Source organism: Kineococcus aurantiacus, assembly GCF_013409345.1.
Lineage (GTDB): Bacteria > Actinomycetota > Actinomycetes > Actinomycetales > Kineococcaceae > Kineococcus > Kineococcus aurantiacus.
Genome location: NZ_JACCBB010000001.1, coordinates 4,188,461 through 4,246,131, shown reverse-complemented (window position 1 = coordinate 4,246,131; position 57,671 = coordinate 4,188,461). Strand labels below are relative to the sequence as shown.

The following is a 57,671-nucleotide window of genomic DNA, read 5'->3' as shown; positions in this document are numbered from 1 at the left end:
CCGACGGCGCCGACGGAGACGGACCTGCGCGCGGTCGTGGAGCGGTTCCGGTCCGCGGGCCTGCCCCTGACGGCCAGCGGGCTGGAGGTCGCGCTGCCGGACACCGCCGTGCGCCTGGCCGTGGTCCGCATCGTGACCGAGGGGCTGACGAACGTGCTGCGGCACGCACCGGGGACCCCCTCGGTCGCGGTGGCGCTGCGGCGCGGCGAGGACGCCGTCGAGGTCGAGGTCGTCGACGCGGGCGGCACCCGCGCGGGGGACGGCGGCGGGACCCGGCGCGGCCTCGTCGGCATGCGGGAACGGGCCGCCCTCCTCGGCGGGTCGGTCGAGGCCGGTCCCGCCGGCACGGGCGGCTGGCGGGTCCGCGTCGTCCTGCCGGCCGGCGCGCCGGGCGGGAGGGACCGCCCGTGACGACCGTGCTGCTCGTGGACGACCAGGCCCTGGTGCGCACGGGGTTCCGGCTCGTCATCGAGTCCGAGCCCGACCTGGAGGTGGTCGGTGAGGCCTCCGACGGTGCCGTCGCGCTGGACCAGGTCCGGGCGCTGGCCCCGGACGTGGTGCTCATGGACGTCCGGATGCCCGGGGTGGACGGCATCGAGGCGACCCGGCGCATCGCGGCCGAGCACCCGTCCTCGCGGGTGCTGGTGCTGACGACGTTCGACGTCGACGAGTACGCGTTCGCGGCGCTGCGGTCGGGAGCCAGCGGTTTCCTCGTCAAGAGCGCCGAACCCGCCGAGCTCGTCGAGGCGATCCGCGTCGTCGCCTCGGGCAGTTCCGTCGTGGCGCCGCGCCTCGTGCGGCGGATGCTCGACCTGTTCGCCGCGCACCTGCCCACCGCGTCGGCGGACGCGCGCGAGGGCGGGCTGGACCCCCGGCTGCGGGTCCTGACCCCGCGCGAGCTGGACGTCCTGCGGTGCCTCGCCGGGGGGTCCTCCAACGCCGAGATCGCCGAGCGGCTCGTCCTGTCCCTGACCACGGTCAAGACGCACGTGGGCAACGTCCTGGCCAAGCTGGGGCTGCGCGACCGCGTGCAGGCGGTCATCGCGGCGTACGAGTGCGGGCTCGTCGGCGCGGACCGCCGGCCCGGGCGCTAGGGGCGGGTCAGCAGTTCCCCGCGCGGTTCCCCGCCCAGGTCGACCGGTTCCCCCCGCCGCCAGGTGGACCGCACGGCGCCGGTGAACCGCCGCCCGGCGTACGGGGTGACCTTGTTCTTGTGCTGCAACGACTCCGCGTCGACGACCCACTCCTGCTCGGGGGCGAAGACGGCGAAGTCGGCGACGTTCCCGGCCGCGATGCGGCCGCGGTCGGCCAGCCCCGCCAGGTCGGCCGTGGCCGAGGACATCCACCCCACGACGGTCTCCAGCGGGACCCCGCGCCCGCGGGCCGCGGTCCACACCGCGGGCAGGCCCAGCTGCACCGAGGCGATGCCGCCCCAGGCCGTCCCGAAGTCGCCCTCCTCCAGCCGCTTCAGCTCCGCGGTGCACGGGGAGTGGTCGGAGACGACGCAGTCGATCGTGCCGTCGAGCAGCCCGGCCCACAGCGCGTCCTGCTCGGCGCGGTCGCGGATCGGGGGGCAGCACTTGAACGTGGTGTCCCCGTCGGGGACCGACCCGGCGTCCAGCGTGAGGTAGTGCGGGCACGTCTCGGTGCTCAGCCGCGTGCCGGCCGCCTTGGCGGCGCGGACCTCGGCCAGCCCGGCCGCCGAGGACAGGTGGACGACGTGCGCGCGGGCGCCGGCGTCCGCGACGGCCGCGGCGACCGCGCGCACCGCGAGGGCCTCGGCCGCCGGCGGGCGGGAGCCGAGGAAGTCGGCGAACCGGGGACCGCCGGCGTGGGCGTGGGCCTCGATCTCGTCGGCGTCCTCGGCGTGGACGAGCAGCAGGCCGTCGAAGCGCGCCAGCTCGCTCAGCGCCGCCGCCAGGCCCGCGGGGTCCAGCGGCGGGAACTCCTCGACGCCGGAGTCCAGCAGGAAGCACTTCACGCCGAACACGCCCGCCTCGTGCAGCGGCGCGAGCTGGTCGGCGTTGCCGGGCACCGCACCGCCCCAGAACCCGACGTCGACGGCGCACTGCCCGCGCGCCGCAGCCCGCTTCACCTCCAGCGCCGCGGGGTCGAGGGTGGCCGGGACGCTGTTGAGCGGCATGTCCAGGATCGTCGTGATGCCGCCGGCGGCCGCGGCGCGGGTCGCGGAGGCGAAACCCTCCCACTCGGTGCGGCCGGGTTCGTTGACGTGGACGTGGGTGTCCACGAGCCCGGGCAGCAGCACCTCGTCGTCGGCCAGCACCACCTCGCCGGACCCGCCCGGCGCGAGGGCCCAGGGGTGGTCGAGGGCCTCGACGGCCACGACGCGCCCCCCGCGCACACCCACCGACACCGGCCGCACCGCGCCGTCGACGACGGCGCGCCCCGCGCGCAGCACCAGGTCGACCGTCCGGTCGTCCTCCCGGGCCGCGTCGGCGGCGTCCGGTCCGGTGCCCGTCGTGGGGTGGGTCATCGTGCCTCCCGGGTGCGGTGCGCGGCGGGAGCCGGTGGGCTCCCCGCGGCGGGACCCGCCGCGTGACCCGCACTCTACGAGGGCCCCCGGCGGACCGCGGTCCCCCTCCGCGCGGCGGGCGTGGCTCCGGGGACCGCCGGCGTCCCCTACCGTTCTGGGAGCACGACGGCACACCGGAGGACCCCTTGAGCAGCATCCGCGACGACCTGGCGCGCGCCCACCAGGCGTTCACGCGGCCGGCGCTCAGCCTCCTGCGCCGCCCCTCCGGGCCGCTGGTCGTGGCCGTGCTGACCTGCGCCTTCGGCGGTCAGCGGCACCGCATCCCCGTCGAGCGCTTCCACGCCCAGGTCGCGGGCCTGCTGGGCGAGCTGAGCCTGCACGGCCACGAGGTCCCCGACACCCCCGCGCGCGACCTGGTCCGCGGCTGGGTGCGCGAGCAGTGGCTGTCGCTGACGCCGGTCGCGGCCCCGGACGGGCGCGCGGACGACCGGGGCGAGGAGCAGGACGAGGGCGACGGGGAGGAGTACGCCCTGACCTCCCACGCCCAGGACGCCATGGACCACGTGGCGCGCGTTTCGGGCGAGCGCGTGCTGCTGGGGGAGTCCCGGATCCGCACCGTCCTGGACACCGCGCGCCGCTGCGCCCTGGAGGCCACCCCGGACCGGGACCGGCGGGTGCAGCGGCTGGAGGAGCAGATCGCGGCCCTGAGCGCCGAGCGCGACCGCCTGCTGGCCGGTGAGGACGTGCCGCGGGCCAGCGACGAGCGGATGCTCGGGCAGTACCTGGACCTGGCGGACCTGCTGTCGGCGCTGCCGGGGGACTTCCTGCGGGTCTCGGAGGAGGTGCGCCGCATCCACCGCGAGGTCGTCGGGGACTTCCGCGCCGAGCAGCGCCCCACGGGGGAGGTGCTGGAGGACTACCTGCGCCGGGCCGAGGAGCTGCTCACCGGGTCCGTCTCCGGGCGCGCCTTCGCCGGCGCGGTGGAGCTGGCCCGCGACGAGGACACGCTGCGCGCGCTGCAGGAGGACCTGGCCACGATCCTGGAGCACGGGTTCGCCGCCGGCCTGACCCCCGAGCAGCGCACCGCCCTGCGGACCACCCCGGAGACCATCGGCGACGGCATCGAGCTCGTCCTGGAGCAGCGCCGGCGCCTGTCGGCGTCCCTGCGCTCGCACATCCTGCGGCACGACCCGCTGCGCGACCGCGAGCTGGACGAGGCCCTGCGCGCGGCCGCCGAGCAGCTGACGCACTGGATCGCGACGACCGGTCCCCGCGCCGCGATCGACCTGGACTCCCCCATCCCCTCGGCCCGCATCGCCGTCACGACGATGCGGACCCGGCTGCACGACCCGGCCGACGACACCAGCCCCCCGCCGCTGCGCGACCACGACGAGACCGCGGAGGGTTCGTCGCTGGAGGAGCTGCGGCGGTTCGGCGGTCCCGACTTCGAGCGCCTGCGCACCGCGGTCACCGCGGCCGCCGGCACCGCCGGGGCGGGGACGGCGGCGGTGTTCGACGACCTGCCCGACGACCTGCGCCGGCCGGCGGACCTCATGGGGTTGCTGCACCTGGCCGTCGCCGCGGGCGGGGCGGACCCGGCCACGACGAGCCGGCAGGCCGTCTACACGACCAGCCGACCCGACGGGACCGTCCACCGGTTCCTGGGGCCGGACCTGTCCCTGGACCCCGAGCAGGACGAGGCGACCGCGTGATCGACGACACCACCGCACCCGAGGCGGCCCCGGGGCCGGACGCGGGGCTGGAGGAGGACGGCCTGTTCCCCGGCGACGCCGGGACCCTGGCCGAGCCCGTGCGGACGGTCCTGGTCCAGCTGCTCAAGCGCCGCTACGTCTCCGCGGCCCAGCACCCGCAGTCGTGGCGGGTGCTGGTGGAGAACCAGCGGTCGCTGCGCAGCCGGCTCAACGACGTGTTCCTCGACCTCGTGGTGAACCACGACTACCAGGTCGCGTACAAGCAGCAGGCCGCCTCCCCCACCGGCGACCGGTTCCCGACGCTGCTGTTCGACCAGCCGTGGAGCCGGGAGGAGACGGTGCTGCTCATCTGCCTGCGCCGGCTGGCGCGCTCGCGGTCGGCGGCCGGGGACACCGAGGTGTTCGTCGACCGCGCCGAGCTGATCGACGAGGTCGGGCACTTCCGGCCGCTGTCGAGCACCAACCAGGCCCGCGACGAGCAGCAGGCCGCCCTCGGGGTCGACAGCCTGCTGCGGCAGGAGGTGCTGCTGCGCACCGGGACGGAGAACCGCTACCGCGTCTCCCCGATCCTGGAGGTGCTGCTGCCGGTCGACGTCGTGCAGCGGCTGGTGGCCGAGCTCACCGCCCACAACTCCACCCACCCGGCCCCCGTCGAGGAGAACGCGTGAACGACGGCCCCACCCTCCCCGGTCTGGCCCTGGCCGGCGCCGGCCGCCAGCAGTGGCACGTCGCGCACGCCCAGCTCGTGAACTGGGGCGGTTTCGACGGGTACCACCGCGTCGACTTCGACCCGCGCGCCAACCTCGTCACGGGCGCCTCGGGCACCGGGAAGTCGACGACCCTCGACGCGTACATCGCCGTCATGATGAGCACCGCCACGGCGTTCAACGGCGCCTCCAACGACGCCGTCACCGGCCGGGCCCGGTCGGCGACGCAGCGCAACCCGCTGTCCTACGTGCGGGGCAAGCTCGACGAGGTCCTCGACGAGGACACCGGCAAGAACCGCGACGCGACCCTGCGCGGCCGCGACCGCGACGGGAACCCCGCCAACGCGTGGTCGGGGCTGGCGTTCACGTTCCGGCACACCGACGGGCAGACCCTGACGGCGCTGCGGCTGTACTTCGCCCCCGCCTCGGCCCGGGACCCGCGCGACGTCAAGGACCACCTCGCGGTGTTCCGCGGCGACTTCGACCTCAAGCTCGTCGAGCCGTTCGCCGAGCGGCGGTTCGACCACAAGGCCATGCGCCGCGAGTTCGAGGGGCTGGACTTCTTCGACTCGTACGCGAAGTTCGCCGCGCTCGTGCACCCCGTCCTGGGCATCGGCGCCGACGGCGACGGGACGGCGGCCGTGAAGCTCCTCAGCCGCATCCAGGCCGGCCGGGAGGTCGCCTCCGTCGACCAGCTGTACCGGTCGATGGTGCTGGAGCGCCCGCGGACGTTCGAGGCCGCCGACCGGGCCGTGGCGCACTTCGCCGACCTGGAGGCGACGCACGCGACGATGCGGACGGCCGAGGAGCAGATCACCGTCCTCGGCGAGATCCCCCGGCTGCACGCCGACCTGGACGAGGCGCGCACCGAGATCGCCCTGGCCGACGCGCTGGGGTCCTCGGAGAACAGCGGGTTCGCCCTGTGGGCGGCGCGCATCGAGGCCCGCCTGGTCGCCGCGCAGGAGCAGGCCGCCAAGTCCCGCCGCGCCGAGGCCTCCGAACTGGTGCGCCGCAAGCGCGCCGAGCGCCTGGCGGCCGAGGTGCGGGTCGACGAGAACCGCCGGTTGCTGGACACCCACGGCGGCGGGGCGCTGGAGGCGCTGGCCCTGGGCCTGAAGGCGGCCGAGCAGCAGCACGCCGACACCGAGGGCGCCCGGCGGCGGGCCGCGGAGCAGACCCGGGAACTGGGCGACCTGGCCACCGACCCGGAGGGTTTCGCGCAGCAGCAGCGCGCGTCGCGGCAGTTCCTGCGCGACCTGCCCGCGGCGCTGGCGGACCTGGAGGAGCAGGGCCGGGCGCTGGCCGAGTCGGCCGGCCCGGACCTGGCCGACCGCCAGCGGCTGTGGGCCGAGAAGCGCTGGTTCGCGCAGCGCTCGGACCTCATCCCGCGCGACCTGGACGCCACGCGCACGGCGATCGCCGCGCAGCTGGGCCTGGCGCCGCACGAGCTGCCGTTCGTCGCCGAGCTGCTCGACGTGCGCCGCGAGGACGAGCGGTGGCGCACGGCCGCCGAGCTGCTGCTGGGCAGCTTCGCCCGGACGCTGGTCGTCGACCGCTCGCTGCGCTCGGCGTTCCGGCAGCGCGTGGACCAGCTCACCCTGCCGCGGCGGGTGAGGTTCCGGTTCGCCGACGCCGACGTGCCGCTGTCGGAGCCGGACCCGGCGACCCTCGTGGGCAAGCTGCGCGTGCGGGAGGACTCCCCGTACCGGGGCTGGCTGAGCGCCGTGCTGGCCGAGGACTTCCCGCACCTGGCCGTCGCCGGTCCCGACGCGTTCCGCGACGACCGCGTCCGCCGGATCACGCTGGCCGGGCAGGTGCAGAACGGCGACCGCGGCGCGCACGGCGGCCAGGAGGGGCTGCGCGCGATCCTGGGGTTCTCCCCCGCGGCCCTGCTGCGGCGCATCGACGAGGAGGTCGCGGCCGTCGACGCGCGCCTGGCCGGTCACCAGCGGCGGCAGGACGAGCTGACCGCGACCCGGGACGGTCTGCTGCGGCAGGAGAAGGCGCACCAGCGCCGGGCCGAGCTGCGCTGGGCCGACGTGGACACCGCGACGACGGCGGCGGCGGTCACGGCCCGGCAGGGTGAGATCGACGCGCTGCTGGGCGCCAACGACCAGATCGCGCTGCTGCGCGCCGAACGGGACCGGCTGGACGCCGCCGCCGACCTGGCCCGGCAGGAGGAGGCGAAGGCGCAGGTCGAGCTGACCGCCGCCGAGCAGGTCTGGGGGGACCTGGTGTCCCTGCAGGACGAGGTCGACGACCGCCTGGGCGAGCTGCACCGGCTAGGCGTGGAGGTCACCGCCGACCAGGCCCGGCACCTGGGCGAGCTGCACCGCCGGTACGGCGTCGACGACACCGTGGAGAGCTTCCGGAAGGTGCAGCCGAAGATCCGCCAGGCCACCGCCGAGGGGCGGCAGGCCGCCCTGGCCCGCGAGGCCGAGGCCGTCGGGCGCCTCGAACGGGCCTTCAAGGCCTTCCAGAGCCGCTGGCCGCAGCCCAACCTCGGCCCGGGCGTCTCCTCCTACGAGGGGTACCGGGAGATCCTCGACGACCTGACCCGGCAGGGTCTGGCCGAGCGGGCCGAGGAGTTCCGCCACCAGGTCGTCAGCTGGTCCGGGGACGACCTGCTGACCCTGCAGGCCAAGCTGCGCCAGGCCGGGGCCGACATCGTCAACCGCCTCGCCCCGGTCAACGAGATCCTCGCCGGCCTGCCCTTCGGCCCCGGCGGGGACCGCCTGCACATCGAGGTCCAGCCGCAGGTCATCCCCGAGGTGACGGCGTTCCAGAAGGAGCTGCGGGAGCTGACGGCCGGGACGACCCGGGCCGACGACCCCGCCGCGGTGGAGGCCCGGTTCCTGGCCCTGCGGGCCTTCATCGACCGGCTGCGACCGGGCCCGCAGAACGCCTCCGAGCGCGAACTGCTCCTCGACGTCCGCAAGCACACCTCGGTGCGGGCGCTGCGGGTGGACTCCGCGACGGGGCGCACGCTGAGCATCTACGACCACCTCGGCGGGAAGTCCGGCGGTGAGGTGCAGGAACTCATCGCCTTCATCGTCGGCGCGGCCCTGCGCTACCAGCTGGGCACCAGCCGCAACGCGCTGCCGGTGTTCGCCCCGGTGTTCCTCGACGAGGGTTTCGTGAAGTCCGACGGGGAGTTCACCGCCCGCGGCGTCAACGCGTGGCGCGGGCTGGGTTTCCAGCTGATCATCGCCGCGCCGCTGGACAAGGTCCCCGCGATCGAGCCGCTCATGCAGCGCGTCATCGAGGTGACCAAGACGCCCGCCGGGTACGCGCGGGCGATCACCCTGGTCGACGCGGACGAGCGCCCGGCGCCCTGACCCGGCGCGGGGAGCGGTCGCGGCCCGGCACCGCCCCGGACGCGGCGACGGCGGCCACCCCCTGCCCGGGGGTGGCCGCCGTCGTCGTGGTGCGGGTGGGTCAGGCGTTCGTCAGCGACCGCAGCACGTACTGCAGGATGCCGCCGTTGCGGTAGTAGTCCGCCTCGCCGGGGGTGTCGATGCGCACGACCGCGTCGAACTCCACGACGCCGCCGTCGGTCTTCGTGGCGGTCACCTTGACGGTCCGCGGGGTGCGGCCCTCGTTGAGCTCGGTGATGCCGGCGATGTCGAAGGTCTCGGTGCCGTCGAGGCCGAGGGAGGCCGCCGACTCCCCCTGCGGGAACTGCAGCGGGACGACGCCCATGCCGATGAGGTTCGAGCGGTGGATGCGCTCGAAGCTCTCGGTGATGACGGCCTTGACGCCCAGCAGCGCGGTGCCCTTGGCGGCCCAGTCGCGCGAGGAGCCCGACCCGTACTCCTTGCCGCCCAGGACGACCAGCGGGGTGCCGGCCGCGGCGTAGTTCTGCGCGGCGTCGTAGATCGACGTCTGCTCCCCGTCGCGGGTGAAGTCGCGGGTGTAGCCGCCGGAGACGTTGTCCAGCAGCTGGTTGCGCAGCCGGATGTTGGCGAACGTGCCGCGGATCATGACCTCGTGGTTCCCGCGGCGCGAGCCGTAGGAGTTGAAGTCCTTGCGGTCGACGCCGTGCTCGGTCAGGTACACCCCCGCCGGGGAGTCCGGCTTGATGGAACCGGCCGGGGAGATGTGGTCGGTGGTGACCGAGTCGCCCAGCAGCAGCAGCACGCGCGCACCGGAGATGTCGGTGACCGGCGCGGGCTCGGCCTGCATGCCCTCGAAGTACGGGGGCTTGCGGACGTAGGTGGACTCGGCGTCCCAGTCGAAGGTGTTGCCCTCGGGGGTCGGCAGGCCCTGCCAGCGCTCGTCGCCGGCGAACACGTCGGCGTAGTCCTTGACGAACATGTCCTTGCTGATGGCCTCGCCGATGACCCGCTCGACCTCGGCCGCGTCGGGCCAGATGTCCTTCAGGTACACGTCCTGGCCGGACTCGTCCTGGCCGATGGGGTCGTTCTCGACGTCCCAGTCCATCGTGCCGGCGAGGGCGTAGGCGATGACCAGCGGCGGGGAGGCCAGGTAGTTCATCTTGACGTCGGGGTTGATGCGGCCCTCGAAGTTGCGGTTGCCCGACAGGACCGCGGTGACGGCGAGGTCGTTCTCCTGGACCGCCGCGGAGACCTCCTCGGGCAGCGGCCCGGAGTTCCCGATGCAGGTGACGCAGCCGTAGCCGACGAGGTGGAACCCGAGCTTCTCCAGGTACGGCGTGAGGCCGGCCTTGTCGTAGTAGTCGGTGACGACCTTCGAGCCCGGCGCGAGGGAGGTCTTGACCCAGGGCTTGCGGGTCAGGCCCCGCTCCACGGCGTTCTTGGCCAGCAGCGCGGCGGCGACCATGACCGAGGGGTTGGAGGTGTTGGTGCAGCTGGTGATCGAGGCGATCGCGACGGCGCCGTGGTCGATCTCGGTCCGCGTGCCGTCGGCCATCGTGACCGCGACCTTCTTCGAGGGCCGGCCCTGGGCGTGACCGGGGGCGGCGGGTTCGTCGCGCTCGTCGGTGCTGGAGGCCGAGGGGGCGTCGGAGGCCGGGAAGCTCTCGGCGCTGGCCTCGTCCTGGGAGGAGCCGGCGACGGCGTCGACCGCGTCGCTGTGGGCGCTGGAGGCGACGTTCCCGGTGGCGGGGACCTCGTCGGTGACGTAGTCGCCCAGGGCGGCGCGGAACGCCTCCTTGGCCTCCGTCAGCACGATGCGGTCCTGCGGGCGCTTCGGGCCGGCGATGCTCGGCACGACCGTCGACAGGTCCAGCTCGAGGTACTCGGAGTAGGCGGCCTCGACCGAGGGGTCGTGCCACAGGCCCTGTTCCTTGGTGTAGGCCTCGACGAGGGCGACCTGCTCCTCGCTGCGGCCGGTCAGGCGCAGGTAGTCCAGGGTCACGTCGTCGATGGGGAAGATCGCCGCGGTGGACCCGAACTCGGGGCTCATGTTGCCGATGGTGGCGCGGTTGGCCAGCGGCACCGAGGCGACGCCCTCGCCGTAGAACTCCACGAACTTGCCGACGACGCCGTGCTTGCGCAGCAGTTCGGTGATGGTCAGCACGACGTCGGTGGCGGTGGCCCCGGCGGGGATCGCCCCGGAGAGCTTGAACCCGACGACGCGCGGGATGAGCATCGAGACGGGCTGGCCGAGCATGGCCGCCTCGGCCTCGATGCCGCCGACACCCCAGCCCAGGACACCCAGGCCGTTGACCATCGTGGTGTGCGAGTCGGTGCCGACGAGGGTGTCGGGGTAGGCCTGCAGCTCCGAGCCCACCTGGCGCGGGAACACGACGCGGGCCAGGTGCTCGATGTTCACCTGGTGCACGATCCCGGTGCCCGGGGGGACGACCTTGAAGTCGTCGAAGGCGGTCTGGCCCCAGCGCAGGAACTGGTAGCGCTCGCGGTTGCGGCCGTACTCCAGGTCGACGTTCTGCTCGAAGGCGTCGGGGCGGCCGAAGACGTCGGAGATGACGGAGTGGTCGATGACCAGCTCGGCCGGCGACAGCGGGTTGACCTTGGTCGGGTCGCCGCCGAGGTCGGCGACGGCCTCGCGCATGGTGGCCAGGTCGACGATGCAGGGCACGCCGGTGAAGTCCTGCATGATCACGCGGGCGGGGGTGAACTGGATCTCGGTGTCCGGCTGGGCGCTCGGGTCCCAGCCGCCGAGGGCGCGGATGTGGTCGGCCGTGATGTTGGCGCCGTCCTCGGTGCGCAGCAGGTTCTCGAGGAGGACCTTGAGGCTGAACGGCAGCCGGGCCGAACCCTCCACCTTGTCGAGGCGGAAGATCGTGTAGTCCGTCCCCCCAACTGTTAGGGTAGCCTTGGCTTCGAAGCTGTTGTGGCTGCTCACCGGGAGCTCCTCACTCGTCTTCCGTCGTGTCCGTCGTCGTGCGTCCGTCGTGCGTCCGTCGTGCGTCATCGTCACCGTCGTCACGGTCGTCGTGCCGACGTCGATGGTCCCACCGGCCGGGGCGGGACCGCTCGGGGGGTGGTGGGACCCCCGCGACCATTTATCTCGACGTCAAGATACCACCGCGGCCCCCTCGACGACGAGGGAGGCGCGCAGGGCTCCCGGCGCGCCGCCCGTCTCGCAGCGCGACGCTCCACCCGGACGGGTGCACTCGGTTGCACTACGGACGGCTTGAGTTGGATCACGCTCAGTCAGCACAGTGGCAGCAGCACCCCGCACGACGCCCTGGAGAGCGCCGGATGAACCCCACCCTGAACCGCACCCTCAGCACCGCCCCCACCACCGCACCGGAGTCCGTACCGGAGTCCGCTCCGGCCCCGGCCGTGGACCTGGGCCGGACCCCGGTCCCCACCGCCCGCGGTGCGCAGCACCGCGCCCCCGGCCGGCCCCTCACGGCCCGGCGCGCCCCGCGCCCGGTCGAGCTGGGCGACGCCGGGTCCGGTGCGGTGCTCGCCTCGGTGCTCGAGGGCCTGCGCGCCCTGCCCGACCGGCCCGCCGTCGACCACCGCACCCGGGTGCGCGAGGCGCTGCGCACCGCGGGGGAACGGCTCGACGTCCCGGTCCTGCTGCTCGTCGTGCGCGCCGGCGTCCTCGCCTCGCTCGCCCTGACGGTGCTCCTCGCGCTGTGGCTGGCCGACTCCGGCCGGCTCGGCTGAGCCGGGGGTGACCGTGTCCACGCTCCCCCCGCTGCCCGGGCGCAGCCGGCGCTACGTCCCGCGCCACTCCACCCGCGAACCGTTCCGCGCCTGGGACGGGCAGGGGATCGCCGGGACCACCCCCGGCGCCACCCCGGCCCACGTCCTGGAGTCCCTGCTGACGGGCCTGGGCACCCTCGACCGCCCCGGGGCCGACCCCACCCGCTGACCCCGCCGCCTGAGCCGGCGGGACCAGCGGGCGACCGGGCGGAACCGGCCTCAGGCGGCCCGCACGAAGCGCGCCACGCACTCCACGTGGTGGGTCATGGGGAACAGGTCGAACGCCCGCAGCCCGTCGAGGGCGTACCCGCGCTCGGCCAGGAACGCGGTGTCGCGGGCCAGCGCGGCCGGGTCGCACGCCACGTAGGCGATCGCCCGGGGGGCCAGGTCCGCGATCCCCGCGACGACCGCGCGGCCCGCCCCCGAGCGCGGCGGGTCCAGGACCACCAGGTCGGTGCCGCGGGCCGGCAGCTCGGGGTCGGCCAGCGCGTCCTCGACGGCCCCGGCCCACAGCTCCACCTGCCCCAGCTCGTGCAGGGACTTGCGGGCGTCGCGCACGGCGCGCTCGGACCCCTCGACGGCCAGCACCGACCCCTCGGCCCCGACGGCGTCGGCCAGCAGGGCGGTGAACAGCCCGACGCCGGAGTACAGGTCCAGCGCGCGCTCGCCGGCGCGGGGCTCGAGGGCGGCCAGCACGGCCTCCCCCAGCAGCTCCGGCGCAGCGGGGTGCACCTGCCAGAAACCGGCCCCGCCGACGCGGAAGGCGTGCTCGCGCCCCCGCACCGCGATGCGCTCCCCCACCCACGTGCGCCCCGAGACGCGGTGCAGGCCCTCGGGGGTGCGGAGGGCGACGGAGGCTTCGGGCAGCTTCGGCAGGTGGGCGCGGGTGCCCGGCGCGGGGGTGGCCACGACGAGGGGGGCGGCGCCGTCGGAACCGGCCGCCACCTCCAGGGTCTCGACGTTGCCGTACCGCTGGCCCAGGACGCCGCTGCCGACGACCGCGGCGGTGCTGATGGGGCAGTCGTCCAGCGGCACCACCGCGTGCGAGCGGTGCACGCGCAGCCCGGGACGGCCCTCGGCGTCCACGGCGAACTGCGTGCGGGTGCGCCAGCGCAGGCCGTCGGGGCTGCCGGGCGCCTCCTCGACGGTGACGTCCACGTCCAGCGAGGCCAGCCGGCGGAACTGCTCGGCCACGACGGCCGCCTTCAGCTCCCGCTGCCGGGCGAGGGTGACGTGCTGGAAGTCGCACCCCCCGCACCGGCCCGGACGGGCGACCGGGCACGGCGGCTCGACGCGGTCGGCGTCGGCCTCCAGGACGCGGACGGCGTCGGCCCGCCAGAACTTCGCGCCCTCGGCGCCCTCGGTGACGCGGGCGATCACGCGCTCCCCGGGCAGGGCGTGCCGCACGAAGACGACGCGGCCCTCGTGGCGGGCCACGCAGTGCCCGCCGTGGGCGACGGGGCCGACCTCGACCTCGATCTCGGTGCCGCGCGCGTCGGGCCCGGCGGGTGCGGCGGCTCGGGTGCGGCGACTGCGGGACGGGGCGCTCACGGGTTCTCCTGGTGCTGCTGCTCGACGGGGCCGGGGCCGAAGGCGCCCCGGCGGACGGTACCGGGGGCGGCGCGCTCGACGCGGTCCTCCAGCCCGACGGAACTGCTCAGCTGCCACGGGACGCTGGCGACCATGACCCCCGGCTGGTACCGCAGTCGGGCCCGCAGCCGCAGCGCGGACTGGTTGTGCAGGAAGGTCTCCCACCAGTGGCCGACGACGTACTCGGGCACGTAGACGATGACGAGGTCGCGGGGGTGGCGCTGGCGCATCGAGCGCACGAACTCCAGGACCGGCTTGGTCACGTCCCGGTACGGGGAGTCCAGGACGGTCAGCGGGACGGGGACCCCCAGGGCCTCCCAGCGCTGCTGCAGCGCCGCGGACTCCTCGGGCTCGACGGCGACCGTCACGGCCTGCAGGTCGGTGGGCTTGGCCGCCCGCGCGTAGGCCAGGGCCCGCATCGTCGGCTTGTGGATCTTGGAGACGAGGACGATGCCGCGCACGCCGGTGGGCAGCGCCTTGGCCTGCCGCTCGGCGGGGATCTCGATCTCGCGGGCGACGTTGGTGTAGTGCCGGCGGATGAGCTTCATGTTCGCGAAGACGAAGACCATGGCCAGGATCGCGATGTAGGCGCCCTGGGTGAACTTCGTCAGCAGGACGATGACCAGGACCAGGCCGGTCAGCCCCAGGCCGATGCTGTTGATGACCCGCGAGCGCCGCATGGCCGCGCGCTTGCCCGGGTCGGTCTCGGTGCGCAGGTGCCGCGTCCAGTGCCGGATCATGCCGGTCTGGCTCATGGTGAAGGACACGAAGACGCCGACGATGTAGAGCTGGATGAGCCGGGTGACCTCGGCGTCGTAGGCGACGATGAGGACGATGGCCGCCACCGCCAGCGCGATGATGCCGTTGGAGAAGGCCAGCCGGTCCCCGCGGGTGTGCAGCTGCTTGGGCAGGAAGCCGTCGCGGGCCAGGATCGAGCCGAGCACGGGGAAGCCGTTGAAGGCGGTGTTGGCGGCCAGGACGAGGATGACGCCGGTGGCCGCGGTGACGACGTAGAAGGCCACCGGGAGGTGGTCGAAGACCGTCGCGGCGAGCTGGCCGATGATCGGGTCCTGGACGTAGGAGTCGCCCACGGGCACCCCGTCGCGCAGCAGCTGCGTCGCGGGGTCCTCGGCGAAGCGGACGTGGGTGGCCCGGGCCAGGGTCACGATGCTCACGAGCATGGTGACGCTCGTCAGGCCCAGCAGCAGCAGCGTCGTGGCGGCGTTCCTGCTCTTGGGCTTGCGGAAGGCCGGCACGCCGTTGCTGATGGCCTCCACCCCGGTCAGGGCCGCGGCGCCGGAGGAGAAGGCCCGCAGGACCAGGAAGGCCCCCGCCAGGCTGGTCAGGCCGCCGGAGATGTCGTGCTCGGCGGCCAGGGTGAGGTCACCGCTCGGCGCTTGCGGCAGGTCCCCGAACAGCAGGCGCCCGAAGCCGTAGAGCGCCATCCCCAGGATGGAGGCCATGAAGATGTAGGTGGGCACGGCGAAGGCCGCGCCGCTCTCGCGCAGCCCGCGCAGGTTGGCCGTCATGAGCAGCAGGACGAGCCCGACCGCGAACAGGGCCTCGTGCCCGCGCAGGACCGGGATCGCGGCCGCCGCGTACTGCGCGCCCGAGGAGATCGAGACGGCCACCGTCAGGACGTAGTCCACGAGCAGCGCGCTGCCGACCGTCAGGCCGGCGTTGGGGCCCAGGTTGACCGTCGCGACCTCGTAGTCCCCGCCGCCGGAGGGGTAGGCGTGCACGTTCTGCCGGTAGGAGGCGACCACGACGAACATCACCAGCACGACCGCGGCGACGATCCACGGCGAGAAGGCGTAGGCCGCGATGCCGGCGATCGACAGGGTCAGGAAGATCTCGTCGGGGGCGTAGGCGACCGAGCTGAGGGCGTCGGAGGCGAACACGGGCAGCGCGATGCGCTTCGGCAGCAGCGTCTCGGAGAGCCGTTCGCTGCGGAACGGCCGTCCGACCAGGACGCGTTTGACCGCTTCGGTCACAGAGGGCACGTCTCACGATGGTAGGTGCACCGGCCGGGTCCGCGTGCCGAACGCGGGGGCGGGCGGGTGCCCGGTGCAGGAGCAGGCGGTAGCGTTCAGGAGTGCACTTCGTGATCATGGGCTGCGGCCGGGTCGGTTCGAGCCTCGCGCTCACCGTCGAGCAGCGCGGGCACAGCGTGGCGGTCGTGGACCAGAACGCCGACGCCTTCCGCCGGCTGGGGCCCACCTTCGCCGGGCGCCGGGTGACCGGGGTCGGCTTCGACCACGACACCCTCGTCGAGGCCGGCATCCACGAGGCCGGCGCCTTCGCCGCGGTCTCCTCCGGCGACAACTCCAACATCCTCGCCGCGCGGGTGGCGCGGGAGAAGTTCGACGTCGAGAACGTCGTGGCCCGCATCTACGACCCGGGCCGCGCCGAGGTCTACGAGCGCCTGGGCATCCCCACCATCGCCACGGTCCGCTGGACGGCCGACCAGGTGCTGCGGCGGCTGGTGCCCGAGGGGGCCGTCAGCGAGTTCCGCGACGCCTCCGGGCGCGTCGTCCTCGTCGAGACGCCCGTCCACGACGCCTGGGTGGGTCGGCCGCTGTCGGCGCTGGAGGCCGCCGCGGGGGTCCGCGTCGCCTACGTGACGCGGCTGGGGCAGGGTGTCGTGCCCGTGCGGGGCATGGCCTACCAGGAGGACGACATCGTGCACGTGGTCGTGGCCGACGAGCGGGTCGCCGCGGCCGCGGCCGTGCTGGCCGCCGCACCGGAGGAGGGGGCCTGATGCGCGTCGTCATCGCCGGCGCCGGCATCGTGGGGCGCTCGATCGCCCGGGAGCTGCTCGGCAACGGCCACCGGGTCCTGCTCATCGACCGCAGCCCCGCCGCCATGAAGATCACCAGCGTGCCGGACGCCCAGTGGCTGCTGGCCGACGCGTGCGAGATCTCCAGCCTGGACGAGGCCGAGCTGGCCGACTGCGACGTCGTGGTGGCCGCCACGGGCGACGACAAGGCCAACCTCGTCGTGTCCCTGCTGGCCAAGACCGAGTACGGCGTGCCGCGCACGGTCGCCCGGGTGAACAACCCGAAGAACGAGTGGCTGTTCGACGAGGCGTGGGGCGTCGACGTGGCGGTCTCGACGCCGCGGCTCATGACCGCCCTCGTCGAGGAGGCCGTCAGCGTCGGGGAGCTGGTGCGGCTGTTCACGTTCCAGCAGGGCCAGGCGTCGATGTCGGAGTACACCCTCGAGGAGGACAGCCCCGTGCTGGGCCGCACCGTCGGGGAGGTGCGCCTGCCCGAGGACACCGTCCTGGTGGCGATCGTGCGCAGCGAGCGGCCGCTGCCGCCCAGCGGCGACGACGTCCTCGAGGCCGGCGACCACCTGCTGTTCCTGTCGGTGCCGGACGCGGAGTCGGAGCTGAGGACGATCCTCGGAGCCCCCTGACGGCGGCGCGGTGCGCTGGCAGGATCGGGGCATGGCCGCGCCGACGACCCCGCCCGAGCCCCCGCCCGCGCCGGCGCGCCACCCCGCCGACGGCCACGACCTCATCCGCGTCCACGGCGCCCGGGAGAACAACCTCCGGGACGTCACCGTCGAGCTGCCCAAGCGGCGGCTGACGGTCTTCACGGGCGTGTCCGGGTCGGGCAAGAGCTCGCTGGTCTTCGCGACGATCGCCGCGGAGTCGCAGCGGATGGTCAACGAGACGTACTCGGCTTTCCTGCAGGGGTTCATGCCGTCCCTGGCCCGGCCCGACGTCGACGTCCTCGACGGCCTCACCACGGCCATCGTCGTCGACCAGCAGCGCATGGGCGGGGACCCCCGCTCCACGGTCGGCACCGCCACCGACGCCCACCCGCTGCTGCGCATCCTGTTCAGCCGGCTGGGGCAGCCGCACGTCGGCGGGCCGGGCGCCTTCTCCTTCAACGTCCCCCCCGTCTCGGCCAAGGGCTCGCTGACGGTGGCCAAGGGCACCGCGCAGACGAAGGTGCTCGCGGACTGGTCGCGCGCGGGGGGCATGTGCCCGCGCTGCGAGGGCCGCGGCCAGGTCGACGACCTGGACCTGAGCGAGCTGTACGACGCCTCCCGCAGCGTCGACGAGGGGGCGATCAAGGTCCCCGGTCACACGGTGGACGGCTGGTACGGCCGCATCCTGCGCGGCTGCGGGCTCTTCCCCTGCGACGTCCCCGTCGCGGACTTCACGCCCGGGCAGCTGGAGGCGTTCCTGCACTCCGAGCCCGTGCGCCTGAAGGTCGACGGCATCAACGTCACGTACGAGGGGCTGGTCCCCAAGGTGCGCCGGTCGATGCTGTCCAAGGACGTCGACTCCCTGCAACCGCACGTGCGGGCCTTCGTCGAGCGGGTCGCGACGTTCCGGGCGTGCCCGGACTGCGACGGGACCCGGCTGGCCGAGGGCGCCAGGAACTGCCGGATCGCCGGGGTCAGCATCGCCGACGCCTGCCGGATGCAGGTCTCCGACCTCGCCGCGTGGGTCGCGACGCTGGACGAGCCCTCGGTCGCCCCGCTGCTGGAGAACCTGCGCGGGGTGCTGGACTCCTTCGTCCAGATCGGGCTGGGGTACCTGTCGCTGGAACGCGCGGCCGGGACCCTGTCCGGCGGCGAGGCGCAGCGGGTCAAGGTGGTCCGACACCTGGGGTCGTCGCTGACGGACACCACGTACGTCTTCGACGAGCCCACCACGGGGCTGCACCCGCACGACGTGCAGCGCACGAACGACCTGCTGATCCGTCTGCGGGACAAGGGGAACACCATCCTCGTCGTCGAGCACGAACCCGAGGTCGTCGCCATCGCCGACCACGTCGTGGACCTCGGGCCCGGCGCCGGGCCCGCGGGCGGCCGGATCTGCTACGAGGGCACCGTCGAGGGTCTGCGCACCAGCGGGACCGTCACGGGACGCCACCTCGGGGACCGGGTGGGACTGAAACCGGCCGTGCGCACCCCGACGGGGACCCTGCCGGTCCGCGGTGCCCGCCGCAACAACCTGCGCGACGTGTCCGTCGACCTGCCCCTGGGTGTCCTGGTCGTCGTGACGGGCGTCGCGGGGTCGGGCAAGAGCTCCCTGGTCCGCGGGTCGGTCTCCCCGCTGGAGGGCGTGGTGACCGTCGACCAGTCACCGATCCGGGGGTCGCGGCGCAGCAACCCGGCGACGTGGACGGGGCTGCTGGAGCCGGTCCGCAAGCAGTTCGCGAAGGTCAACGGCGTGAAGCCGGCGCTGTTCAGCCCCAACTCCGAGGGCGCCTGCCCCACGTGCGGCGGCAACGGCGTCGTGTACTCCGACCTCGCGATCGCGGCCGGCGTCGCCACGACCTGCGAGGACTGCGAGGGCCGGCGCTTCCAGGCCTCGGTGCTGGAGCACCGGCTGGCGGGCAAGGACATCTCCGAGGTCCTGGCCCTGCCCGTCACCGAGGCGCTGGCGTTCTTCGCCGCCGGGGAGGCCAGGACCCCCGCCGCGCACGCGGTGCTGAGCCGCCTGGCCGACGTCGGCCTCGGGTACCTGACCCTCGGCCAGCCGCTGACCACCCTGTCCGGCGGCGAGCGCCAGCGCCTCAAGCTCGCCACGCACCTGGGCACCCCCGGCGGGGTCCTCGTCCTGGACGAGCCCACGGCCGGTCTGCACCTGGCCGACGTGCGGCAGCTGCTGGGCCTGCTGGACCGGATCGTCGACTCCGGCAAGTCCGTGGTCGTCGTGGAGCACCACCAGGCCGTCGTGGCCCACGCCGACTGGGTCGTCGACCTGGGTCCGGGCGCCGGGCACGACGGGGGGCGGGTCGTCTTCGAGGGCACCCCCGCCGACCTCGTCGCGGCCCGCTCGACGCTGACCGGCGAGCACCTGGCCCGCTACGTCGGGGAGCACGTCGGGGAGCACGCCGGGGCGGAGGCGACAATGGCGGGGTGAGTCCGTCCCCCGTACCGCCCGTGGCCCCCGTGCAGTCGTTCAAGCTCCGCCGGGGGCGGATGGGGGTGGTGCGGCAGGAGGCGCTGGCCGAGCACCTGGGCCGGTACGAGGTCCGCGCCGACACCGACCTGGACCCCGTCGCCCTGTTCGGGAACGACCACCCCGTGGTCCTGGAGATCGGGTCGGGCATGGGTGACGCGACGCTGGCGATGGCGCTGGCCGCGCCGGAGGTCAACGTCGTCGCCGCCGAGGTGCACACCCCCGGGATCGGGGCGCTGCTGCAGGGGGTCGTGGAGCACGGGGTCACCAACGTCCGCCTCCTGGAGGCCGACGGCCGGACCTTCCTCACCGAGCGGGTGGCCCCGGGGAGCCTGGCCGGGGTCCGCGTCTACTTCCCCGACCCCTGGCCCAAGGCCCGGCACCACAAGCGGCGCCTGGTGGGCCCGGACTTCGTGGCGCTGGTGGCCGACCGCCTCGCGCCGGGCGGGCTGCTGCACTGCGCGACGGACTGGGAGCCCTACGCCGAGCAGATGGTCGAGGTCGTCGCGGCGAACCCGGCGTTCACGCTGGACCCGGACCGGTCCCGGCCCGCGTGGCGGCCCCTGACGCGGTTCGAGCGGCGCGGCCTGGCCCTGGGGCACGTCGTCAACGACGTGCTGGCCCGCAGGACCGCTACCCCTCGACCTTGACGAGGCGGCGGCGCTTGACGGTCCAGCCCTCGGGCATGGTGCCTTCCTTGAGCATGCGCAGGGGGCAGCGCTTGCACTTGTCCTTCGACTCGCAGCACTTCGACTTGGGCCAGAGGACCTTCTGCTTCTTCGGCACCGCAGGACGGTAACAGGCCGAGGTAGGTGAGCCTCACCGTGCCCGTGGTGGCTCTCCGCGCCCGACGGGGCGCTCCGGTGCGGGACCGGGGGTCAGCGCTGCGCCGGCTCCCCGGCGGGTCCACCGGCGGGTCCCCCGGCCGGGCCGTGGTCGGCCTGCAGCGGCGTACGGCCCTTGAGCAGCACCAGGCCGGCGACGACGATGCCGAGCAGCAGCAACGGCCAGCCCAGGGCGAGCTTGGCGACGGCCAGGGCCGTGGTGTTCCCGGCGAGGTAGAGCGGCAGCTGCACCGCGACCCGCACGAGGTACCCGGCGAGCAGCAGACCGGTCAGCTTCTGGCACAGCGAGACGACGCCCCGGTCCCGCCGCCAGGCGGTGGGCTCCTCGGTGACGGCGCCCACGAGGAAGCCCACGACGGGCCAGCGGGTGACCATGGAGACGGCGAAGACGACCGCCAGGGCCAGGTTGAGCAGGATCCCGGGCAGGAAGACGTCCTGCGACCGGCCGGTGCGGGAGGCGATGAAGGCCGCGACGGCCGTCACGACGATGCCGCCCACGGCGAACTGGAGCGTCTCGCGCCGGGCGACGCGCACCACGAGGGCGACGAGCATCACGGCGATCGAGGCCCCGACGGAGATGGCGAGGTCCTTCGTCGTCAGCCAGCCCACGAGGAACGCCAGCGGCGCCACGGCCGAGTCGACCAGGCCGCGCCACCCGCCGAGGGCGGTCGACAGGCGCTGCCGGACGAGTTCCTCGACGGTCCGCGGACCGCTCACGCGACCCTCAGACCTTCTCGGGGCACACGAGCTCGTAGACCGGGTTGAAGATCACCCGCTGGCCGTCGTCGCAGGCCACCAGGCCCTTGGCCTTCACGCGGCGACCGGGCTCGACACCGGCGATCTTGCGCCGGCCCAGCCACACGAGCTGGACGGACCCCGACCCGTCGAACAGCTCGGCCTCCAGCGCCGGGACCCCGCCGCGCGGGCGGAGCGTCACCGAGCGCAGGGTGCCGCAGACACAGGCCCGGGTGCGGTCGGGGATCTGGCCGCAGGGGGTGCCGCCGTTGCGCACGGCGTCCTCCTGGGCCTCCTCGGCCGCCAGGTCCGATTCCGAGGCGGTGAAACGGGCGAGCGCACGGCGCCACAGCGGCGCGCTCAGCACTGAGGACTTCGACACGGCTCCCACAGTAGGCCCTCCGGAGGTGATGACCAGTCAACGTCACTCGAAGCGCTGCTGTTCCGCCCCGCCGCGGTGCGGCGGGGCGGACCTCAGCGCACCTCGGTGATCTCGGGTCCGCGCTCGAACGGCTTGAGCTCCTCGCGCGCGCCGGCCTCCGGGGCCTGCTGCGGCCGCGCCTGGTCGGGCTGCTGCGGCAGCTCCAGGGCGATGAGCTCGCGGGGGGCCATGGCCTCGGCGCCGCGGACGACGACGGTCTCGCGCACCACGGACTCCAGCTCGGCGGCGGCCGCCGGGTCGTGCGCGGCGGGGCCGGCGAAGACGGCGCGCAGGAACCAGCGCGGGCCGTCCACCCCGGCGAAGCGGGTGGGCTGGTGGGCCGTGCGGCCGTCCTCGGTGCGCACCGGCAACCGGCACAGCAGCTCGCGCCCCAGGGCGCCGTCCTGCTCGTCGACGGCCCCGCCCTGGGCGACGACGGCCTGGGCGATCTCGTGCCGGATCTCGTCCCAGACGCCGGAGCTGCGGGGGGCGGCGAACGCCTGCAGCTGCACGGTCGACCCGTTCACCCCGACCGTGACGGCGATGACGCGGCCGCTGGCCTCCTCGACCTCGAAGCGCAGCTCCATGCCCTCGCGGCCGAGCAGGCGCAGCCCGCCCAGGGCGAGCCGGCCGTCGTCCTCGGGGACCTCGGAGACGTCCCACGGGCCCTGCGAGCGGTCGAAGGGCTCGCCCGCGGGGACGGCGGCACCCTCCGGTCCCCCGGCACCGCCGGGGAGGTCCGAGGCCGCGTCGGCGGCCGCGCGGGCCTCGGGGTCGTCGACGACCCCGTAGGCGGGCGTGGCGGGCTCGGCGCCGGACTCGGCGGTGGTGGCCGACCCGGTGACGTCGGGCGCGTCGGCGCCGGGCCCGGGCTCGACGGTCTCGGCGACCTTGCGGCGGCGGAACAGGCTCACGGTCGCTCCTCGGAGGGCTGGGCGGGGGTCTGGCTCTGGAGAACCTGGCTCTGGAGGGCCTGGCTGAGCGCGTCGCTGCCCCCCGTGGACCCGTGGCCCCCGGCGCCGCGGACGGACTCGGGCAGCTGCTGCACGGGCACGAAGCGCACCCGCTCGACCCGCTGGACCACGAGCTGGGCGATCCGGTCGCCGGCCCGCAGCTCGACGGCCTCGCGCAGGTCGGTGTTGTGCAGGGTGACGCGGATCTCACCGCGGTAGCCGGCGTCGACGGTCCCGGGGGCGTTCAGGGTCGTCAGACCGCGCTTGGCGGCCAGGCCCGAGCGCGGCACGACGAAGGCCGCGTACCCCTCGGGCAGGGCGATGGACACGCCGGTCGGGACGTTGACGCGCTCCCCCGGGCCGACGACGACGTCGACCCGCGTGGTCAGGTCCGCTCCGGCGTCGCCGGGGTGGGCGTAGGTGGGCAGGGCCTCGGGGACCGAGAGCACCGTCTCCACGGGCAGGAGTGGCTGGGGCGTCACGGGGCTCGACCCTACCCCCGCCCCCGCGCGTGCGACCCTGAGCGGGTGCAGAGCGTGACGCGGGCCCCTCGTCCCGGACCCGGGACAGAGCAGGTGTGGGACGGGCGGGAGCGGTGGTGGCCCGCCGCGACGTCGTGGTTGTCGTGGTTGCCGGCCCCCGTGGGCGGTGCGCTGGTCGCGCTGCCCATCTGGGGTCCCGGCGGGGCGGCCGTGGGCGCCGCGGTCGGCGCCCTCGCGGCCGTGGGGGTCCTGCTCAGCCTGGCGTGGACGACGCGGCTGACCGACACCGAGTTCCGCGTCGGCCGGGCGCGACTGCCCCTGGACGTGGTCAGCGGCGTCGACGTCGTGACCCGGCAGGAGCGCCGGGCCGCGCTGGGGCCCGGGCTGGACGCCCGGGCCCACCTGGCGATCCGGTCGTGGATCGGCACCGCGGTGCGCATCCACCTGGACGACCCGGCCGACCCGACCCCCTACTGGGTGGTCTCGACCCGTCGCCCGCAGCGGCTGGCCGCCGAGATCAGGCGGCGCAGTCGTTGCAGATGATGCGGCCGTCGCCGGAGTCGTGCAGCTGGCTGCGGTGCACCACCAGGAAGCAGCTGGTGCACGTGAACTCGTCCTGCTGACGCGGGAGGACCCGCACCGACAGCTCCTCGTTCGACAGGTCCGCGCCGGGGAGCTCGAACCCCTCGGCCGCCTCCGTCTCGTCCTCGTCGACGGCACCCGAGCTCTTGTCCGTGCGACGCGCCTTGAGCTCCTCGATGGAGTCCTCGTTCAGCTCGTCGTCGTTCTTGCGCGGTGCGTCGTAGTCGGTCGCCATGACCTCGCCTCACACTCCATGCCATCTCGTCGTGCCTCCACCGGTGCCCCGGTGCCGCGGGGTCAACGCCCCGCGACGCCGTTCCATGCCCGGTGTCCGCCCGTTCCCCACCCATTGCCTCGCCCGCGCGGTCCACGAGCGAGCACGCATCATGGCCTACCGCCGGGCGTCCTTCGAACCGGGGCGGGTCGCGCGCCGGTGCGGGCCGCCGTCACCCTCAGGGACGCACTCCCGTCTCACACGGCACATCGCTGCTCACGCAACGCGTTTGGCGCTGCGCACCCCGACACCGCGGGAGTTGGCCCGCGGCCGCCGGCGACGTAGTGTGCTCGCGTCCCCGCCGATCCGGCCGCTCGTCCCCGCCCGCCGGGGAACGCCGCCGAGAAGAGCTCCCGACACCCGCAAGGGAGGTGCCGTGCCCGTGCAGGAAGACCGCACGCCCGTCGACGTGACCGTCCTGACCACGCCGTCGACCGGGACTTCGCCCACGTTCGTGGCCGAACTGTCCGATCGCGTCCAGCGCACCCGCGCCACGATCGACTCCGCCGCCGCCGCCGGCGACGACGACCTCGCCCAGGCCCTCCTGGACGACCTCGAGGCCCTCGTGGACCTCGCCGCCACCCAGGACGTGGCGCTGCCCGACACGGTCGCCTACCTGGCCGACCGCCGCCCCGGGACGCTCATCGACCTCACCGGCGTCCGGACGCCGGCCGGGTGCGCCCGCGCCTGACCCCGGTCCCCGCGGAGCCCGGTCCTCACCCGAGGGCCGGGCTCCGCGCACGTCCGGGCGGGTGCGGGGCCCCGGACCGGCCTCAGCCCAGGTCCAGGGCCTCCCGCAGCACCGGCTGCAGGTCCGGACCGGCCGCGACGAGGCCGTGGCCGCCGGCCGGGCCGCCGGCGAAGTCGGTGACCACGGCCCCGGCCTCGTGCGCCACCAGCCACCCGGCGGCGAAGTCCCAGGGGTTCAGCCCCCGCTCGTAGTAGGCGTCCACGCGGCCGGCGGCCACCGAGCACAGGTCCAGGGAGGCCGTCCCGATCCGCCGCAGGTCCCGCACGCGGGGCAGCAGCCGGGCCACGACGGCGGCCTGCTCGGCGCGCCGCCCGGCGTCGTAGCCGAAACCGGTGGCCAGCAGGGCCTGGCCCAGGTCCGGGCCCGGGCCCACCCGCAGCGGCCGGGAGCCGCGCGCGTCGGTGAGCGTGGCCCCCGCGCCCCGGGCCGCCGACCACGTCTCCCCCGCCGAGGGGTCCACCACCGCCCCCGCCAGGACCGTCCAGGTCGCGGGGTCGGGGCGCCCCTGCGAGCGCACGACGGCGACGCTCACGGCGTAGGACCGCAGGCCGTAGAGGTAGTTGACGGTGCCGTCGATGGGGTCGACGACCCACGTCAGGCCGCTGGTGCCCGGCTCGTGGCCCTCCTCCTCCCCCAGGAACCCGTCCTGGGGGCGGGCCGCGCGCAGCAGCCGGCGCACGAGCTGCTCCGAGGCGGTGTCCATGGCCGTCACCACGTCCGTCGGGCTCGACTTGGTGGCCGCGACCTCCACCCGGTCCGGGCGCCCGTCGTGGACGAGCGCGCCGGCGGCGGTGGCCACCTCCACGGCCAGGGCCCGCAGCCGCCCCGGGTCGGCGTCCGCGCCGGGGGCCTGCCGGGCGTCTGGGACCGTCACGGCCTCAGGCCCCCGCCACAGCCGGGCTGCGGTAGTCCTCGCCCGTGGCGGCCGGCAGGTCGGCGCGCAGGTTGCGGCAGCAGTCCACCGGGCACACCGTGTGCGAGGGCCCCAGGGCGCCCGTGGCCGGTCGGGCCGGCGCCTCACCGCGGGCCTGCGCGGCGCGCTCCTCGACGAGGTCGACGAGCCCGGCCACGAACTCCGCGTGCGCCCCGACCGTCGCGGCGCGGGCGAAGGGCAGCCCGATCTCCTCGGCGGTCTCGGCGGCCTCGGTGTCGAGGTCGAACTTGACCTCCATGTGGTCGCTGACGAACCCGATCGGGGCCACCACGACCCCGGGGACCCCGTCGGCGTGCAGCGCGCGCAGGTGGTCGTTGACGTCCGGCTCCAGCCACTGCTGGGTGGGCGGGCCGCTGCGCGAGCAGTACGCCAGGTCCCACTCCAGCGTCCGCCCGGCCCGCTCGGAAGCGCGGCGGGCGACCTCGCCGGCCACGTCGAGGTGCTGGCGCACGTAGGCCCCGCCACCGGCCGCGGGCGGCCCGGAGACGTCGTTCATGGCGTCCGGGACGCTGTGCGTGACGAACACCACACGGGCGCCCGCACGGGCCTGCTCCGGCAGCTGCCCGAGGGCGTCGGCGACGGCCGCGGCGTTGACGTCGGTGAACGCCGGGTGGTTGAAGTAGTGCCGGACCTTGTCGACGTCGAGGCGGCGCCCCTCCTCGGCCAGGGTCTGCAGGGTCCGGCCGAGGTCCTCGCGGTACTGCCGGCAGCTGGAGTACGACGAGTACGCGCTGGTGAAGACGGTCAGCACCCGGCGCGCCCCACCCTCGTGCGCCTCGCGCAGCACGTCGGTGACGTAGGGCTCCCAGTTCCGGTTGCCCCACAACAGGGGCAGTCCGCCCAGGCCGCGGGCGTCCAGCTCGCGGCGCAGCGCGGCGAGCAGCTCCTTGTTCTGGTCGTTGATCGGGCTCTTGCCGCCGAAGTGCAGGTAGTGCTCGGCCACCGCCTCGAGCCGTTCGCGGGGGATGCCGCGCCCGCGCGTCACGTTCTCCAGGAAGGGCATCACGTCGTCGGGACCCTCGGGACCACCGAAGGACAGCAGGAGGAGGGCGTCGTACGGGCTCGCGTCGCTCACGGGCCCATCATCCCCGTCCCGCGGCGGTGGACGCGCCCGGGGCCACGCGGGGCGGCGCGCGAGGTGGCAGAGTGCATCCGCGATGATGGCCCGCATCACGTTTCCGGGAGGGCGCCCCCCATGCAGGACCTGAGGCTCGTCGGGGTTCACGACGACGGAGAGCACGTCGTGCTCGTCGCCACCGACGGCAGCCGCTACCGGCTGCGGGTCGACGAGGCGCTGCGGGCCGCGGTGCGCCGCGACCGCGCCCGGCTGGGGCAGCTGCAGATCCAGATGGAGGCGCAGCTGCGCCCCCGCGACATCCAGGCGCGCATCCGCGCCGGGGAGTCCGCCGAGGACGTCGCGGCGGCCGGTGGGCTGACGGTGGAGCACGTGCGCCGCTACGAGGGGCCCGTGCTGGCCGAGCGCGCGCACGTGGCGGGCCTGGCGCGGCGCACCCCGTACGGCCGCGGTGCGGGCGGGGGCAGCCTCGACGAGGTCGTCGTGGCCCGCCTGTCGGCGCGGGCGGTGGACCCCGAGGGGGCCCGCTGGGACGCCTGGCGCACCGAGGAGGGCGACTGGGTCGTGCAGTGCGAGTTCGTCGCCGGTGGCCGCGGCCGCGTCGCCCGCTGGGGCTTCGACCCGGCCGCGCGGGTGCTGTCGGCCCACGACGACGAGGCCCGGTGGCTGTCGGAGGAGGAGCCGACCGAGCCCGGCCCGCTGCCGGCGCGCCGGCTGGTGTCCGTCCCCGGGGAGAGCCCGCGGCCGGGCGCCGAGCGCGTGTACGACGTCGAGGCCGACGGCGGGGTGCGGACCAACCAGACCGACGAGCTGCTGGACGCGCTGGACTCCGTGCGCGGTGTCCGGCCCGGTCAGGGCGCCTCGCCGTCCCCGTCGTCGGCGGCCGGCGCTGCTCCCCGGGTCGACGCGCTGACGGCGGACCCGCCGCCGGCGCACCCGGCCGACTCCGCCCCCGACGACCTGCCGGACCGGACCGTGCTGCCCGGGGACGGTCTGGAACCGGACGACGCCGCGGAACTGGACGACGCCGCGGAACCCTCCGACGCCGCCGAGTCCACCGCACCCGCCGAGCCCCCGGCCGCCGAGCAGGCCGCCGAACCCGCCGAAGGACCGGCCGCCGAACCCGCCGCCGAGCCCGCCGCGGAGAACGGGGGCCCGCGCCGGCGCAACCGGTCGGCGCGCCGGGCCTCCTCGGGCGCCAAGCGCCCCAGCGTCCCGAGCTGGGACGACATCATGTTCGGCGCGAAGAAGGACTGAGGGGCGCAGCGGCCAGGCCCCCGGCGGCCCCTCAGCAGGGGACGACGAACAGGGGCACGAGCCGCTCGGCGTCCGACAGCGCGCCGTGCTGGCCGATGAGGCGCAGCGTCTGCGGTCGCATCCGGTCCGAGTCCACCACGGCGGTGTCCTCGCGCATGACGGCCAGGACGTCGCCGATGCGGGCCCGGACGCGGTCCTCGACGGGGCCGAACCAGCCGGCGGCCACGGCCTCCGATCGCAGCAGCACCGCCGCCGAGGTGCCCAGCCGCGACCGCCAGGTCGCCGCGACCTGTTCGGCCGCACCGGGTTCGGTGTACAGCTGGACGGTCCGGGGTTCTCCCCCGACGTGCCGGACACCCTTGCGCAGGTCCGGTTCGCCGGCCAGGTCCAGCCGCTGCGGGGGGTGGACGTCGACCATCCCGTGGTCGGCCGTGACGACGAGCAGCGTCCCGCGCGGCAGGCGCCGGGCGAGCTCGGCGAGCGCCTCGTCGACGCGTTCGAGCTCGGCCGTCCACTGCGCCGAGTCCACGCCGTGGCCGTGGCCGGTGTGGTCGAGCCCGCCCCAGTACAGGTAGGTCAGCTGGCGCGGCGCGGACCGCACGGCGGTGACGGCGGCGTCGACGCGCGCCGGCAGCCGGTCGGGGGTGCCGACGAACCGGCCGCCGCGCAGCGCGGCCTCGGTGAGCCCGGAACCGTCGAAGTGCGGCGGGGCGACGCGCACGACGTCGACCCCGGCGGCGGCGACGCGCTGGAAGACGGTGGTGTGCGGCTGCCAGCGGCGCGGGTCGACGGCCGCGTCCCACTGCAGCTCGTTGAGCAGCTCGTCGCGGTCGGGGTCGAGCACCTCGTAGCCCACCAGCCCGTGGCCGCCGGGCGGCAGGCCGGTGCCGATCAGCCCCATGCTGGTGGCCGTCGTCGTGGGGAACCCGGCGGTCAGGACGCGGTGCAGGCCGTCGGCGCGCCAGCGCCGCAGGGTGCCGGTGTGCCCCGACCGCGCGGCCAGCAGCAGCTCCCCCAGGCCGTCGACGAGGACGAAGCAGACCCGCTGCGCCGCGGGCAGCACCAGCTCCGGCGACGCGCCGGCGAGGTCGGGGACCCCCAGGGCGCGGCCCACCGCGGGCAGCAGGTCGGCCAGGGTGTCGCGGCCGTACGCCGGGGCGGGCAGGAGCACGGGTCAGCGGGCCGTGACGGCCGACAGGGCGCGGGCGAAGGCGAGCGCGGCGGACACCGCGTCGGCGCCCTCGGCGGCGCTGGCGATGCGGACGGTCAGGTCGTCGCCGGTCAGGGAGCCGGTGTACCCGTGGTCGGCCTCGCAGTCCGGGTCGGGGCAGGACGCCGGTTCGAGGTCGACCCGGTGCACCGCGCCCCACCCCAGGGTGAGGCTGACCTCGGCGGGGGTCCGGCCGGTCCGGTGGTCGGCGGGCCGGGTCACGACCTGGGACACCACGACGGAGTGCACGCGGGACAGGGCGACCGACTCGGTCGAGCAGACCGCGTAGGGCTCGCTCGCGGTCTCGTCGGGGCCGTGGTCGTCGGCGTGGGCGACGACGAGGCGGGTGGGGGTGGTGGCCAGCACGGTGACGTGCCGGCGGACCTCGTTGGCGTCGAAGGTCGTCTCGGGGTGCACGAGGTGCGCGTCGACGGGTTCGCCCGCCACGGCGGTGCGCAGGCAGTCGGCGACGAGGTCGGGGTAGTACCCGGCCCGTTCGAGGTCGGTGAGCAGGGCGACGGGGAGGTCGGACCCGGCACGGGTGTCGGTGCGCTCGCGCATCCGCTCATCATCCCGTACCCGGCGCGGCCCCCCGCGCAGCGGCGCCAGGGGGCCGTTCACAGGGGCAGGGTGCGCCGGTCGGGGTCGGCCCGGCCCTGCGGCGCGGCGACGCGGACCACCGCGTCCAGGCACGTCACGCCCCGCTCGGCGACCAGGACGGGGCTCAGCCGCAGCTCGGCGATCTCGGGCAGGGCGTCGGCCAGGACCGCGACGCGCGCCACGACGTCCTGCAGGGCGGGCACGTCCAGGGCCGGGGACCCGCGGTGCCCGAACAGCTTGGGGGCGGCCTTGACCGAGCGGACGAGGTCGGCGACGTCGACGTCGGTCAGCGGCGGGATCCGGTAGGCCACGTCGCCCATGAGGTCGATGGGGTCGCCCTCGACGCCGAAGGCCAGGACCGGCCCGAAGAGGGGGTCCTCGGTGCTGCGGACCAGGCACGGCACGCCCAGGGGGGCCATGGGCTGGACGGCCAGGGTGCGCGCCTCGGCCCCGAAGACGCCGTGCATCTCCTCCACGGCCAGCCGCAGCGCCTCCGGCGAGGACAGCCCCAGCCGGACCCCGCGCAGGTCCTGGCGCCCCGACAGGGCCTCCCCCACCGTCTTCAGCGCCACGGGCCAGCCGAACCGCTCGGCGGCCTCCAGGGCCTCCTCCACCCCGCGCACCTCCGCGCGCGGCAGCAGGGGGATGCCCACGGCCTCCAGGAGGGCGTCGCGGGCCTCCCCGGCCAGGGTGGTGCCGTCCGGGTGCTCGGCCAGGGCGTGCTCCACGACGGTGCGGGCCAGGGCCAGGTCGACGCCCTCGGGGGCCACGGGGTGCCCGCGGTCCTTGCGCCGCCACTGGGCGTACCGCACGACGGCGGCCAGGGCCCGCACGGCGTCCTCGGGGGTGGGGAAGCTGGGCACGGTGGGGCAGTCGTCCTCGTCGGCCCCCTCGGCCCCCAGGGACCCCACGCGCGCCGCGGAGACCGACCGGGTGCCCAGGAAGCACGTCACGCACGTCTTGCCGCCCTCGGCCGCGGTCCGGGCCACGGCGGTGGCCACGGCCGCGTCGACGGTGGCCGTCGGGGGCACCCAGCTGGCCACGACGGCGTCGACCCCGGGGTCGGCGAACGCCCGGCGCAGCGCGTCGGTGAACACCTCGACACCGGCCTGGGGGTGCACCGAGGTGGGGCCGTGGACGACCTGCAGGCCCCAGCTGACGCAGGCGTCGGCGGCCAGCGTCCCCAGGGCGTCGGAGTTGCCGACGATGGCGATGCGGGCCCCCGCCGGCAGCGGCTGCTCGACGGTCACCTGCGCGACGTCGAAGAGCTGGTGGACGTTCTCGACGCGGATGACGCCGGCCTGGCGCAGCATCGAGTCGACGACCTCGAACGGCACCTGCGAGCGGCGCACGGTGTGCCCGGGCGGCACGCCGAACCCGGACGCGCCGGACTTGACGACGATGACGGGTTTGCGCCGGGCCAGGCCGCGGGCGACCCGGCTGAACTTGCGGGGGTTGCCCACGCTCTCCAGGTACAGCCCGACGGCGGCGGTGGCCTCGTCGTCGTGCCAGAACTGCATGAGGTCGTTGCCGGAGACGTCGGCGCGGTTGCCGGCCGAGACGAACGTCGACAGCCCCAGCCCGCGCCGGTGCGCCGAGCTGAGCACCGTGACGGCCAGCGCCCCGGACTGGCTGAACAGCCCGAAGCGCCCCGGCGGGGGGACGTCCTCGGCCAGCGTCGCGTTCAGCCGCACGTCGGGGGCGGTGTTCAGGACGCCGAAGGAGTTCGGGCCGATGACCCGCATGCCGTTGGCGCGGGCGATCCGCACGAGCCGGCGCTGCAGCTCCACGCCCTCGGGACCGGTCTCGGCGAAACCGCTGGAGACCACCACCAGGCCGCGCACACCCGCTGCGGCGCAGTCCTCCACGGCCGCCAGCACGGAGGGGGGCGAGACGGCGACGACGGCCAGGTCGACGGGCCGGCCGATGTCGCGGACCGAGGCCAGCAGCCGCACCCCCAGCAGCTCCTCCCCCGCCCCGGCGGGGTTGACGGCGTGCACGGTGCCGGCGAAGCCGCCGGCCACCAGGTCGGCCAGCAGCCGGTGCCCGACGGTCCCCGGCGTGCGCCGGGCCCCCACCACGACCACGGACGCCGGGGTCAGCAGGGCGTTGAGGCTGCGGGCCTCGGCGCGCTGCTCGCGGGCGCGCATGACGTCGACGGAGCGCTCGGTGGGGTGGATGTCGAAGGACACCTCCAGCACCCCGTCGGAGTACCCCTGGCGGACCTCGAACCCGGCCTCGCGGAAGACGCCGATCATCTTGGCGTTGGTGGGCAGGACGTCGGCGGTGAAGCGGCGGATGCCGCGCTCGCGGGCCGCGGCGGCCAGGTGCTCCAGGAGCACCGACCCCAGCCCGCGCCCCTGGTGGGCGTCGGAGATGTTGAAGGCGACCTCGGCCGAGCGGGGGCGGCCGGGGCGCACGGGGGCGGCGTCGAAGCGGGCGATGCCGACGATGTCGTCCCCGACGGTGGCCACCAGCGCGACGCGGTCGACGTGGTCGACCTGGGTGAAGCGGGCCAGGTCGCGCCGGGACAGGCGCGGCATGGGGGCGAAGAAGCGGAAGTAGCGCGACTCCTCGGACTGCCGGTCGTGGAACTGGGCCACGGCGTCGGCGTCCTCGGGCCGGATGGGCCGCACGTGGGCGGTGCCCCCGTCGCGCAGGGCCACGTCGGCCTCCCACCGGGTCGGGTAACCCACGGGCGGCAGCGGCATGGTCCCGATCCTACGAGGATGCGGGGGTGGAATTCCTGGAGGTCCTGCGGGGACGGCGCATGGTCCGGCGCTACGACGGCTCACCGGTCGGCGAGGAGGTCCTGACGGCGGTGCTGGGCGCGGCGCTGCGGGCCCCCAGCGCCGGCAACAGCCAGGGCCGGGACCTGCTGGTGCTGCGCACGGGGGCCGACCGCGAGCGCTTCTGGTCGCTGACGGCGCCCGGCCCGGCCGACCGCTGGCTGACGGGGATGCGCACGGCCCCGGTGGTGGTGCTGCTGCTGGCCGACCCGGGCGCGTACGCGCGCCGGTACGCCGCGGCGGACAAGCCGGGGCCGGACCGCGACGCGGCCGGCTGGGAGGTGTCCTGGCCGGACGTCGACACGGCGATGTCGGGTCTGCTGGTGCTGCTCGCGGCGGTCGACGCGGGGCTGGGGGCCTGCCTGTTCGGGGTGCCGTCGGCGGCGCGGGAGGCGGTGCTCGCGGCGTTCGGCGTCCCGGCCGACCGCCGCCTGGTGGCGGCGCTGACCGTGGGCCACCCCGCGGCCGACGACGCCTCCCGGCCCTCGCGCCGGCACCGGCGGACGGTCGCGGACACGCTGCACGACGGCCGGTTCGGCGCGCCCTGGGGCGGCTGACCCCGCGCGGGGCGGCAGAATGCCGTGCATGCCCAGCCGATCCGCACCTCCGCCGAACGACGTCCGCGAACGGATCGTCGACATCGACGTCGAGCAGGAGATGCAGGGCGCGTTCCTGGAGTACGCCTACTCGGTCATCTACTCCCGGGCCCTGCCCGACGCCCGCGACGGCCTCAAACCCGTCCAGCGCCGCATCCTGTTCATGATGCAGGACATGGGGCTGGTCCCCGTCCGGGCGCACGTGAAGTCGGCCCGGGTGGTCGGCGAGGTCATGGGCAAGCTGCACCCGCACGGCGACGTCGCCATCTACGACGCGCTGGTGCGCCAGGCCCAGCCGTTCACGATGCGCCTGCCCCTGGTCGACGGGCACGGCAACTTCGGCTCCCTGGACGCCGGCCCGGCCGCCCAGCGGTACACCGAGGCGCGCATGGCGCCCGCGGCGCTGCTCATGACGACCGGCCTGGACGAGGACGTCGTCGACTTCGTCCCCAACTACGACGACCGGCTCAAGGAGCCGGGGGTCCTGCCCGCGGCGTTCCCGAACCTGCTCGTCAACGGGGCCAGCGGCATCGCGGTCGGCATGGCGACGAACATGCCGCCGCACAACCTCGTCGAGGTCGTGGGCGCCGCCCGGCACCTGCTCAAGCACCCCGAGGCCGACCTCCCGGCGCTCATGCGGCACGTCCCGGGCCCGGACTTCCCCACCGGGGGCCGCATCGTGGGCCTGGAGGGCATCAAGGACGCCTACGCCACCGGCCGCGGCACGTTCCGCACCCGCGCGACGGTGCGGATCGAGAAGATCGGGCGCCGCCAGGGCATCGTCGTCACCGAGCTGCCCTACGGCGTCGGGCCCGAGCGCCTCGTCGAGAAGATCGCCGACAACGTCAAGAACAAGCGCCTGCAGGGCATCGCGGACGTCACCGACCTGTCCGACCGGCACAAGGGCCTGCGGCTGGTCATCGAGGTCAAGAACGGTTTCGTCCCCGAGGCCGTGCTGGAGCACCTGTACCGGCTGACGCCGATGGAGGAGTCCTTCGGCATCAACAACGTCGCCCTCGTCGAGGGCCAGCCCCGCACGCTGGGGCTGAAGGAACTGCTCGAGGTGTTCATCGGGCACCGCCTGGACGTGGTGCGGCGCCGGACGGCGTTCCGGCTGCGCAAGGCCCAGGACCGGCTGCACCTGGTCGACGGGCTGCTCCTGGCGATCGTCGACATCGACGAGGTCATCGCCATCGTGCGGTCCTCCGACGACGCCGCGGCGGCGCTGGCGCGGCTGGTGGAGCGGTTCTCGCTGTCGGAGAACCAGGGCCGGTACATCCTCGACATGCAGCTGCGCCGGCTGACGCGGTTCTCCCGGATCGAGCTGGAGCGCGAGCAGGCGGAGCTGCAGGCGCTCATCGCCGACCTGGAGTCGATCCTGGCCGACGAGCAGAAGCTGCGGACGCTGGTCGGCGAGGAGCTCGGCCAGGTCGCCGCCGAGCACGGGACCCCGCGCCGGACGGTGCTGCTGACCTCCTCCGGCCCCTCGCCCGCGGCGGGCGCGACGCAGCTGGAGATCGAGGACGACCCGTGCTGGGTCCTCATGAGCTCGACGGGCCTGCTGGCCCGGACCAGCTCCATCGAGCCCCTGGGCACCGAGGGGCGCCGGTCGCGGCACGACCTCGTCGTGGCGGTGGCCCCCGCCACGGCCCGCGGGGACGTCGGGGTCATCACCTCCGCCGGGCGCCTGGTGAAGGTGTCGGTGCTGGAGCTGCCGACGCTGCCGCCGGTGGCGGGCCGGCCCAACGTGTCCGGCGGGACCGGCGTGAAGGAGTTCGTGACGTTCGCCAAGGGCGAGCGGGCCCTGACGATCGTGCCGCTGCCGGTGCCGGGCGTGGAGGATCCCGACGACCCCGGTTTCGCCCTCGCGACGGCCTCCGGCGTCGTCAAGCGCCTCCTGCCGGAGCCGCTGACCAGGCCCGAGGTGGACGTCATCGCCCTGAAGGACCTCAGCGCCCGGCAGAAGGACGAGGTCGTCGCGGCGGTGAGCCTGACCTCGGGCCAGGAGGACCTGGTCTTCATCACCACCGACGCGCAGCTGCTGCGGTTCCCGGCCTCGCTGGTGCGCCCGCAGGGCCGGGGCGCGGCGGGCATGGCGGGGATCAAGCTGTCGCCCGGTGCGCGCGTGGTGTCGATGTCGGCGGTCGGCCCCGACGCGGTTGACCCGGTGGTCGTGACGGTCGCCGGGGAGTCCGGCGGCGGGGTCTCGCAGGTGGGGTCGGCGAAGGTGACGCCGCTGTCGGAGTACCCGTCCAAGGGGCGGGCGACGGGCGGGGTGCGCTGCCACCGGTTCGCCCGCGGGGAGGACACCCTGCTGCTGGCGTGGGCGGGGTCGAACCCCGAGGCGGCGACGTCGACGGGTGCGGCGGTGGCGCTGCCGGGTGCGCAGGGGCGGCGCGACGGGTCCGGGACGGCCCTGGACAAGCCGGTCGCGGCGCTGGGCGGGACGCCCTCGACGTCCTGAGGGCCCCCGCGCGGGCCGGCGCCGGGCGTGGCGGCTGGCCCCGCCCGGTCGTAGCGCGGTAGGCCTGTGCCCCATGGCCGCACCGACCCGTGACGAGTCCCTGCCCACCCGTCCGGACCCGACGTACCTGGACGGGGTGCGGGCCGCGATCGAACGGGCCGCGGCCACCGCGACGCCGCTGTCCAGCGACCACGAGGGCGCGCCGGAGGAGGCGCTGGCCGCGGTCGAGGCCGCGGTGCAGGACCTGGGACCGGAGCTGCTGGCGCTGAGCCACGACCTGCACGCCCACCCCGAGGAGGCCTTCGCCGAGCACCGGTCGGCGGGGGCCGTCGCCGCCGTCCTGGTCCGGCACGGGGTCGAGGCCGAGGTGGGGGTGCACGGGCTGGGCACGGCGCTACGGGCCGTCGTGGCGAACGGGCCCGGGCCCACGGTCGCCTTCCTGGCCGAGTACGACGCCCTGCCGGGCATCGGTCACGGCTGCGGGCACAACGTCATCTGCTCCACCGCCGTCGGCGGGTTCCTGGGGGTCGCGGGGGCGCTGCGCTCCGGGGCGGTCACCGGCACCGCGGTCCTGCTGGGGACGCCCGCCGAGGAGGGCGGCGGCGGCAAGGAGTTCCTGGCCCGCGACGGCGCGTTCGAGGGCGTGGACGCCGTCGTCATGCTGCACCCGTTCTCCTACGACGTGGCCGTGCAGCCGTTCCTGGGCCGTCGCCAGGTGCGCGCCACGTACCGCGGGGTGCCCGCCCACGCCTCGGCGCAGCCGTTCATGGGCCGCAACGCCCTCGACGCCGTGGTCGCCGGGTACAACGGCATCGCGATGCTGCGCCAGCACATCACGCCCAGCGACCGCGTCCACGGCATCGTCGTGGACGGCGGGCAGCGGCCCAACGTGGTGCCCGCGACGGCGAGCGCGGAGTACTACGTCCGCTCGGCCGAGCCGGCGACGCTGGCCGACCTGTGCTCGCGCGTGGAACTGGTGCTGCGGGCCGCGGCGGCCATGACGGGCACGGGCGTGGAGCTGGAGTGGGACCGGCAGCCGGCGTACCTGCCGATCCGGGCGAACCGGGAGCTGGCCGCCCGCTGGACCACCCACCAGGCCCGTCGCGGGCGCACCGCGCTGCCGCCGGGGGTGGTCCCCGAGTCCCTCGCGGGGTCCACGGACCTGGGGAACGTGAGCGTCCGGGTCCCCTCCATCCACCCCATGCTGGGCATCAGCGCCCCGGAGGTGTCGCTGCACACCGCGGAGTTCGCGGCGGCGGCGGGCTCGCCCACCGGGGACGCGGGCGTGCTCGACGGGGCCGTGGGGCTGGCGCTGACGGCGCTCGACGTGCTGGCCGACCCCGGTCTCCTGGCGGCCGTGCGGGCGGAGTTCGAGGCGGCCGGCGGGGTGCTGGACGTCGAGGCGTTCCTCGGCTGAGGGTTCTCGGCGGGTGCCGCGATCCGGAGCCCGCCCTCCCCGCTCGAAGCACGGTCAGCGCCCTCGTGAGGCGTCCCTCCGGGCCCGGAGCGTGCTGCGCGCCCTCGTGAGGCGTCCCTCCGGGCCCGAAGCGTGCTTCGAGCGGGGAGGGGGGTCACAGGTAGTTGCCCGTCAGCGGCGCCGGCTGCCAGCGGCCGTCCCGCACGACCTGCAGGACGGCCCCGGTCGTCAGGTCCGCGCCGTGGCTGAGGACCGTGCGGCGCACGACCTCGCGCAGGTCGGCCCCCGTGACCCCCGGCGGCAGCGCGGCCGCCACGGCGGCGCAGTCCACCGCCGAGCGCCCGAAGCGGCCCAGCAGCCGGCGCAGGATGGCCTCGCAGGCCTCCTGGTCGGGGGTGTCGAGGTGGATGACGGCGTCGAAGCGGGCCGAGCGGGTGGCGGCGGCGTCCAGCGCGGCGGGGTCGTTGGTGCTGGCGATGGTCAGCACGTCGCGGTACTCCTCGGTCCCGTCCAGGACGGCGAGGAAGTCGGCCAGGGCGGTGCCGCGGGCCCCGGCCTTGCGGTCCCCCAGGTACAGGTCGACGTCCTCCAGCACGACGACGCAGGGCCCCAGGTCCGTGGTCTCCCGGAACACCTGGCGCAGCACCGTCGACGCCGCGGCCGCGTCGACGATGATGACGGTGAACTCCCCCACCAGCTCACGCGCCACGACGCGGCTCAGCGCGCTCTTGCCGACGCCGGGCGGACCGGCCAGCAGCACCCCGCGGTTGGTGCCCAGGCCCAGGTCCCGCAGCAGTCCGGCCCGGGTCGTCAGCGCCGCGACGTTGGCGTCGACCTCGGCCCACACGTGCGCCGGCAGCACCAGGTCCTCCCGGCCCCCCGGGCCCAGCGCGGTGGGTTTCAGCTTCAGCGGCAGATGGGCGTCGGCGTGCAGGACGCGACCGCGGTAGAACCCCTTGTCGCGGCGGGCGGTGGCCAGCAGCGAGTCGGCGACGGAACGGGCCGCGGCGTGGTCACCGGGCCGGGACAGCACCCGCAGCGAGGCGGGCTGGGGTTCGTACTCGTGCTCGGCGAGCTGGACGACGACGTCGGCGGTGGTGGCCGTGCCGGCGGGGAAGAACGCCGCCGCCGAGGTGGGCACCGAGACGTGCTCGTCGAGCAGGTCGATGCGCTGCCACGTGGGCGGTTCGTCGTCCTCCACCGGGCCCAGGGCGGCGCCGTGCAGGTCCACGAGGTCGGCCAGCGCCGCCCCCACCGAGACCGCCCGGGTGTTCGTGAGGTCGACGCGCTCGGAGACGAGGGAGGTGTGCGCCAGGCCGAGGTGGGTCTCGACGAAGCCGTTGGCGGTCGTGGCGCTGCGGCTGCCGCCGGACAGCAGCTCGCCCAGGACCGCGACGGCGCGGCGCACCTCCGCGGGCTCGGAGGAGAGCCGGCGGGCCAGCACGGGGCCCAGTTCCACGTCGTTGCCGGTGTCGGTCATCCCGCGAAGCTACGACGCCGGCGGGGTGGCGGGCCAGGCCGGGCCGCTACGCCGCTCCCGCCGGCCCCGCCGACGGCGCACCCGCGCGGACCAGGACCTCGTCGTAGGGCCGGAACTCCACCCCGGCCCAGATCCGCTCGCGCGGGTCGGGGACCTGCTCCAGGGAGTCGGTGGCGCCCCAGACGCGGACGGGGACCCCGGCCGGGGAGATCTCGGGCCACCCGGGGTCCCCGTCGGCGGCGAAACCCGTCCAGGCCCGCACCAGGCGCTGCGACAGCGCCGCCGCCGACGGGGTCGGGAACAGGCCCCGCAGGTGCCCGGACACCCCCGGCACCCGACGCGCCAGCGGCAGGACGGGCACGGCGTGCAGGAACGGTTCCATGGCCTGCGGGTTCCCGAGGGCGAAGGGGACGTCGAGGGCGTGGGTCGCGCCGAACCTGCCGCCCATGAACGGCGAGCGCCACGTGAAGCGCGCCAGGTGGGTCCGGCCCCCGCGGGCGGTGTGGGCGCGGGCGAACCGGCGCGAGGGCTCGGCGAACAGGCCGTCCGACAGCAGGGCGTCACCCACCGCGCCGGGGTCGGCGCCGGGCATGAGGGCGCGGTACCCGGCGACGGCCGAGGCGGGCAAGCCCACGGCCGCCGCGAACGCCTCGACCTGCCCGAAGTCCTGCGCCACGGGGGCGAACCCGCTGCGGGAGAACAGGGTCCACTCGTCGGCGACGGTCTGGACGAGGAGCTGCACGGCCGGGTCCCCGCCGGCGTGGGGACCCTCCACGAAGGGCCCGGCGACGACGTCGCCGTCGACGACGGGGTGGTAGATCAGGGGCACCGCCCCGCGCGGGCCCGCGCCCGGCTCGGCCGCGAGGTCCTGCGCGACGGCGTCGGAGGCCGCGAGCAGGCGCACGGGCGGCAGCCCCGCGAAACCCTCGCGGGAGTTCGGGACGCGGGCGGCGCGCGCGACGCGCTCGGCCACGCGCTCGGCCTGGGCCACGGAGTACGTCTCCCCCGTGATGCTCGCCGCGATGGCCCGGGAGAACAGCCCCCGCGCCGCCGGGGCGCACATCAGGGCGGCCACCGAACTCGCTCCCGCCGACTGCCCGGCGATCGTGACCCGGCCGGGGTCGCCGCCGAAGGCGCGGACGTTCTCCGCGACCCAGCGCAGGGCGGCGACCTGGTCCAGCAGCCCCCGGTTGTGCGGGGCCCCGGGCACCGCGCCGAAACCCTCGAAACCGAGCCGGTAGTTCATCGACACCACGACGAAACCCCGCCGCACCCACGCCCCGGGGTGGTACCCCGGCGCCGAGCCGGACCCCGAGACCCAGCCGCCGCCGTGGATCCAGACCAGGACCGGCAGGTCGCGCGGGAAGTCGGCCGGCACGTGCACGTCGACCGTGAGGTGGTCCTCGCCCGCCGCGTGCGTCCAGCCGTAGCCCGAGCGGGGGTCCTGCGGCGCCACCGGCGAGGGGTCGCGGGCCTCGCGGACGCCCTGCCAGCTGCGCGGCGGGGCGGGGGCGGCGAAGCGCAGCGGCCCCACGGGAGCGGCGGCGTAGGGGATCCCGCGGAAACTCACGACACCGCGCCGGGCGGCCGTCCCACGCACCCCACCTGCGGTCGTCACGACGACCCTGGGCAAACCCCGCACCTCCACCGGTGGCACACCGTTGCTGCGGATCCCTCGGCGAGGCCGGGGGGACGTCCCGCCGAGGGATCCTGGCCCGAGGCTACAGCGCCAGGACGTCCGGGTCCGCCGAACGCGCCGCGAGGTCGCGCGCCTCCTGCGGGGAGTCCGCCGACAGGGCCGCCTCCGCCATCGCGCGGCACGTCGCCAGGGACGTGCGCGACAGCGCGAACCGGACGGCGGGCACCGCGGCCGGGGCCATCGACAGGCTCCGCACGCCCAGGCCCACCAGGACCAGGGCCAGCAGCGGGTCGCGCGCGGCCTCCCCGCACACCCCCACCGGCACGTCCACCGAGCCGGTGGCCGCGACCAGTTGCAGGACAGCGGGTTGCCACGGGTCCAGCAGGTCGGCCAGATCACCCTCGAGGCGGTCGGCGGCCATCGCGTACTGCGTCAGGTCGTTGGTGCCCAGGCTCACGAAGTCCAGGCCCGCGGCGACGAGCCGGTGCGCGCGCAGCGCCGCGGCGGGGACCTCGACCATCGCGCCGACCGTCTCCAGCCCGGCGGCGCGGGCCGTGAGGGCGAACTCGGCGGCCTCGGCCGGGGTCGAGACCATGGGGGCCATCACCCACGGGGTGGTCCCGGTCTGCTTGGCCGCCGCGGCCAGGGCCGCGAGCTGCGTCTGCAGCAGCTCGGGGTGCCGGCGGGCCGTCCGCAACCCGCGCACGCCCAGGGCGGGGTTCTCCTCGGCGGCGACGTCCACGAAGGCCAGCGGTTTGTCCGCCCCGGCGTCCAGCGTGCGGACGACGACCTTGCGGTCCCCGAACGCCGTGAACACCCGGGCGTAGGCCTCGGTCTGCTCCTGCAGCGTGGGGGCGCTGCTGCGGTCCAGGAAGAGGACCTCGGTGCGGAACAGGCCGACGCCCTCGACGTCCTGCGCGGCAGCGCGTTCGGCGTCCTCGAGGGTCCCGACGTTGGCCAGCAGCTGCACCGCGGTGCCGTCGGCGGTGCGGCCGGGCCCACCGGCGGCCGCGGCCAGCGCCGCCCGGGCCGCGGCCCGGGCGGCGACCTGCTCGCGCAGCGCCGGCGAGGGGTCGGGGGTCACGGTGCCGGCGCGGGCGTCGAGGGCGAGCTCGGTGCCGGCCGGCAGGTCCAGGGCCCCGGCGACGCGCACGAGGCAGGGGATGTCGAACTGCGCCGCGATGATCGCGGTGTGGCTCGTCGGGCCGCCGAGCTCGGTGACGATGCCCACGACGAGGGACAGGTCCAGCGCGGCGGTGTCGGCCGGGGCGAGGTCGCGGGCGACGACGACCGACGGCCCGCTCAGCTGCGGGACACCGGGTTCGGGCAGGCCCAGGACCCGGGCGACGACGCGGTCGCGGACGTCGCGCAGGTCGGTGACCCGCTCGGCCAGGTACGGGCCGGAGGCGGCCAGCACCTCGCAGAACTGCTCGACGGCCTGGTCGACGGCGGTGGCCGGGCCGGCCCCGGCGGCCAGCCGCTGGTCGACGACGGCGAGCAGGCCGGGGTCGGCGGCCATCAGCGCCGTGGCCTGCAGGACGTCGGCCGTCGTGCCGCCGGCGCGCTGCGCGCGGTCGCGCAGCGAGGCGGCGACGGCCTCGAAGGCCTCCCGGACGCGGGGCCCGGCGCCGGGGTCGGCGGGTTCGTCGGCCGGGGGCCGGGCGGCGGGGGCCAGGACGACGGCCACGCCGACCGCGGCCCCCGTCCCCACCCCGACACCGGTCAGCTCAGGCATCGTGGTCGGTCTCGACCAGCGTCGCGAGCGACTCCAGGGCGGCCTCGGCCCCCTCGCCCTCGGCGGACAGGGTGACCTGGTCGCCGTGCTTGGCGCCCAGGCCCATGACCATGAGGATGCTGCGCGCGTCGACCGCGTCGCCGTCGCCGACGGCGATGGTCACGGGCAGCCCGGTGGCCGCGGCGGCCTGGACGAACAGCGAGGCGGGGCGGGCGTGCAGGCCGACGCGGGAGGCGACCACAGCGGTGCGGGTGGCGGTGGGGGTGCTCATCTCGGGTGTTCTCCTCAGACGGTCGCGGGCTGGGCGGCGGCGGGGGTGGCCTGGGCCTCGGGGGCCTTGCGGTGCAGGCCCTTGAGGACGATGACGGCCACGGCGGTCACGGCGGTGCCGACGAGGATCGCCACCAGGTACAGCAGGGGCTGGCCGACGAGGCCGAAGACGACGACGCCGCCGTGGGGGGCGCGCAGCGTGTTGCCGAAAGCCATCGTCAGACCGCCGGTGAGACCGGAACCGATCATCGCGGCGGGGATGATGCGCAGCGGGGCGGCGGCCGCGAACGGGATGGCGCCCTCGGTGATGAAGAACGCCCCCAGCAGGACCGCGGCCTTGCCGTTCTGCCGCTCGGCCTCGGTGAACAGGTTGCGGCGGACGAACGTCGCCAGCGCGATGCCCAGCGGCGGGGTCATGCCGGCCGCCATGACCGCGGCCATGACCTTCAGCTCGACGGGGCTGCCGGAGGCGGTGGCGACGGTGGCCAGGCCCGTCGTGGCGAACGTGTAGGCGACCTTGTTGATCGGGCCGCCGAGGTCGGCGGCCATCATGACGCCGAGGATGACGCCGAGCAGGACGATGCCGCTGCCGGACAGCGAGTTCAGGCCCGCGGTGAGCTCGTCCATGAGCCAGGCGATGGGCCGGCCGAGGACGACGAGCATGGCGCCGGCGGTGATGAACGTCGCGACCAGCGGGATGACGACGACGGGCATGATGCCGCGCACCGCGTTCGGGACCTTCAGCCGCGCGAGGGCCAGGGCCACGAAACCGCCGAGGAACCCGGCGACGAGGCCGCCGAGGAACCCGCTGCCGACCGTCACGGCGATGGTGCCGCCGACGAAACCGGGCGCGATGCCCGGGCGGTCGGCGATGCCGAAGGCGATGAACCCGGCCAGGACGGGGACGAGGAACCCGAAGGCCGCGGCGCCCAGGACGAACAGCAGCCCGGCCCAGTCGCGGCTGGACAGCGGGTCGAACCCCGAGATGAGGTCGGTGGCCGTGACGTCGGTGATCTGGTACCCGCCGATGAGGAAGGCGAGGGCGATCATGATCCCGCCGGCGGCGACGAACGGGATCATGTAGCTGACCCCGGTCATGAGCCACTGGCGCACGCGGGTCCCGACCCCGGCGCCGGAGGTGACCTTCGTGGCCAGCGCGGGACCGGCGGCCGGGGCGGGGGCGCCCTTGGGCGCGGCCTCGACCGCGGCGACCGCGGCGGCGAGGACCCCGGGGGCGTCGGCGACGGCCTTCTTCACCCCGACGTCGACGGACGGCAGGCCCGTGAAGCGGTCCTTGTCGCGGACCTCCAGGTCGGCGGCGAAGATGACGCCGTCGGCGGCGGCGATGACGGCCGGGTCGAAGGGGGCCGAACCGGCCGACCCCTGGGTCTCGACCTGGACGTCGTGCCCGGCGGCCTTGCCGGCCTGCTCCAGGGCCTCGGCGGCCATGTACGTGTGCGCGATGCCCGTGGGGCAGCTGGTGATCGCGACGAACTTCATCGTCCGTACACCTCTTTCATGACGGTCGAGGCGACGGCGGCGGCGTCGGGGGCCTCGAGGAGGGACTGGCGGAAGGAGACGTGCACGAGCTTGCGGGCGAGCTGGGCGAGGATCTGCAGGTGGTCGGCCTCGCCCTCGGCGGGGGCGGCGATGAGGAAGACGAGGTTCGCCGGGCCGTCCTCGGCGCCCCAGTCGATGCCCGCGCCGTCCACGACGCGGCCGATGGCCAGGCTGGGGACGGTGACGGCCGCGGAGCGGGCGTGCGGCAGGCCGATGCCCCCGGGAATGCCCGTGGCCATCTGCTGCTCGCGGGCGGCGACGTCGGCGAGGAACTGCTCGAGGTCGGTGACGCGGCCGGCCTCGGCGAGGGTCCGGGCGAGCTGGCGGGTCGCGTCGACGCGGTCGGTGGCCCGCAGGTCGACGAGGACGAGTTCGGGCGCGGTCAGGTCGGTCATCGCTGGAGGTCCTTCACGAGGGTGTCGGGGTGGGGGTCGTCGAGGGTTCGGACGGCGGCGGCCGCGGCGGAGGTCCCGGCGGGTCCGGGGACGGTGCTGCCCGGCAGCAGCACGGCGGCCCGTCCCCAGGCCACGGCCGTCGCCAGGCGCTGCGTCGCGGTCCCGCGCGCGTGCAGGAAACCGGCGAGGGTGCAGTCCCCGGCGCCGACGGTGCTCAGCGGCACGAGGGCCGGCCCGCCGGCCCACGCGGTGCCCTCGTCGCCGACGAGGAGGGCACCGGCGCCGCCGAGGCTCACGAGGACCTCGCCGACGCCACGGGTGCGCAGTTCGGCGGCCGCCGCGACGACGTCGCCGACGGTGTGCAGCTCCCGGCCCAGGAGCTCGGCGAGCTCGTCCTCGTTCGGCTTCAGGACGTCCGGGCCCGCCTCGACGGCGGCGGCCAGGGCCGCGCCGCTGGTGTCGACGGCGGAGCGGACGCCGAGCCGGCGGGCGGCGCGCACGAACCGCGCGTGCAGGTCGGCCGGGGCCCCCGGGGGCAGCGAGCCGCTGCTCACCAGCCAGTCGGGGTTCGCGGCGAGCTCGCGGGACACGGTGTCCTGCAGCGCTTCCACGTCGGCGGCGCGCAGTTCCGGGCCGGGTTCGTTGAGCTTGGTCGTCGTGCCGTCGTGCTCGACGATCGTGGTGTTCGTCCGCACGGAACCGGCGATGGGGACGGTGACGGCGCGCACGTCCTGCGGGGCCAGCAGGGTCTCCAGCCGGGTGCCGTCGACCCCGCCCGAGGGCAGGACGGCGCCGGCGGCGTGCCCGTGGCGGGCCAGGACCCGGGCGACGTTGACGCCCTTGCCGCCGGCCTCGACCGACCCCGCGAGGGCGCGGTGCACCTCGCCGCGGGTCAGGGCGTGCAGCTCGACCGTGTGGTCGACGCTGGGGTTGGGGGTGACGGTCAGGAACCTCATGCGCGCACGACCCGGGGGCCGGCGGCCTCGATGTCGGAGACGAGGTCGGGATCGGTCGTGGTGTCGGTGATCACGGTGTCGACAGCCTCCAGGTCTGCGACGTGGGCGAAGTCGTCGCGGCCGAACTTGGTGTGGTCGGCCAGGACGACGGTGCGCCGGGCGGAGGAGATGAGGGCGCGCTTGACGGCCGCCTCGGCCAGGTCGGGCGTGGTGAGGCCGTGCTCGACGGTCAGGGCGTTGGTGCCGAGGAAGGCGACATCGGCGAACACCTCGGCCAGGGCCCGCTCGGCCCAGCCGCCGACGGCCGCCAGGGTGCGGCCGCGGACGGTCCCCCCGACCAGGTGCAGCGTGAGGTTCGGGCGGCTGGCCACGACCAGCGCGATCGGCAGGGCGTGGGTCACGACGACCAGCTCCCGGTCGGTCGGCAGGAGCTCGGCGAAGCGCGCGGTCGTCGTGCCGGCGTCGACGAGCAGGGTCCCGCCGTCGGGCAGCTCGGCCAGGGCGGTCTTGGCGATGCGGTCCTTCTCGGCGCCGGCGACGTCCTGACGCTCGGGCACGGCCAGCTCCGCGCCGAGGCGCTCGACGGGGATGGCCCCGCCGTGGACGCGGCGCAGGACCCCCCGGCGCTCCAGGACGGTCAGGTCGCGGCGGATCGTCTCGGGCGTCACGTCGAGCAGGTCGGCCAGCGCGGCGACCTCGGCGCGGCCGGCCTCGCGCGCCACCCGGAGGATGGCCTGGTGGCGCTCCGGTGCGTACATGGGCTGGCTCCCGCGCTGACGTCTTCGTCGACCGATCGGTCGTGCGAGGACAGTTCTACGCCCTCCCCGGACATGAAGTCAACACGTTCGGAAGGGAACGGACACGGGGTCCGGAGGCAAACAAAAACCCCGGCCCCGTCACCCGGGCCGGGGTCTCGTGCGGTGCCGCAGCGGCTCAGGCGTCGATGCGGTCCCGGTCGATGCCCTCGGCGCCGGCGATGATGAAGTCCTTGCGCGGGGCGACGTCGTTGCCCATGAGCAGCTCGAAGACCCGCTCGGCCGCCGCGCCGTCCGACACCGTCACCCGGCGCAGGGTGCGGTGCTGACGCTCCATCGTCGTCTCGGCCAGCTGGTCCTCGTCCATCTCCCCCAGCCCCTTGTAGCGCTGCGGCTCCCGGTAGGTGCGGCCGCGCCGGGCCAGGTCGGCCGTGACGCGGCGCAGCTCGGCGTCGGAGTACGTGTAGACCACCTCCTTGCCCTTCTTCCCGGCCTGCGTCACCTCGAGCCGGTGCAGCGGCGGGACGGCCGCGAAGACCCGGCCCGCGTCGATGAGCGGGCGCATGTACCGGAAGAACAGCGTCAGCAGCAGCGTGCGGATGTGCGCGCCGTCCACGTCCGCGTCCGTCATGAGCACGACCTTGCCGTAGCGCACCGCGTCGAGGTCGAAGCTGCGGCCCGACCCCCCGCCCACCACCTGGATGATCGAGGCGCACTCGGCGTTCTTCAGCATGTCCGTCACGGACGCCTTCTGGACGTTGAGGATCTTGCCCCGCAACGGCAGCAGCGCCTGGTACTCCGAGTCGCGCGCCCCCATGGCCGTGCCCAGCGCCGAGTCGCCCTCGACGAGGAACAGCTCGGTGTTGGTGACGTCGTCGGAGCGGCAGTCCTTCAGCTTCGGCGGCAGCGAGGAGCTCTCCAGCGCGTTCTTGCGGCGCTGGGTCTCCTTGTGCAGCCGCGCCGAGATGCGCGACTTCATCTCCGTGACGACCTTGTCCAGCACCGCCGTGGCCTGCGCCTTCTGGTCCCGCCCGGGGCTGGTGAGGATCTCCCCCAGCTGGTTCTCCACCACCTTGCGGACGATGGCCCGCACGGCCGCGGTCCCCAGGACCTCCTTGGTCTGCCCCTCGAACTGCGGCTCGGCCAGCCGGACGGTCACCACGGCCGTCATGCCGGCGAGGATGTCGTCCTTCTCCAGCTTCTCGTCCTTGCCCACCTTCAGCCGGCGCGCCTGGGCGTCAACCTGCTTCTTCACGGCCGCGAACAGGCCCTGCTCGAAGCCGGACAGGTGCGAGCCGCCCTTGGGCGTGGCGATGATGTTGACGAACGAGCGGACCGTCTGGTCGTAGCCGGTGCCCCAGCGCAGCGCGACGTCGACGGCGCAGCGGCGCTCGACGTCCTGCATGTCCATGTGCCCGGAGTCGTCCAGGACGGGGACCGTCTCGGTGAAGACGTCCTCGCCCTGCAGGCGCCACACGCTCGTGACCGGTGCGTCGGGGGTGAGGAAGTCGGCGTACTCGCCGATCCCGCCGTCGTGCTGGAAGACCTCCTCGACCGCCTCCCCCGACCGCTCGTCGCGCAGCACGATCCGCAGCCCCGGGACGAGGAAGGACGTCTGGCGGGCGCGGGCCGTGAGGTCCTCGTAGGAGAACTTCGCGTCCTTGAGGAAGACCTGCGTGTCGGCCCAGTACCGCACCCGGGTGCCCGTGACCCCGCGCTTGGCGCGGCCCACGACCTCCAGGCCCGTGGCCGGGGTGAACGGCGCGTCCGGGCCCTCGCCGGCGTAGCGGCCGGGAGCCCCGCGCCGGAAGCTCGTGGCGTACGTCTTGCCGCCGCGGTCGACCTGGACGTCCAGCCGCGAGCTCAGCGCGTTGACGACGCTGGCCCCCACGCCGTGCAGGCCCCCCGAGGCCGAGTACGACCCGCCGCCGAACTTGCCGCCGGCGTGCAGGTGGGTGAAGACGACCTCCACGCCCGACAGGCCCGTGCGCCGCTCGACGTCGACGGGGATGCCGCGACCGTCGTCGTGGACCTCCACGGAGCCGTCGGCGTGCAGGACCACGGTGATGGAGGAGCAGTGACCGCCCAGCGCCTCGTCGACGGAGTTGTCGATGATCTCCCACAGGCAGTGCATGAGACCGCGCGAGTCGGTCGAGCCGATGTACATGCCGGGGCGCTTGCGGACCGCCTCGAGCCCCTCGAGGACGAGCAGGTTGGCGGCGGTGTACTTGTCCTCGGCACCGGCGGGACCGGCGGACGGCGAACGGGGCGGAGTCACCCCGGAAGCCTACGGGGCACGGCGGCGGCACCGGGCCGGCGGCGCGCGGCGGGGCCCGCGACGCGGGCCGTGTGACCGAGACCACCTCCGCTACGAGCGAACGCGTTGCTCCGACGGCGTGGGAACGCGCGCGGGGCGCCGCGGGTTGGGGAAGAGTGTCCGGTGGGAGCAGCAGCTGCCCGCCAGCGTGCACGACCCGGAAGGAGCCGCGCGGATGACCACCGCCACGACCACCCTCAGCAACGCCCCCATGACCGCCTCGGACCGGTGCGACCGGTGCGGTGCCCAGGCCTACGTGCGGGTCGTGCTCTCCGCCGGTGGTGAGCTCCTCTTCTGCGCTCACCACGGCCGCGAGCACGGCCAGGCCCTGCGCGCCGCGGGCGCCCACGTCCACGACGAGTCGCAGAAGCTCGCGGCCACGTCGTCGACCGCGGCGCCCGACGAGCGCTGATCGAGATCGACCCGTTCCACCGGCGAGCCCGGCGTCACCGTGGGTGACGCCGGGCTCGTCGTCGTCGCGCTGGCGATCGCCGTCGGGCTCGTCGGCGTCGTCGTCCCGGTGCTGCCCGGCACCGTCCTGATCGCCGTGGCGACCCTCGCGTGGGCGCTCGTCGAGGGCGGCGCCGCGTGGTGGTTCTTCGCCGGGTCCGCGCTGGTCCTGGCCGCCGGCCAGGTCGCGATGTACCTGCTGCCCGGCCGGCGCATGACCCGCGCCGGCATCCGCCGCACCACCCTCCTGCTCGGCGCGGTCCTGGGCGTCGTGGGGTTCTTCGCCGTCCCCGTCGTGGGGCTGCCGCTGGGCTTCGTGCTCGGCGTCTTCCTCGGCGAGCTGGCCGGGACCGGCCGGGGCCCGGACCGGGGGCGCTCGGCTTGGCGCTCGACCGTCGTGGCCCTGAAGAACGTCGGGCTCGGCGTGGCGATCGAGGCGGGCGCCGGGACGCTCGCCGCGATCGTCTGGGCCGTCGGGGCGCTCAGCCTGCGCTGAGCGCGCTCAGCCGCCGCGAGCCCCCACGACCTGGCTGATCGTACGGGCCATGATCTTCAGATCGCCCCAGAGCGACCAGTTCTCGATGTAGTAGTTGTCGAAGCTGGCCCGGTCCTCGATCGAGGTGTCCCCCCGCAGACCGTGGACCTGCGCCCAGCCGGTCAGACCGGCTGGCACCCGGTGCCGAGCCATGTAGCGCGGGACGCGGGCAGTGAACTCGTCGACGAAGTGCGGTCGTTCGGGCCGGGGTCCGACCAAGCTCATGTCGCCGCGCAGGATGTTCCACAGTTGCGGGAGCTCGTCGAGGGAGGACTTGCGCAGGAAACGGCCGACCGGGCCGAGGCGGTCGTCGTGCTTGATGTTCCAGTTCGTCGCCGACTCGGTGTCGTCCACCGGTTTCAGCGAGCGGAACTTCAGCACCTCGAACGGGGACCCGTCCAGACCGACCCGGACCTGCCGGAAGATGATCCCAGGGCCCCCTTCGAACCGCACGGCCAGCGCGCACGCCAGCATCACAGGCGACAGCGCCAGCAGAGCGGCACCGGAGAGCGCGACGTCGACGGCCCGCTTGATCTGCCAGCTGAAGGTGCGGAACGGCGCCCGCCGAACCCGGACGAGAGGCAGACCCCAGACCTGGTCGGTGTCACGGGTGGTCGTATGCACCTCGAACAGGCGGGGTACTACGAAGATCTCGCAGTCCAAGCGGTCGCAGGTGCGAAGGATGTCGACCAGGTCGGCCTCGCGCCGGTTGCCGAAGGCGACCACGACGACCCGGACCGCGAAGTCCTCGATGAGTTCAGCCAGTTCTGCATACCCGCCCAGCAGGGGGGCCGGCAGGAGCTCGGGGTCGCGCCGGGGCAGCGAGTCGACGAAACCCACCGGGTCGACGCCGTACTCCCGGTGCGCCTGCAGGTCGGCGACGAGCCGCTCACCCACGTTGCCAGCCCCCAGGACGAGGGCAGCGTGGCGGACCAGCCCCATCTGGCGGGCCGTCTTGACCACGGTGTAGGCCAGCCGCCGGAGCACCAGGACCCCCAGCAGCAAGACCAGGGACTGCTCGACGGCGTCCAAGCGGGGACGCGGTTCCAGGAGCAGCGCCGACAGCGAGAGCTCAGTGGTCAGGCACAGGACGGCGCCAGCCAGCAAGTAGGGCAGGTCGTCCAGCAGCGACAACGACAGGCGTGAGCGGTACAGCCCGAACACCCAGAAGCACACGACCACTGCGACCAGGGCAACCGCTTGGACGGGGGCGAACACCCCGCTGGCCAACGCTGAGACGGCGAAGGCGGCCAGGTCCCCCAACAGCAGGTAAGGCCCGACCGGTCCCTTGAGGAAGCGAGGGCGCAAAGCCCGCGGATCGAACGTTCGGGCCGCCGGAACCGGTTCTCCCACCGGGACCTCCTGCTCGCTGACCCCGGTTCCCACGGACCTCGTCTCACCGTCGGCCATCCATCGCCCCCTGAAGCTGGAGTGATTCGGCGCCCCGAGCCGGCAGTCCGTGCCCGGGTCCCTGGTGGATCCTGCGCCGTTCAACAACTGTAGGCACAAGGTCCTCACCGAGCAGGCCGAAACCCCCACATCCAGCTGCACGACTTGCTCACATTCACTGAGCGCAAGGATCTATCAACAGACCGTCACTGGGCGCTTGTGGCCGACACGCTCACGGCCTGCTGGTACGCCTGCCGGACGCGTCTTGCCGTGCGCACGACGTCACGCTGCTCCTCGACCGTGCGGCGGCCGTGAGCGCCTTCCGCCGCGGCGACGGTCGGGTTGGCGAGCCGGGCGGCGATGGCCTCCGCCAAACCCGTGACGTCCTCCAGCTCCACCACCGCCCCGGCTCCCGGCAGCAGCTCGGCGACACCGGCCACCCGCGTGGAGACCACGGAGCGCGCCAAGGCCATCGCCTCCATCGCCACCAGCGGCAGCCCGGCCTCCCACCGACTGGGCAGCGCGACGACGTCGGCCGCGACCAGCCAGCGCCGCACGTCATGGCGGTGACCGGCGAACACGACGTCCTCCGGCGCTGCAACCCGCAGCACGTCGGCGTCCGGACCGTCCCCGACGAGGACCAGACGGGACCCCGGCACCACTGAGCGAACGGCGGGCAGAGCCCGCAGCAGCAGGTCCTGGCCCTTCTGCCGCGCCAGCCGCCCCACGCAGACGATCAGCGGCCCGGCCGGCAACCCCAGCTCGGCGCGGGCCGCGGCACGCTCGGTCTCCCCGGCCGGCACGAGCGCCCGGACGTCGATCCCGTTGGGCACCACCACGGTCGCACCACGCACCCCTACCGCCTCCCCACGGCGCCGCTCGTCCTCGCTCACGCACACCGTCAGCGAGGTCCAACGGACGGCGAAACGCTCCCAGCGCAGGCTCGCCGCCCCCACCAGCCCCTCGACGGCCTCGAACGACCACGCGTGCGGCTGGAAGACCGTGGGCCGCCGCCCACGGACGGCGAGCCGTCCGGCCAGCCCCGCCTTCGCGCTGTGCAGGTGGACCAGATCCGGGTCGACGTCCGCGACGAGAGCCCGCAACCGGGCCACCTCCCCCACCACCGCCGGGCCGGGGGACCGCGTCGCCGCCCAAGGCCGGTACTCCACCCCGTCGTGGGCCAGCCAACCCGGCAGATCCCCCTCCTGCGGGGAGGCCACCACGACCTGCAACCCGTGCGCGAGCTGGTCAGCCACCAGCTGCCGCACCACGACCGGGACCCCGGCGACGGTCGGCTGGGTCACGTGCAGCACCCGCACGGCTTCCTCCTCGTGACTCGACGATCACCGGGCGCCCACGCGGCGCCCCGGCGCGACCCGTTGGGCCAGGACCGCGGCCAGCGGGGGGTGGATCAAGCCTGCACCGGCCAGGACCCGCCGACGCACGCTCGTTCCGGCCCCGGTCAGCAGCGCGGCCGCCTCACGCCGGTCCGCCTGGGGCAGACGCGCCACCCAGCGGTCGTACCGGGCACCGGCCAGCGTGCCGCGCAGAGTGCGGCGGTCGGCGTCCGTCAGCAGGTCCTGCGCCGCGATGCGCCGAACCACCTCGACCCGGCCACGCAGCACACGGTCGCGGTCAGCGGTCTGCTGCCCGTTCCACCGGCGGTACCCGTACAGCGGGGAGGGCACCAGCCCCGCACGCGCCCCGCGCAGGAACATCCGCGCGTAGCACTCCCAGTCCGGGCCGTACCGCAAGTCCTCGGCGAAACCACCGGCCGCCAGCAGCTCGCGCCGGCGCAGGGCTGGGGCCGGCAGGAAGTTCCAGCGCAGGATCTGCGTCCGCTGATCCTGCACCGGGAAGTGGTCGGCCAGCGACCAGGACCCGTCGGCGGCCGGACCGAATTCCTCCCAGGCCGTCGTGACGATCGCCAGGTCCGGCCGCACCTCGGCCACCTGGGCCACGGCCTCCAGCCGGTGCGGGCTCATGGTGTCGTCGCCGTCGAGCACCACGACCAGGTCGGTCACCAACGCCGCCAGCGCGGTGTTCTTGGCCGCCCCCTCACCGCCACGCACCGCACGCCGCACCAGCTCCACACGGTCGGCGAAGGGGGCCACAGCCGCCGCCACGTCGTCGTCGGAAGCGTCGTCGCACACGACCACCTGCTCGGGAGCGCGGGTCTGCGCGGCGATCGAGGCCAGCGCCTGCGGCAGGTGCTCGGCCACGTTGCACGCCGTGACGAGGACGCCCACGGTGAGCCGGTCAGGACGGGTCACTTCCACCCCGGCGGGAGCCAGGTAGGGCCAGCGTCCGCCCACCGCGACTCCCCCTGTCACCGCGACCACCTGGTCAGCGCCGCGAGGAACTGCTGCGGTTCCCAGCGGCCCACGCTCACCCGCGGCACAGCGAACGGGTCAGCCCCCTCCGCCGGCCCCGTGACGTTGACGAACGCCCGCTCGTACCCGGCCCGGCGAGCCTCGGCCGCTTCACGCCGGCGCACCGTGCCGGGCGCTCCGAAGGGGTAGGCCAGCAGCCGGGGCCGGTGCCCCAGGACCTCGTGCAACCGCTCGCGGCTGTCCCGCAGCTCCCGGCCGCTGGCCGCCCGCGACAGCCGACCCAGCGCGGCGTGGGTGCAGGTGTGCGAGCCGATCTCCAGGAGGGGCTCCGCTGCGAGCGCGGCGAGCCGGTGAGCCGGCACCCTCGCGTGCCGGCGGCAGGGACCAGGATCGGGAGGACCGGCCCGACGCTCCAGCTCGGCCAGCACCCGCTCGATCTCCGAGCGGTGCCGCGTCATCAGCGCAGTGCTCAGCCGCTGCAGGGACCGGGTGCGCTCCGACCCGCCCGACAACGGCAGCGCGAACGGGCGGCGCCCCACCACCACCCGCACCCCGTGCGCCGGCAGGCGCTCCAGGACCAGATGCTCGAGCCGATCCCACCAGAACTCCTGAGGGTCGTCCAGTACACCGCTGACCACGAAAAGCGTGGCCGGCAGCCCCAGGCGCCGCAGCAGCGGCAGCGCGACCTCGTCGTTGTCGGCGTACCCGTCGTCGAAGGTGATCGCGGCAGCGGGCCGCGGGCCCACCCGGTGCACCTGCGCCGCCGGGACGATGTCGAAGCGCTCCGCCAGCGCGGCGACCTGCCGCGCGAACAGCTCAGGAGGGACCGTCATGCCGGCCGCGTCTTGCGGGTCGTCGGCGATGCGGTGGTAGAGCACCACGACGTTGGCGCCCCGCGCGCGGAACCGCTGGGGCCAGCGCGGCCGCCGTGCGAGCACAGCGGACAGGCCCGGCAAGCTCGGCGTCACAGGGGGCTCCCGGGGTCGGCGGCGCTTAGGATCACTGCGTGTCGAAGACCGCCCACACTAACGACGGGGCGGCCGCACCGGCCACCGCGGGCCAAGACCCTCTCGCGATCTCAGTCGTCATCGCCTGCCACGACGCGGAACAACACCTGGCCCGGGCGATCCGATCGGCTTTGGCCCAAGACCCGCCGCCCGCGGAGGTGGTCGTCTGCGACGACGGCTCCAAGGACGCCAGCGCGACGGTGGCCGCTTCCTTCGGCCCGGCCGTGCGGCTCGTGCGGCACCGGACCAACCAGGGCGAGGCCGCGGCCAAGAACACCGCGGTCCGCACCGCGACCTCCCCGTGGGTGGCCGTCCTGGACGCCGACGACGAGTGGCTGCCCGGCCGGCTGCAGGCCGTGCGGGACCTGCTGACGAGACGACCCGAGCTGGACCTGGTCACCACCGACGCCCAGCTCGTTCACGACGGCCGCGTGCTGGGCCGCTGGTACGGACCGCACTACCCCTTCGCGTGGGAGGACCAGCGGCGGAAGCTGCTGGAGCGCAACTTCGTCTTCGGGCACGTGGTGGTGCGCCGGGAGGCTTTCCTGGCCGTCGGCGGCTTCGACCCGGCCGTCCGGCACGCCACCGACTGGGACTGCTGGATCCGGATGGCCTTCGCCGGTGCCCGGCTCGGCCTGGTCCCTGAGCCACTGGCCCGCTACCACCTGCACGAGGGCAGCTTGAGCTCGGACCGCGGTGCCATGGCCTCGTCGATCGCAACGTTTCTGCGTCGGCGGCTGCACGAGCTCCCTCTCACCGCGGCGGAGCGGGTCACGGCCGAGGGCACTGCTCGCGAGCAGGACCGGCAGGCCGCCCGGTACCGGCTGAAGTCCCGGCTCGCCACCCAGGGCCCCGCGACGCGCGCGGCCGCTTGGCGGGTGCTCACCGACACCGGGCAACCGGTCCGGTCCCGGGCGATCGCGGGCCTGGCCGGCGTCGCCCCCGGGCTCGTCGGCCGCGTGCAGTCGCACCGCGACACCCGCACCTGGATCGGTCCCGGCGACGTGAGGCTGCCGCGCACAACCGCTCCTGAGCCACCGGCCGCCGCACCCGCCCCGCGGCGGCCCAGGGTCCTGCTCACCCTGCCCGACCGACCCTGGCCCGCTGACGGCGGCAAGCGCCTGCGTTGCTCCACGACGCTGCGGGCCCTGGCGGACCTGCCCGGCGTCGACCTCGACGTCGCCGTCCTGTTCGCCGGGCCCCCCGTGCCGCGACCGCTGCCGCCCGGGGTGCGCGTCGCCACGGTGCTCCAGGTCGACGCCGGGCCGCGGCGCCGGCTGCCGGGGATGCTCGCCTCCGCGGTGCGGGTGGTTCCGTGGCAGATCGCCGTCGTGCGCTGGGGCGTGGCTCGACGCGCCCTGCGACCGCTGCGCGACCAGCGCTACGACCTGGTGTGGTTCGGCTACTCCGACCACGCGGTCAGCCTGGGCCGGACCCTGCGCGGGTGCCGCACCGTCGTCGACATGGACGACGTGGAGACCGCCAAGCTGCGCTCGTTCCTGGCGCTGCCCGCGGACTCCCCCACCACCCGCCGGGCCGTGCGCTGGCAGCGTCGCGTCGAGCGGCCGCTGTGGGCCGCCGTGGAGGAGCGCGTCCGGCGGATCGCCGACACCGTGGTCGTCTGCAGCGACCTCGACAGGACCCGCGTCGCCGGGCCCCGCACCGAGGTGGTGCCCAACTCCTACCCCCCACCCGCGCAGCCGCGACCAGCCCGGCCGCTCCCCGAGCGGCCCGTCCTGCTCGTCGTCGGCACGTACCACTACCCCCCGAACGTGGACGCGGCCGTGCACGCCGCCACCCGCGTCCTGCCCCTGGTGCGCGAGCTCGTGCCCGGCACCCGGCTGCGGCTGGTGGGCCGGGGCGGTGTGGACCTGCTGGCCGACCTGAACGGGCTGCCGGGGGTGGAGGTCGTCGGGGACGTCGAGGACATCGACGCGGAACTGGCCGGGGCCGACGTGGCGCTCGTCCCCGTCCGCTACGGGGGAGGGACCCGCGTCAAGGTCCTCGAGGCGTTCGCCCACGGGGTCCCCGTGGTGAGCACGCGCCTGGGCAGCGAGGGGCTCGACGCGCTGGACGGGGTGCACCTGCTGCACGGGAACACGCCCGGGGAGATGGCCGAAGCCTGCCGTCGCGTCCTGCAGGAGGAAGGGCTGGGCACCCGGCTGGCCGAGGCCGCGCAGCGCTTGCACGAGCAGCGCTACCGCCCGGAGGTCGCGCGCGCTGCCGTGCAGCGCGTCGCCCGCCGGCACTTGGGTCTGCCGACCGAGGACACCGGCCCGCCCGCCGGGAGCACCGGGACCTGACCACCCGGCAGGCTCCTCAGCGGGCAGTCGGCACGACGGTCCGCAGGGTCTCCAAAGCCACGTCGTCCCAGCTGCGCACCCGCTCGGGTGCGCGTCGCGGTACCCGGGGGGCGGCGAAGGCGGTGACCACGGCCTCCGCCCACCCCGCGGCGTCGGTCCCGGGCACGTGGACCGCCCCCGGCCCGGCGACCTCCCGCAGCGCGGGGTCCTCGGAGGTGATCAGTGGCGCCCCCAGCGCGAGCGCCTCAGCGGCGGGCAACCCGAACCCCTCGGCCAGGCTGGGGCACAGGACGACGGTGGCGTTCTCGTAGCACCAGCGCAGCTCGGCGTCGGAGAGGAACCCCAGCGCCGCCAGGTCCCCACGGGCGACCAGCCGACTGTGCTCCTGCCCCGTCCGGGTGGGGCCCCAGCTGGGCGGCCCCACCACCGCCAGGACCGCACCGGGCCGCCGGCGGACCACCTCGGGCCACAGGTCGACGAGGAAACCCAGGTTCTTGCGCGGCGACGGGTCCCCGACGACCACCGCGAACTCCCGACCCACCAGGGCGGGGACCGGGACGGGGTCGGCCGACAGCAGTGCCGGTGAGGCCGCCAGCGGGACGACGGCGGTCCGGTCCGCGACCGAGGGGACGTGGTGCACCAGCCGTTCCCGGGTGGCCGCGCTGACGCAGACGACGGTCTCGGCCTGGCGCACCGAAGCCAGGTACGGACCGGTCAGGAGGCGCCGCTTCAGCGTGCCGAACTCGTGCGGCCGGTCCAGGGGCAGCATGTCGTGGACGGTCAGCACCCGCCGGCCGCGGCCCCAGCGCGGCAGCAGGTGCTTGGTGCCGTGCACGACGTCGACGTCGCGGTGGAAGGCCGGCAACACCCCGGCCCGCTCGGCCAGCGACCGCACCGGCGTGGGAGCCGCGGGCACGACGTGCACCCGCCGCGGATCGCCCAGGAGGTCGGTGAAGAAGGGCCGCGCCGCCGGTTCGGCCAGCACCGACACCTCGACGTCGGGCCGGGCGTCCAGCGCACGCGCCAGCCCGACCGTGTACCGCACGATGCCGCCGCCCGCACCGGACGCCGGGACGTGGGTCGCGAGCATCAACCAGGTCAGCGGGCGGTTCACGTCGTGCTCCTCAGGGTCGGTCGCGGGGACGTGGGACGGGGCGGCCGGGCCCGGCTGACGTACCACCAGGTCAGGAGCAGCGCCAGGAGCGTCGGCAGGACGCGACCCTGACCCCAGTACAGGTACCGCGGCATCTCGAACAACCCCGTCGCGAGCACGGGGTACAGCAGGACGGCCAGGAGGTGTCCGTCGCAGCAGGCACGGTAGGCCAGGCCCAGCAGGCTGCCCACCACCAGGAAGAAGGCCAGACCCCCGACGGTCCCGTAGTCCAGGAAGGGGATCGCGACCCCGCCCGGGCTGTTGAACTCCGGGTTTCCGTACTGCTGCAGCAGGGTGGAGAAGTCGTCGGGTTCGGAGCGTCCGGTCAGCAGGGTGTACAGGTGCAGCTGAGCGATCCCCGGCGCCGTCCAGAAGCCTTCGATGCTGCCGTAGGGGACGCTCCCGCCCTCGTCATGCAGCAGGGCCAGCTGCCCGTTGTTGTAGGCCGTGCCGTAGTAACCAGCCAGCCGG

Annotated in this window: 50 protein-coding genes (2 of these 50 running past the window's edge); 20 read left to right on the top strand and 30 right to left on the bottom strand. The window is 75.1% G+C overall.

The window, feature by feature from the left end:
• Both BJ968_RS25970 and BJ968_RS20280 read left to right on the top strand, forming a co-directional pair.
• Positions 1-411, top strand: the 3' end of a protein-coding gene (locus tag BJ968_RS25970) for a histidine kinase (protein WP_179754901.1). 999 nt of this gene lie to the left of the window's left edge; only the last 411 of its 1,410 coding nucleotides appear in the window; its start codon lies off the left edge, out of view; the stop codon is at positions 409-411.
• On the top strand, positions 408-1,094 hold the full coding sequence (locus tag BJ968_RS20280) for a response regulator (RefSeq protein WP_179754899.1): 687 nt from the start codon (positions 408-410) through the stop codon (positions 1,092-1,094). The genes BJ968_RS25970 and BJ968_RS20280 overlap by 4 nt, the downstream gene beginning before the upstream one ends.
• Here the strand turns inward: BJ968_RS20280 and allB are convergent.
• Entirely contained in the window at positions 1,091-2,494 is a 1,404-nt protein-coding gene (gene allB / locus BJ968_RS20275) for an allantoinase AllB (RefSeq protein ID WP_179754897.1), read from the bottom strand. The two genes, BJ968_RS20280 and allB, sit on opposite strands and share 4 nt — an antisense overlap.
• A gap of 185 nt (positions 2,495-2,679) precedes the next feature.
• Between allB and BJ968_RS20270 the strand changes: the two genes are divergently transcribed.
• Genes BJ968_RS20270 through BJ968_RS20260 form a run of 3 tightly spaced genes read left to right on the top strand, consistent with a single transcriptional unit; the run spans position 2,680 to position 8,251 of the window.
• On the top strand, positions 2,680-4,206 hold the full coding sequence (locus tag BJ968_RS20270) for a DUF3375 family protein (protein ID WP_179754895.1): 1,527 nt from the start codon (positions 2,680-2,682) through the stop codon (positions 4,204-4,206).
• Positions 4,203-4,874 (top strand): DUF4194 domain-containing protein, encoded by a 672-nt coding sequence (locus BJ968_RS20265; RefSeq protein ID WP_179754893.1) that lies wholly within the window; start codon positions 4,203-4,205, stop codon positions 4,872-4,874. Before BJ968_RS20270 ends, BJ968_RS20265 begins: the two co-directional genes overlap by 4 nt.
• Positions 4,871-8,251 (top strand): ATP-binding protein, encoded by a 3,381-nt coding sequence (locus tag BJ968_RS20260; RefSeq protein WP_179754891.1) that lies wholly within the window; start codon positions 4,871-4,873, stop codon positions 8,249-8,251. The genes BJ968_RS20265 and BJ968_RS20260 overlap by 4 nt, the downstream gene beginning before the upstream one ends.
• Positions 8,252-8,351: 100 nt before the next feature.
• Here the strand turns inward: BJ968_RS20260 and BJ968_RS20255 are convergent, their stop codons facing one another.
• Positions 8,352-11,204, bottom strand: coding sequence for an aconitate hydratase AcnA (locus tag BJ968_RS20255; protein ID WP_179754889.1), 2,853 nt, complete (start codon positions 11,202-11,204; stop codon positions 8,352-8,354).
• 359 nt (positions 11,205-11,563) lie between these two features.
• On the opposite strand from BJ968_RS20255, the gene BJ968_RS20250 reads away from it, so the two are divergent.
• Positions 11,564-11,980, top strand: coding sequence for a hypothetical protein (locus BJ968_RS20250; protein ID WP_179754887.1), 417 nt, complete (start codon positions 11,564-11,566; stop codon positions 11,978-11,980).
• Between the two features lie 13 nt (positions 11,981-11,993).
• The gene (locus BJ968_RS20245) at positions 11,994-12,188 is read left to right on the top strand and encodes a hypothetical protein (protein ID WP_179754885.1); all 195 of its coding nucleotides are present in this window, start codon (positions 11,994-11,996) and stop codon (positions 12,186-12,188) included.
• A gap of 50 nt (positions 12,189-12,238) precedes the next feature.
• Here BJ968_RS20245 and BJ968_RS26960 read toward each other — a convergent pair whose 3' ends face one another.
• Together BJ968_RS26960 and BJ968_RS20235 are read right to left on the bottom strand one after the other, a co-directional pair.
• Complete coding sequence (locus BJ968_RS26960) at positions 12,239-13,570, bottom strand: TRAM domain-containing protein (protein ID WP_179754882.1); 1,332 nt, start codon at positions 13,568-13,570, stop codon at positions 12,239-12,241.
• Positions 13,567-15,612, bottom strand: coding sequence for an amino acid permease (locus tag BJ968_RS20235; RefSeq protein ID WP_179754881.1), 2,046 nt, complete (start codon positions 15,610-15,612; stop codon positions 13,567-13,569). Before BJ968_RS20235 ends, BJ968_RS26960 begins: the two co-directional genes overlap by 4 nt.
• Before the next feature lie 92 nt (positions 15,613-15,704).
• On the opposite strand from BJ968_RS20235, the gene BJ968_RS20230 reads away from it, so the two are divergent.
• From BJ968_RS20230 to trmB, 4 genes are read left to right on the top strand one after another with little or no spacing between them, the layout of a single operon-like run.
• Positions 15,705-16,370: an NAD-binding protein gene (locus tag BJ968_RS20230; RefSeq protein ID WP_179754880.1), complete on the top strand. Its 666-nt coding sequence runs from the start codon at positions 15,705-15,707 to the stop codon at positions 16,368-16,370.
• Positions 16,370-17,029, top strand: coding sequence for a potassium channel family protein (locus BJ968_RS20225; protein WP_179754877.1), 660 nt, complete (start codon positions 16,370-16,372; stop codon positions 17,027-17,029). Before BJ968_RS20230 ends, BJ968_RS20225 begins: the two co-directional genes overlap by 1 nt.
• Before the next feature lie 31 nt (positions 17,030-17,060).
• Positions 17,061-19,499, top strand: a complete 2,439-nt coding sequence (locus BJ968_RS20220) for an ATP-binding cassette domain-containing protein (protein ID WP_179754876.1) — start codon at positions 17,061-17,063, stop codon at positions 19,497-19,499.
• Positions 19,496-20,188, top strand: coding sequence for a tRNA (guanosine(46)-N7)-methyltransferase TrmB (gene trmB / locus BJ968_RS20215; protein ID WP_343078178.1), 693 nt, complete (start codon positions 19,496-19,498; stop codon positions 20,186-20,188). Before BJ968_RS20220 ends, trmB begins: the two co-directional genes overlap by 4 nt.
• Here the strand turns inward: trmB and BJ968_RS20210 are convergent.
• From BJ968_RS20210 to dut, 5 genes are all read right to left on the bottom strand, one after another.
• Positions 20,172-20,324 (bottom strand): hypothetical protein, encoded by a 153-nt coding sequence (locus BJ968_RS20210; protein WP_179754874.1) that lies wholly within the window; start codon positions 20,322-20,324, stop codon positions 20,172-20,174. The genes trmB and BJ968_RS20210 overlap by 17 nt on opposite strands.
• Before the next feature lie 92 nt (positions 20,325-20,416).
• The gene (locus tag BJ968_RS20205; protein ID WP_179754872.1) at positions 20,417-21,100 is read right to left on the bottom strand and encodes a DUF3159 domain-containing protein; all 684 of its coding nucleotides are present in this window, start codon (positions 21,098-21,100) and stop codon (positions 20,417-20,419) included.
• A 7-nt stretch (positions 21,101-21,107) separates the two neighbouring features.
• Positions 21,108-21,509, bottom strand: a complete 402-nt coding sequence (locus tag BJ968_RS20200; RefSeq protein ID WP_179754870.1) for a single stranded DNA-binding domain-containing protein — start codon at positions 21,507-21,509, stop codon at positions 21,108-21,110.
• An 83-nt stretch (positions 21,510-21,592) separates the two neighbouring features.
• Positions 21,593-22,453 (bottom strand): DUF3710 domain-containing protein, encoded by an 861-nt coding sequence (locus BJ968_RS20195; protein ID WP_179754868.1) that lies wholly within the window; start codon positions 22,451-22,453, stop codon positions 21,593-21,595.
• The gene (gene dut, locus BJ968_RS20190; RefSeq protein WP_343078177.1) at positions 22,450-22,974 is read right to left on the bottom strand and encodes a dUTP diphosphatase; all 525 of its coding nucleotides are present in this window, start codon (positions 22,972-22,974) and stop codon (positions 22,450-22,452) included. The genes BJ968_RS20195 and dut overlap by 4 nt, the downstream gene beginning before the upstream one ends.
• 45 nt (positions 22,975-23,019) lie before the next feature.
• On the opposite strand from dut, the gene BJ968_RS20185 reads away from it, so the two are divergent.
• Positions 23,020-23,517 carry a DUF3093 family protein gene (locus BJ968_RS20185; RefSeq protein ID WP_179754866.1) on the top strand — a complete coding sequence of 166 codons (498 nt, stop codon included), beginning with the start codon at positions 23,020-23,022 and terminating at the stop codon, positions 23,515-23,517.
• Here the strand turns inward: BJ968_RS20185 and BJ968_RS20180 are convergent.
• On the bottom strand, positions 23,492-23,791 hold the full coding sequence (locus tag BJ968_RS20180; RefSeq protein WP_106206830.1) for a DUF4193 domain-containing protein: 300 nt from the start codon (positions 23,789-23,791) through the stop codon (positions 23,492-23,494). The two genes, BJ968_RS20185 and BJ968_RS20180, sit on opposite strands and share 26 nt — an antisense overlap.
• A gap of 415 nt (positions 23,792-24,206) precedes the next feature.
• Here BJ968_RS20180 and BJ968_RS20175 point away from each other — a divergent pair, with 415 nt between their 5' ends.
• Positions 24,207-24,521 (top strand): hypothetical protein, encoded by a 315-nt coding sequence (locus BJ968_RS20175; RefSeq protein ID WP_179754864.1) that lies wholly within the window; start codon positions 24,207-24,209, stop codon positions 24,519-24,521.
• A gap of 82 nt (positions 24,522-24,603) precedes the next feature.
• On the opposite strand, the gene BJ968_RS20170 is transcribed toward BJ968_RS20175, so the two are convergent.
• Both BJ968_RS20170 and BJ968_RS20165 read right to left on the bottom strand, forming a co-directional pair.
• On the bottom strand, positions 24,604-25,455 hold the full coding sequence (locus tag BJ968_RS20170; protein WP_179754862.1) for an inositol monophosphatase family protein: 852 nt from the start codon (positions 25,453-25,455) through the stop codon (positions 24,604-24,606).
• Positions 25,456-25,459: 4 nt separating this feature from the next.
• The gene (locus tag BJ968_RS20165; protein ID WP_179754860.1) at positions 25,460-26,590 is read right to left on the bottom strand and encodes a ferrochelatase; all 1,131 of its coding nucleotides are present in this window, start codon (positions 26,588-26,590) and stop codon (positions 25,460-25,462) included.
• A 120-nt stretch (positions 26,591-26,710) separates the two neighbouring features.
• Here BJ968_RS20165 and sepH point away from each other — a divergent pair, with 120 nt between their 5' ends.
• Entirely contained in the window at positions 26,711-27,847 is a 1,137-nt protein-coding gene (gene sepH, locus BJ968_RS20160; RefSeq protein ID WP_179754858.1) for a septation protein SepH, read from the top strand.
• A 31-nt stretch (positions 27,848-27,878) separates the two neighbouring features.
• Here the strand turns inward: sepH and BJ968_RS20155 are convergent, their stop codons facing one another.
• The 3 genes from BJ968_RS20155 to BJ968_RS20145 are packed head-to-tail and all read right to left on the bottom strand — an operon-like array spanning position 27,879 to position 32,368.
• Complete coding sequence (locus tag BJ968_RS20155; RefSeq protein ID WP_179754856.1) at positions 27,879-29,018, bottom strand: alkaline phosphatase family protein; 1,140 nt, start codon at positions 29,016-29,018, stop codon at positions 27,879-27,881.
• A 3-nt stretch (positions 29,019-29,021) separates the two neighbouring features.
• Positions 29,022-29,618, bottom strand: a complete 597-nt coding sequence (locus tag BJ968_RS20150) for a DUF5998 family protein (protein ID WP_179754854.1) — start codon at positions 29,616-29,618, stop codon at positions 29,022-29,024.
• Positions 29,619-29,674: 56 nt separating this feature from the next.
• On the bottom strand, positions 29,675-32,368 hold the full coding sequence (locus BJ968_RS20145) for a bifunctional acetate--CoA ligase family protein/GNAT family N-acetyltransferase (protein WP_179754851.1): 2,694 nt from the start codon (positions 32,366-32,368) through the stop codon (positions 29,675-29,677).
• A 26-nt stretch (positions 32,369-32,394) separates the two neighbouring features.
• Here BJ968_RS20145 and BJ968_RS20140 point away from each other — a divergent pair, with 26 nt between their 5' ends.
• The 3 genes from BJ968_RS20140 (at position 32,395) to BJ968_RS20130 (ending at position 36,923) form a co-directional block, all read left to right on the top strand.
• A complete protein-coding gene (locus BJ968_RS20140) occupies positions 32,395-33,003 on the top strand; it encodes a nitroreductase family protein (RefSeq protein ID WP_343078176.1) in 609 nt (202 codons plus the stop codon).
• 28 nt (positions 33,004-33,031) lie between these two features.
• Positions 33,032-35,506, top strand: coding sequence for a DNA gyrase/topoisomerase IV subunit A (locus BJ968_RS20135; RefSeq protein ID WP_179754849.1), 2,475 nt, complete (start codon positions 33,032-33,034; stop codon positions 35,504-35,506).
• Positions 35,507-35,579: 73 nt separating this feature from the next.
• Entirely contained in the window at positions 35,580-36,923 is a 1,344-nt protein-coding gene (locus BJ968_RS20130) for a M20 family metallopeptidase (RefSeq protein WP_179754847.1), read from the top strand.
• A gap of 154 nt (positions 36,924-37,077) precedes the next feature.
• Here BJ968_RS20130 and BJ968_RS20125 read toward each other — a convergent pair whose 3' ends face one another.
• From BJ968_RS20125 to BJ968_RS20085, 9 genes are all read right to left on the bottom strand, one after another.
• Entirely contained in the window at positions 37,078-38,403 is a 1,326-nt protein-coding gene (locus BJ968_RS20125) for an ATP-binding protein (RefSeq protein WP_218885199.1), read from the bottom strand.
• 46 nt (positions 38,404-38,449) lie between these two features.
• On the bottom strand, positions 38,450-40,021 hold the full coding sequence (locus BJ968_RS20120; RefSeq protein WP_179754845.1) for a carboxylesterase family protein: 1,572 nt from the start codon (positions 40,019-40,021) through the stop codon (positions 38,450-38,452).
• A 103-nt stretch (positions 40,022-40,124) separates the two neighbouring features.
• A complete protein-coding gene (ptsP, locus tag BJ968_RS20115) occupies positions 40,125-41,777 on the bottom strand; it encodes a phosphoenolpyruvate--protein phosphotransferase (RefSeq protein WP_179754843.1) in 1,653 nt (550 codons plus the stop codon).
• A complete protein-coding gene (locus tag BJ968_RS20110) occupies positions 41,770-42,048 on the bottom strand; it encodes an HPr family phosphocarrier protein (protein ID WP_179754841.1) in 279 nt (92 codons plus the stop codon). The genes ptsP and BJ968_RS20110 overlap by 8 nt, the downstream gene beginning before the upstream one ends.
• Positions 42,049-42,062: 14 nt before the next feature.
• Positions 42,063-43,547, bottom strand: a complete 1,485-nt coding sequence (locus BJ968_RS20105; RefSeq protein WP_179754839.1) for a PTS fructose transporter subunit IIC — start codon at positions 43,545-43,547, stop codon at positions 42,063-42,065.
• The gene (locus BJ968_RS20100) at positions 43,544-44,002 is read right to left on the bottom strand and encodes a PTS sugar transporter subunit IIA (RefSeq protein WP_179754837.1); all 459 of its coding nucleotides are present in this window, start codon (positions 44,000-44,002) and stop codon (positions 43,544-43,546) included. The genes BJ968_RS20105 and BJ968_RS20100 overlap by 4 nt, the downstream gene beginning before the upstream one ends.
• A complete protein-coding gene (gene pfkB / locus BJ968_RS20095; RefSeq protein WP_179754835.1) occupies positions 43,999-44,958 on the bottom strand; it encodes a 1-phosphofructokinase in 960 nt (319 codons plus the stop codon). The genes BJ968_RS20100 and pfkB overlap by 4 nt, the downstream gene beginning before the upstream one ends.
• Positions 44,955-45,716, bottom strand: coding sequence for a DeoR/GlpR family DNA-binding transcription regulator (locus BJ968_RS20090; protein ID WP_179754833.1), 762 nt, complete (start codon positions 45,714-45,716; stop codon positions 44,955-44,957). The genes pfkB and BJ968_RS20090 overlap by 4 nt, the downstream gene beginning before the upstream one ends.
• A gap of 175 nt (positions 45,717-45,891) precedes the next feature.
• Entirely contained in the window at positions 45,892-47,991 is a 2,100-nt protein-coding gene (locus BJ968_RS20085) for a DNA gyrase subunit B (protein WP_179754830.1), read from the bottom strand.
• Positions 47,992-48,205: 214 nt separating this feature from the next.
• Here BJ968_RS20085 and BJ968_RS20080 point away from each other — a divergent pair, with 214 nt between their 5' ends.
• Positions 48,206-48,442: a DUF7455 domain-containing protein gene (locus tag BJ968_RS20080; protein ID WP_179754828.1), complete on the top strand. Its 237-nt coding sequence runs from the start codon at positions 48,206-48,208 to the stop codon at positions 48,440-48,442.
• 39 nt (positions 48,443-48,481) lie between these two features.
• Positions 48,482-48,976, top strand: coding sequence for a DUF456 family protein (locus BJ968_RS20075; RefSeq protein ID WP_179754826.1), 495 nt, complete (start codon positions 48,482-48,484; stop codon positions 48,974-48,976).
• Positions 48,977-48,982: 6 nt separating this feature from the next.
• Here BJ968_RS20075 and BJ968_RS20070 read toward each other — a convergent pair whose 3' ends face one another.
• The 4 genes from BJ968_RS20070 to BJ968_RS20055 form a co-directional block, all read right to left on the bottom strand.
• Positions 48,983-50,323: a sugar transferase gene (locus BJ968_RS20070; protein ID WP_218885198.1), complete on the bottom strand. Its 1,341-nt coding sequence runs from the start codon at positions 50,321-50,323 to the stop codon at positions 48,983-48,985.
• 287 nt (positions 50,324-50,610) lie between these two features.
• Positions 50,611-51,723, bottom strand: a complete 1,113-nt coding sequence (locus BJ968_RS20065; RefSeq protein WP_179754824.1) for a glycosyltransferase — start codon at positions 51,721-51,723, stop codon at positions 50,611-50,613.
• Positions 51,724-51,747: 24 nt separating this feature from the next.
• Positions 51,748-52,719 carry a glycosyltransferase family 2 protein gene (locus BJ968_RS20060; protein WP_218885197.1) on the bottom strand — a complete coding sequence of 324 codons (972 nt, stop codon included), beginning with the start codon at positions 52,717-52,719 and terminating at the stop codon, positions 51,748-51,750.
• A 14-nt stretch (positions 52,720-52,733) separates the two neighbouring features.
• The gene (locus BJ968_RS20055; RefSeq protein WP_179754820.1) at positions 52,734-53,675 is read right to left on the bottom strand and encodes a polysaccharide deacetylase family protein; all 942 of its coding nucleotides are present in this window, start codon (positions 53,673-53,675) and stop codon (positions 52,734-52,736) included.
• Between the two features lie 68 nt (positions 53,676-53,743).
• Here BJ968_RS20055 and BJ968_RS26955 point away from each other — a divergent pair, with 68 nt between their 5' ends.
• Entirely contained in the window at positions 53,744-56,047 is a 2,304-nt protein-coding gene (locus BJ968_RS26955) for a glycosyltransferase (RefSeq protein WP_179754818.1), read from the top strand.
• A 16-nt stretch (positions 56,048-56,063) separates the two neighbouring features.
• Here BJ968_RS26955 and BJ968_RS20045 read toward each other — a convergent pair whose 3' ends face one another.
• The gene (locus tag BJ968_RS20045) at positions 56,064-57,161 is read right to left on the bottom strand and encodes a glycosyltransferase (protein WP_218885196.1); all 1,098 of its coding nucleotides are present in this window, start codon (positions 57,159-57,161) and stop codon (positions 56,064-56,066) included.
• Positions 57,158-57,671: the 3' end of an oligosaccharide repeat unit polymerase gene (locus BJ968_RS20040; RefSeq protein ID WP_179754816.1), read on the bottom strand. Its footprint extends 800 nt past the window's final position; the window shows 514 of its 1,314 coding nt (coding positions 801-1,314); its start codon lies beyond the right edge, outside the window — the gene reads right to left on this strand; its stop codon occupies positions 57,158-57,160. The genes BJ968_RS20045 and BJ968_RS20040 overlap by 4 nt, the downstream gene beginning before the upstream one ends.

Excerpts from the sequence above, each read along its gene's own strand:
- BJ968_RS20090 (WP_179754833.1), bottom strand. The coding sequence starts at position 45,716 with ATGTACGCACCGGAGCGCCACCAGGCCATCCTCCGGGTGGCGCGCGAG.
- BJ968_RS20225 (WP_179754877.1), top strand. The coding sequence starts at position 16,370 with ATGCGCGTCGTCATCGCCGGCGCCGGCATCGTGGGGCGCTCGATCGCC.
- pfkB (WP_179754835.1), bottom strand. The coding sequence starts at position 44,958 with ATGAGGTTCCTGACCGTCACCCCCAACCCCAGCGTCGACCACACGGTC.
- BJ968_RS20135 (WP_179754849.1), top strand. The coding sequence starts at position 33,032 with ATGCCCAGCCGATCCGCACCTCCGCCGAACGACGTCCGCGAACGGATC.
- BJ968_RS20125 (WP_218885199.1), bottom strand. The coding sequence starts at position 38,403 with ATGACCGACACCGGCAACGACGTGGAACTGGGCCCCGTGCTGGCCCGC.
- allB (WP_179754897.1), bottom strand. The coding sequence starts at position 2,494 with ATGACCCACCCCACGACGGGCACCGGACCGGACGCCGCCGACGCGGCC.
- BJ968_RS20110 (WP_179754841.1), bottom strand. The coding sequence starts at position 42,048 with ATGAGCACCCCCACCGCCACCCGCACCGCTGTGGTCGCCTCCCGCGTC.
- BJ968_RS20150 (WP_179754854.1), bottom strand. The coding sequence starts at position 29,618 with ATGCGCGAGCGCACCGACACCCGTGCCGGGTCCGACCTCCCCGTCGCC.
- BJ968_RS20100 (WP_179754837.1), bottom strand. The coding sequence starts at position 44,002 with ATGACCGACCTGACCGCGCCCGAACTCGTCCTCGTCGACCTGCGGGCC.
- ptsP (WP_179754843.1), bottom strand. The coding sequence starts at position 41,777 with ATGCCTGAGCTGACCGGTGTCGGGGTGGGGACGGGGGCCGCGGTCGGC.
- BJ968_RS20145 (WP_179754851.1), bottom strand. The coding sequence starts at position 32,368 with ATGCCGCTGCCGCCCGTGGGTTACCCGACCCGGTGGGAGGCCGACGTG.
- BJ968_RS20130 (WP_179754847.1), top strand. The coding sequence starts at position 35,580 with ATGGCCGCACCGACCCGTGACGAGTCCCTGCCCACCCGTCCGGACCCG.
- sepH (WP_179754858.1), top strand. The coding sequence starts at position 26,711 with ATGCAGGACCTGAGGCTCGTCGGGGTTCACGACGACGGAGAGCACGTC.
- BJ968_RS20250 (WP_179754887.1), top strand. The coding sequence starts at position 11,564 with ATGAACCCCACCCTGAACCGCACCCTCAGCACCGCCCCCACCACCGCA.
- BJ968_RS20080 (WP_179754828.1), top strand. The coding sequence starts at position 48,206 with ATGACCACCGCCACGACCACCCTCAGCAACGCCCCCATGACCGCCTCG.
- BJ968_RS20105 (WP_179754839.1), bottom strand. The coding sequence starts at position 43,547 with ATGAAGTTCGTCGCGATCACCAGCTGCCCCACGGGCATCGCGCACACG.
- BJ968_RS20180 (WP_106206830.1), bottom strand. The coding sequence starts at position 23,791 with ATGGCGACCGACTACGACGCACCGCGCAAGAACGACGACGAGCTGAAC.
- BJ968_RS20220 (WP_179754876.1), top strand. The coding sequence starts at position 17,061 with ATGGCCGCGCCGACGACCCCGCCCGAGCCCCCGCCCGCGCCGGCGCGC.